At 68.8% G+C, this 56912-nt stretch carries 56 protein-coding genes, 1 tRNA gene and 1 pseudogene; 18 read left to right on the forward strand and 40 right to left on the reverse strand.

The genetic code is table 11. The features are described 5' to 3' along the window. The 3 genes from Y710_RS14515 to Y710_RS14525 all read right to left on the reverse strand — a co-directional run. Positions 1–388: DUF222 domain-containing protein (locus tag Y710_RS14515; protein WP_156479455.1), on the reverse strand; the 388-nt coding region annotated here is incomplete at its 3' end. A 96-nt stretch (positions 389–484) separates the two neighbouring features. Further along, positions 485–1126 carry a response regulator gene (locus tag Y710_RS14520; RefSeq protein ID WP_006895811.1) on the reverse strand — a complete coding sequence of 214 codons (642 nt, stop codon included), beginning with the start codon at positions 1124–1126 and terminating at the stop codon, positions 485–487. Continuing rightward, positions 1123–2244, reverse strand: a complete 1122-nt coding sequence (locus Y710_RS14525; RefSeq protein WP_062367765.1) for a sensor histidine kinase — start codon at positions 2242–2244, stop codon at positions 1123–1125. The genes Y710_RS14520 and Y710_RS14525 overlap by 4 nt, the downstream gene beginning before the upstream one ends. Positions 2245–2352: 108 nt before the next feature. Between Y710_RS14525 and Y710_RS14530 the strand changes: the two genes are divergently transcribed. Continuing rightward, positions 2353–2913, forward strand: coding sequence for a hypothetical protein (locus tag Y710_RS14530; RefSeq protein ID WP_045538293.1), 561 nt, complete (start codon positions 2353–2355; stop codon positions 2911–2913). A gap of 13 nt (positions 2914–2926) precedes the next feature. Here Y710_RS14530 and Y710_RS14535 read toward each other — a convergent pair whose 3' ends face one another. Next, entirely contained in the window at positions 2927–3700 is a 774-nt protein-coding gene (locus tag Y710_RS14535) for an enoyl-CoA hydratase (RefSeq protein ID WP_052692412.1), read from the reverse strand. 44 nt (positions 3701–3744) lie between these two features. On the opposite strand from Y710_RS14535, the gene Y710_RS14540 reads away from it, so the two are divergent. Further along, positions 3745–4143 carry a DoxX family protein gene (locus tag Y710_RS14540; RefSeq protein WP_006895807.1) on the forward strand — a complete coding sequence of 133 codons (399 nt, stop codon included), beginning with the start codon at positions 3745–3747 and terminating at the stop codon, positions 4141–4143. A gap of 13 nt (positions 4144–4156) precedes the next feature. Here Y710_RS14540 and Y710_RS14545 read toward each other — a convergent pair whose 3' ends face one another. The 3 genes and pseudogenes from Y710_RS14545 to Y710_RS14555 all read right to left on the reverse strand — a co-directional run bounded on the left by Y710_RS14545 (position 4157) and on the right by Y710_RS14555 (position 6505). Further along, positions 4157–4615, reverse strand: a complete 459-nt coding sequence (locus Y710_RS14545; RefSeq protein WP_062367766.1) for a peroxiredoxin — start codon at positions 4613–4615, stop codon at positions 4157–4159. A gap of 24 nt (positions 4616–4639) precedes the next feature. Continuing rightward, a complete protein-coding gene (locus tag Y710_RS14550; RefSeq protein WP_039867204.1) occupies positions 4640–5293 on the reverse strand; it encodes a response regulator in 654 nt (217 codons plus the stop codon). Continuing rightward, positions 5290–6505, reverse strand: a pseudogene (locus Y710_RS14555) (histidine kinase). The gene Y710_RS14550 and the pseudogene Y710_RS14555 overlap by 4 nt, the downstream one beginning before the upstream one ends. A 76-nt stretch (positions 6506–6581) precedes the next feature. On the opposite strand from Y710_RS14555, the gene Y710_RS14560 reads away from it, so the two are divergent. Both Y710_RS14560 and Y710_RS14565 read left to right on the forward strand, forming a co-directional pair. Further along, positions 6582–7496: an ABC transporter ATP-binding protein gene (locus Y710_RS14560; protein ID WP_062367767.1), complete on the forward strand. Its 915-nt coding sequence runs from the start codon at positions 6582–6584 to the stop codon at positions 7494–7496. Beyond that, positions 7493–8293 (forward strand): ABC transporter permease subunit, encoded by an 801-nt coding sequence (locus Y710_RS14565; protein ID WP_006895802.1) that lies wholly within the window; start codon positions 7493–7495, stop codon positions 8291–8293. Before Y710_RS14560 ends, Y710_RS14565 begins: the two co-directional genes overlap by 4 nt. A gap of 93 nt (positions 8294–8386) precedes the next feature. On the opposite strand, the gene selB is transcribed toward Y710_RS14565, so the two are convergent. From selB to Y710_RS14580, 3 genes are all read right to left on the reverse strand, one after another. Then, positions 8387–10204 carry a selenocysteine-specific translation elongation factor gene (gene selB, locus Y710_RS14570; RefSeq protein WP_062367768.1) on the reverse strand — a complete coding sequence of 606 codons (1818 nt, stop codon included), beginning with the start codon at positions 10202–10204 and terminating at the stop codon, positions 8387–8389. A 5-nt stretch (positions 10205–10209) separates the two neighbouring features. Continuing rightward, positions 10210–11526 (reverse strand): L-seryl-tRNA(Sec) selenium transferase, encoded by a 1317-nt coding sequence (gene selA / locus Y710_RS14575; protein ID WP_062367769.1) that lies wholly within the window; start codon positions 11524–11526, stop codon positions 10210–10212. A 30-nt stretch (positions 11527–11556) separates the two neighbouring features. Continuing rightward, positions 11557–11652: transfer RNA gene (locus Y710_RS14580), tRNA-Sec, on the reverse strand. 32 nt (positions 11653–11684) lie between these two features. Between Y710_RS14580 and selD the strand changes: the two genes are divergently transcribed. Further along, a complete protein-coding gene (gene selD, locus Y710_RS14585) occupies positions 11685–12674 on the forward strand; it encodes a selenide, water dikinase SelD (RefSeq protein ID WP_062367770.1) in 990 nt (329 codons plus the stop codon). Here selD and nrfD read toward each other — a convergent pair. Genes nrfD through Y710_RS14610 form a run of 4 tightly spaced genes read right to left on the reverse strand, consistent with a single transcriptional unit; the run spans position 12661 to position 19423 of the window. Continuing rightward, the gene (gene nrfD, locus Y710_RS14590) at positions 12661–13758 is read right to left on the reverse strand and encodes an NrfD/PsrC family molybdoenzyme membrane anchor subunit (RefSeq protein WP_062367771.1); all 1098 of its coding nucleotides are present in this window, start codon (positions 13756–13758) and stop codon (positions 12661–12663) included. The genes selD and nrfD overlap by 14 nt on opposite strands. Next, entirely contained in the window at positions 13755–14777 is a 1023-nt protein-coding gene (locus Y710_RS14595; RefSeq protein WP_062367772.1) for a 4Fe-4S dicluster domain-containing protein, read from the reverse strand. Before Y710_RS14595 ends, nrfD begins: the two co-directional genes overlap by 4 nt. Continuing rightward, positions 14777–17941 (reverse strand): formate dehydrogenase-N subunit alpha, encoded by a 3165-nt coding sequence (gene fdnG / locus Y710_RS14600; RefSeq protein ID WP_197462944.1) that lies wholly within the window; start codon positions 17939–17941, stop codon positions 14777–14779. Before fdnG ends, Y710_RS14595 begins: the two co-directional genes overlap by 1 nt. Before the next feature lie 60 nt (positions 17942–18001). Continuing rightward, positions 18002–19423, reverse strand: a complete 1422-nt coding sequence (locus Y710_RS14610) for an amino acid permease (RefSeq protein ID WP_006895794.1) — start codon at positions 19421–19423, stop codon at positions 18002–18004. Positions 19424–19527: 104 nt separating this feature from the next. Between Y710_RS14610 and Y710_RS14615 the strand changes: the two genes are divergently transcribed. Next, entirely contained in the window at positions 19528–20157 is a 630-nt protein-coding gene (locus Y710_RS14615) for a DUF2461 domain-containing protein (RefSeq protein ID WP_062367774.1), read from the forward strand. An 18-nt stretch (positions 20158–20175) separates the two neighbouring features. Here the strand turns inward: Y710_RS14615 and Y710_RS18785 are convergent, their stop codons facing one another. Both Y710_RS18785 and Y710_RS14625 read right to left on the reverse strand, forming a co-directional pair. After that, complete coding sequence (locus Y710_RS18785; RefSeq protein WP_062367775.1) at positions 20176–20766, reverse strand: alpha/beta hydrolase; 591 nt, start codon at positions 20764–20766, stop codon at positions 20176–20178. A gap of 69 nt (positions 20767–20835) precedes the next feature. Next, positions 20836–21804 carry a glycoside hydrolase family protein gene (locus tag Y710_RS14625; protein WP_062367776.1) on the reverse strand — a complete coding sequence of 323 codons (969 nt, stop codon included), beginning with the start codon at positions 21802–21804 and terminating at the stop codon, positions 20836–20838. Positions 21805–21899: 95 nt separating this feature from the next. Here Y710_RS14625 and Y710_RS14630 point away from each other — a divergent pair, with 95 nt between their 5' ends. Beyond that, on the forward strand, positions 21900–22325 hold the full coding sequence (locus Y710_RS14630; RefSeq protein ID WP_045539704.1) for a VOC family protein: 426 nt from the start codon (positions 21900–21902) through the stop codon (positions 22323–22325). Between the two features lie 14 nt (positions 22326–22339). Here the strand turns inward: Y710_RS14630 and Y710_RS14635 are convergent, their stop codons facing one another. Further along, positions 22340–24088, reverse strand: a complete 1749-nt coding sequence (locus Y710_RS14635; protein WP_045539703.1) for a GNAT family N-acetyltransferase — start codon at positions 24086–24088, stop codon at positions 22340–22342. A 51-nt stretch (positions 24089–24139) separates the two neighbouring features. Between Y710_RS14635 and Y710_RS14640 the strand changes: the two genes are divergently transcribed. Both Y710_RS14640 and arr read left to right on the forward strand, forming a co-directional pair. Then, a complete protein-coding gene (locus tag Y710_RS14640; protein ID WP_062367777.1) occupies positions 24140–24919 on the forward strand; it encodes an alpha/beta fold hydrolase in 780 nt (259 codons plus the stop codon). Between the two features lie 67 nt (positions 24920–24986). Next, positions 24987–25397 carry an NAD(+)--rifampin ADP-ribosyltransferase gene (arr, locus tag Y710_RS14645; protein WP_062367778.1) on the forward strand — a complete coding sequence of 137 codons (411 nt, stop codon included), beginning with the start codon at positions 24987–24989 and terminating at the stop codon, positions 25395–25397. Positions 25398–25419: 22 nt separating this feature from the next. On the opposite strand, the gene Y710_RS14650 is transcribed toward arr, so the two are convergent. From Y710_RS14650 to Y710_RS14670, 5 genes are all read right to left on the reverse strand, one after another. Further along, positions 25420–26259 (reverse strand): class I SAM-dependent methyltransferase, encoded by an 840-nt coding sequence (locus Y710_RS14650; protein WP_062367779.1) that lies wholly within the window; start codon positions 26257–26259, stop codon positions 25420–25422. A 94-nt stretch (positions 26260–26353) separates the two neighbouring features. Next, entirely contained in the window at positions 26354–26632 is a 279-nt protein-coding gene (locus Y710_RS14655) for a putative quinol monooxygenase (RefSeq protein ID WP_062367780.1), read from the reverse strand. A gap of 64 nt (positions 26633–26696) precedes the next feature. After that, positions 26697–27698, reverse strand: a complete 1002-nt coding sequence (locus tag Y710_RS14660; protein WP_231875754.1) for a quinone oxidoreductase family protein — start codon at positions 27696–27698, stop codon at positions 26697–26699. 226 nt (positions 27699–27924) lie between these two features. Next, entirely contained in the window at positions 27925–29004 is a 1080-nt protein-coding gene (ychF, locus tag Y710_RS14665) for a redox-regulated ATPase YchF (RefSeq protein ID WP_006895779.1), read from the reverse strand. A gap of 6 nt (positions 29005–29010) precedes the next feature. Next, positions 29011–30297, reverse strand: coding sequence for an AI-2E family transporter (locus tag Y710_RS14670; RefSeq protein ID WP_006895777.1), 1287 nt, complete (start codon positions 30295–30297; stop codon positions 29011–29013). A gap of 185 nt (positions 30298–30482) precedes the next feature. Between Y710_RS14670 and Y710_RS14675 the strand changes: the two genes are divergently transcribed. From Y710_RS14675 to Y710_RS14685, 3 genes are all read left to right on the forward strand, one after another. Continuing rightward, complete coding sequence (locus Y710_RS14675; protein ID WP_231875755.1) at positions 30483–31007, forward strand: methylated-DNA--[protein]-cysteine S-methyltransferase; 525 nt, start codon at positions 30483–30485, stop codon at positions 31005–31007. 121 nt (positions 31008–31128) lie between these two features. Continuing rightward, positions 31129–32208, forward strand: coding sequence for a DNA recombination protein RmuC (locus tag Y710_RS14680; protein ID WP_062367782.1), 1080 nt, complete (start codon positions 31129–31131; stop codon positions 32206–32208). Between the two features lie 91 nt (positions 32209–32299). Continuing rightward, complete coding sequence (locus tag Y710_RS14685; RefSeq protein ID WP_062367783.1) at positions 32300–33430, forward strand: DUF6542 domain-containing protein; 1131 nt, start codon at positions 32300–32302, stop codon at positions 33428–33430. 37 nt (positions 33431–33467) lie between these two features. On the opposite strand, the gene Y710_RS14690 is transcribed toward Y710_RS14685, so the two are convergent. From Y710_RS14690 to Y710_RS14710, 5 genes are all read right to left on the reverse strand, one after another. Next, the gene (locus tag Y710_RS14690) at positions 33468–34028 is read right to left on the reverse strand and encodes a nucleosidase (RefSeq protein WP_006898247.1); all 561 of its coding nucleotides are present in this window, start codon (positions 34026–34028) and stop codon (positions 33468–33470) included. Further along, positions 34025–35002 (reverse strand): SDR family oxidoreductase, encoded by a 978-nt coding sequence (locus Y710_RS14695; protein WP_006898248.1) that lies wholly within the window; start codon positions 35000–35002, stop codon positions 34025–34027. The genes Y710_RS14690 and Y710_RS14695 overlap by 4 nt, the downstream gene beginning before the upstream one ends. 21 nt (positions 35003–35023) lie before the next feature. Continuing rightward, positions 35024–36088 carry an N-acetylmuramoyl-L-alanine amidase gene (locus Y710_RS14700; RefSeq protein WP_062367784.1) on the reverse strand — a complete coding sequence of 355 codons (1065 nt, stop codon included), beginning with the start codon at positions 36086–36088 and terminating at the stop codon, positions 35024–35026. A gap of 148 nt (positions 36089–36236) precedes the next feature. Then, positions 36237–37295, reverse strand: coding sequence for a CobW family GTP-binding protein (locus tag Y710_RS14705; RefSeq protein ID WP_062367785.1), 1059 nt, complete (start codon positions 37293–37295; stop codon positions 36237–36239). Continuing rightward, on the reverse strand, positions 37292–38149 hold the full coding sequence (locus tag Y710_RS14710) for an oxygen-dependent tRNA uridine(34) hydroxylase TrhO (protein WP_045538322.1): 858 nt from the start codon (positions 38147–38149) through the stop codon (positions 37292–37294). Before Y710_RS14710 ends, Y710_RS14705 begins: the two co-directional genes overlap by 4 nt. A 1-nt stretch (position 38150) precedes the next feature. Here Y710_RS14710 and Y710_RS14715 point away from each other — a divergent pair, with 1 nt between their 5' ends. From Y710_RS14715 to Y710_RS14730, 4 genes are all read left to right on the forward strand, one after another. Next, on the forward strand, positions 38151–38918 hold the full coding sequence (locus Y710_RS14715; RefSeq protein ID WP_006898252.1) for a hypothetical protein: 768 nt from the start codon (positions 38151–38153) through the stop codon (positions 38916–38918). An 87-nt stretch (positions 38919–39005) separates the two neighbouring features. Then, positions 39006–39341: a histone-like nucleoid-structuring protein Lsr2 gene (locus tag Y710_RS14720; protein ID WP_006898253.1), complete on the forward strand. Its 336-nt coding sequence runs from the start codon at positions 39006–39008 to the stop codon at positions 39339–39341. A 164-nt stretch (positions 39342–39505) separates the two neighbouring features. Next, the gene (locus tag Y710_RS14725) at positions 39506–41251 is read left to right on the forward strand and encodes an ABC transporter substrate-binding protein/permease (RefSeq protein WP_062367786.1); all 1746 of its coding nucleotides are present in this window, start codon (positions 39506–39508) and stop codon (positions 41249–41251) included. After that, positions 41248–42015: an amino acid ABC transporter ATP-binding protein gene (locus tag Y710_RS14730; protein WP_062367787.1), complete on the forward strand. Its 768-nt coding sequence runs from the start codon at positions 41248–41250 to the stop codon at positions 42013–42015. The genes Y710_RS14725 and Y710_RS14730 overlap by 4 nt, the downstream gene beginning before the upstream one ends. Positions 42016–42029: 14 nt before the next feature. On the opposite strand, the gene Y710_RS14735 is transcribed toward Y710_RS14730, so the two are convergent. From Y710_RS14735 to Y710_RS14775, 9 genes are all read right to left on the reverse strand, one after another. Continuing rightward, positions 42030–42974 carry a hypothetical protein gene (locus Y710_RS14735; protein WP_082781332.1) on the reverse strand — a complete coding sequence of 315 codons (945 nt, stop codon included), beginning with the start codon at positions 42972–42974 and terminating at the stop codon, positions 42030–42032. A 1-nt stretch (position 42975) separates the two neighbouring features. Further along, positions 42976–43701 (reverse strand): YoaK family protein, encoded by a 726-nt coding sequence (locus tag Y710_RS14740; RefSeq protein ID WP_062367788.1) that lies wholly within the window; start codon positions 43699–43701, stop codon positions 42976–42978. Then, a complete protein-coding gene (locus Y710_RS14745) occupies positions 43698–44522 on the reverse strand; it encodes a Cof-type HAD-IIB family hydrolase (protein ID WP_062367789.1) in 825 nt (274 codons plus the stop codon). Before Y710_RS14745 ends, Y710_RS14740 begins: the two co-directional genes overlap by 4 nt. Positions 44523–44602: 80 nt before the next feature. Beyond that, a complete protein-coding gene (locus Y710_RS14750; protein WP_062367790.1) occupies positions 44603–45403 on the reverse strand; it encodes a hypothetical protein in 801 nt (266 codons plus the stop codon). A 45-nt stretch (positions 45404–45448) separates the two neighbouring features. Continuing rightward, complete coding sequence (locus Y710_RS14755; RefSeq protein ID WP_062367809.1) at positions 45449–46330, reverse strand: RNA polymerase sigma-70 factor; 882 nt, start codon at positions 46328–46330, stop codon at positions 45449–45451. After that, on the reverse strand, positions 46327–47370 hold the full coding sequence (locus Y710_RS14760; protein WP_062367791.1) for an NAD(P)/FAD-dependent oxidoreductase: 1044 nt from the start codon (positions 47368–47370) through the stop codon (positions 46327–46329). The genes Y710_RS14755 and Y710_RS14760 overlap by 4 nt, the downstream gene beginning before the upstream one ends. Before the next feature lie 103 nt (positions 47371–47473). Next, a complete protein-coding gene (locus Y710_RS14765) occupies positions 47474–49030 on the reverse strand; it encodes an acyl-CoA synthetase (protein WP_062367792.1) in 1557 nt (518 codons plus the stop codon). A gap of 120 nt (positions 49031–49150) precedes the next feature. Further along, a complete protein-coding gene (locus Y710_RS14770) occupies positions 49151–49753 on the reverse strand; it encodes a histidine phosphatase family protein (protein WP_062367793.1) in 603 nt (200 codons plus the stop codon). Positions 49754–49795: 42 nt separating this feature from the next. After that, positions 49796–50143 carry a hypothetical protein gene (locus Y710_RS14775; RefSeq protein ID WP_006898264.1) on the reverse strand — a complete coding sequence of 116 codons (348 nt, stop codon included), beginning with the start codon at positions 50141–50143 and terminating at the stop codon, positions 49796–49798. An 85-nt stretch (positions 50144–50228) separates the two neighbouring features. Here Y710_RS14775 and Y710_RS14780 point away from each other — a divergent pair, with 85 nt between their 5' ends. Further along, complete coding sequence (locus Y710_RS14780) at positions 50229–50537, forward strand: thiamine-binding protein (RefSeq protein ID WP_006898265.1); 309 nt, start codon at positions 50229–50231, stop codon at positions 50535–50537. Between the two features lie 89 nt (positions 50538–50626). Here Y710_RS14780 and Y710_RS14785 read toward each other — a convergent pair whose 3' ends face one another. Further along, complete coding sequence (locus Y710_RS14785; RefSeq protein WP_062367794.1) at positions 50627–52270, reverse strand: ABC-F family ATP-binding cassette domain-containing protein; 1644 nt, start codon at positions 52268–52270, stop codon at positions 50627–50629. A 43-nt stretch (positions 52271–52313) separates the two neighbouring features. Next, entirely contained in the window at positions 52314–53783 is a 1470-nt protein-coding gene (locus tag Y710_RS14790; RefSeq protein ID WP_062367795.1) for an MFS transporter, read from the reverse strand. Between the two features lie 90 nt (positions 53784–53873). On the opposite strand from Y710_RS14790, the gene Y710_RS14795 reads away from it, so the two are divergent. Further along, positions 53874–54587, forward strand: a complete 714-nt coding sequence (locus tag Y710_RS14795; RefSeq protein ID WP_082781335.1) for a TetR/AcrR family transcriptional regulator — start codon at positions 53874–53876, stop codon at positions 54585–54587. A 101-nt stretch (positions 54588–54688) separates the two neighbouring features. Here the strand turns inward: Y710_RS14795 and Y710_RS14800 are convergent, their stop codons facing one another. Together Y710_RS14800 and Y710_RS14805 are read right to left on the reverse strand one after the other, a co-directional pair. After that, positions 54689–55537 (reverse strand): 3-hydroxybutyryl-CoA dehydrogenase, encoded by an 849-nt coding sequence (locus Y710_RS14800; protein ID WP_006898273.1) that lies wholly within the window; start codon positions 55535–55537, stop codon positions 54689–54691. A 105-nt stretch (positions 55538–55642) separates the two neighbouring features. Next, positions 55643–56809: a glutaminase gene (locus Y710_RS14805; protein ID WP_331709907.1), complete on the reverse strand. Its 1167-nt coding sequence runs from the start codon at positions 56807–56809 to the stop codon at positions 55643–55645. Between the last annotated feature and the right edge of the window lie 103 nt (positions 56810–56912).

Raw genomic sequence — 56912 nt, forward strand, 5'->3', positions numbered from 1 at the left:
CGATCGCACCCTCGCCCACCGCGACAGCAGTCGCCGGCAGTACCGGTTCGCGGGTCTGGCCTTGCAGGTCGGTGAACCGTCCGATCCCGGCGGCACTGACACGTCGGCGGCGGGCGGCACCGTCACCGAGCCGCAACCCCTGCGCCAAATACTGATGCACCGACAAATACCCCGCCTTGCGATACACGGCCCGGTCGGAGACCTCCACCAACACCGCGGCGTCCACACCGTCGAGACGACGATGAGTACGTTCCAATGTCTCGACGGTTTCCAGCAGGGTGTCTTCGGGGACCGCGGACAGTGGCAGGGACGCGAACTTGGTCGCCGCAGCTTCCAACAGGCGGGCGAGGGCGGCCGGATCGTCCGGCAGCACTTCTGACGCGACCATCGAACCCACCCCCCTCCACCTGCACAGTGCCCGAGAACACTCCTGCTGTGCTTCTATGTTCGAATCATACCGCCGCCCTCTGACAAAGCCGCCGCCTCACAACTCGATGCCCGATCGTGCCGCCAGCACAGCGGCCTGCACCCGCGACTGCACGCCCAGCTTCATCAGCACCCGCGAGACGTGGGTCTTCACCGTCGCCTCCCCGATCATCAGGCGGCGGGCGATCTGCGCATTCGACAGTCCGGCGCCGAGACCGCCGAGGACTTCGATCTCCCGCTCGGTGAGGTCACTCAGATCCGGAGCGGGCTCGGCGGGACGTGATCGCATCGCGTCCACCACCACCCGGGTCACCGCGGGATCGAGCACCGCGTCGCCCTGCGCGACACGTCGGACACCGTCGACGAGTTCCGCGCCGGACGCCGACTTCAGCAGAAACCCGCTCGCTCCGGCCGCCAGTGAGCCGAGCACGTATTCGTCGATGTCGAAGGTCGTCAGGACGAGGACGGCCGCGTCGGTACGCGCCATGACTTCGGCGGTGGCGGCGATTCCGTCCGTCCCCGGCATGCGGACGTCCATCACCACCACGTCCGGCCGCAGCCTCTCGGCCGCGTCGACGGCATCGGCACCGTTCGACGCCTCGCCCACCACGCTGATCTCTCCCGACGACTCCAACACCAGCCGCAGGCCTTCTCGGACCGCGGCGTGATCGTCGGCCAGGACCACTCGCGTCCGGCTCACGCCCGCACCACCGGCACCCGCACGCGGACCACCCATCGTCGACCCTCCACACCGGCGGTCGCGGACCCGCCGATGCTCTCGGCGCGAATCATCATGTTGCGCAACCCATTTCCTCCCGATCCGTCGCCTTCGCCGCGCGCCATCGCACGTCCGTCCGTGAGACCGTTGCTGACCGTCATCTCGACGAGGTCTCCGGCTGAGACCAGTTGCACCGCGACGGGCTGTCCCGGCTCGTGGCGCGTCGCGTTCGCCAGCGCCTCACCCGCGATCCGGGTCAACACCGTCTCGATCGCGAGCGGAAGACCTTCGGTGTCGCCGTGCACCTCGACGGCCGAGCCGACCGCCTCCGCCGCCGTCACGAACGGAGCGAGTGACGACCAGCGGACAGTCGGAGTGTCATCGCCGTCGGCGGCGAGCACGTCGATCATCTCCCGCAGCTCCGACAGCGCCGCCAGGCTGTTGGAGCGCATCGAGGCGATCACCGGCTTCGGGTCCGGTGCCTCACGTGCGGCCTCGGCCAGGATCGCGATCGCCGACACGTGGCCCGCCACCGTGTCGTGCAGTTCCCGCGACACCCGGCGACGTTCCTCCGCCAGCGCCGCGGCGTGCTCGGCTGCGGCGGCCGACTGTTCGGCCCGCGCCGCCCGGATGGTGGCGTGCACCGACTGCGCGTAGCCCAGCGGCGAGACGAGGAAGGCCACTCCGAGCAGGCCCACCAGCACACCGGCCCGCGGATCCGCCGCGAGCGCCACAGCCACCGCACCCGCGACCGTCACCGCGAAGCAGGCGACACCGACGAACCTGCGCAACCGCGCGGACCCGACCGTCATGACCGCGAAGATGACGTCGGTGAAGGAGATCCAGAGCGGAAGGGACGCACCCGACGGAAGGTCGAGCGCGATGAGAACCACCATGATCGCGAGCGCCGCCGACGGTCGGCGAGGCGCCGCGAGTTGAACGACGAACGCCGCCACCAGGATCGCGATCTTGACCGGAGCCGAATGCCCGCCCCAGCCCTGGATCAGCGTGAACGCCCCACTGACCCACAGCAGCAGACCGACGACCAGTGTGCCGAGAGCCGACACCGTCGTCGACGAGAATCTGGGAATCGACATCATCAGACATCACTACAGCACACGTCGCGGGGCTTCGGGTCCGCCGAAGGGATGACGCCGACGAGCCGGATGAGGGATGTGCCTTCGGGCGATCCGCCCGATGCTGAACGCATGAACGATCTGACCGACCCGGTACTGCTGACCATCGCCGGCTGTGAAGTCGGCTTCTGGGTACTCGTCGCCGGCGGACTGTCGTTGCGCTACCTGGTCCGCGCGCAGCGCCTCTCGACACTGGTACTGGCGGCCGTCCCGGGGCTCGACGTCGCGCTCCTCGCGGCCGTGGCACTCGACCTCCACTCCGGCGGCGACGTCGGGTTGGCCCACCGGCTGGCGCCGATCTACTTGGGCGTGACCGTCGTCTTCGGACCGCGGCTGATCCGGTGGGCCGATGTCAGGTTCGCGCACCGGTACGCCGACGGCCCGGCACCCGTCCCGGTGCCCAAGCGGGGACCGGTACGGCTCCGGCACGAGTGGGCCGAGTTCGGCCGCTGGCTCGCCGCCGCCGCGATCGCCGGAGCGGTGGTGCTCGTCCTCGGTTTCACGGTCGCCGACGCCGGCCAGCGCGACGAATTGTTCAGTCTGTTCAAGACTCTCGGCGTCATCACCGCGATCTGGCTGCTCACCGGCCCGGTGTGGTACGCGGGGTCCGCGCGAGGAGCGTCGTCCGGCTGAACGGTGGCGCCGTCTACGACCGCCACACCGGATCCCTCTTGCCCAGGAACGCAGAGATACCTTCCTGGGCATCACAGGTGACGGCGTTGGTCGCCATCACCTCGGTCATCGCGGCGTACGCCTCCGGCTCGGTGCGATCGATCTGGTCGTAGAAGGCCCGCTTACCGATGGCGAGGGTGTCGCCGCTGAACCGGCCGATCCGCCCGGCCAGCTCCGCGACGGTGCTCTCCAGATCGGCGGCGGGCACGGCGGTGTTGACCAGGCCCCATTCGACGGCGGTCGCGGCATCGACCATGTCGCCGGTCAGCAGCATGTGCATGGCGCGCTTGCGCCCGACGGCACGGCTGAGCGCGACCATCGGAGTGGAACAGAAGAGCCCGATGCGGACGCCAGGCGTGGAGAACCGTGCACTGTCGGCGGCCACCGCGAGATCGCAGGTGGCGACCAACTGGCAGCCCGCTGCGAGCGCCATTCCCTGGACCTGGGCGATCACCGGCTGGCGAACGTCGTGGACCGCCGTCATCAGGTCGGTGCAGGCCGCGAAGATCTCCCGCTCGTCGTCGACCGTGCGCTCGACCATCTCCGACAGGTCGTGGCCGGCGGAGAACGCCGGACCGTGCGCCTTGATCACGATCACCCGCACCTCCGGGTTCTCGCCGAAAGTGCGCAGGACTTCGGTGGCAGCCCGCATGGTGGCCAGTGACAAGGGGTTTCGGCGGTCGGGGTCGTCGAGGGTGAGGACGCCGACGCCGTCGGAGACGGACGAGGACACAGCGGAATCAGTCATCTCACCATTGTCGTCCATCCTCGCCGACCGTACGATCGGTTGACATGAACGTGCCGACCGATCTGCTCCGGGATCCCCTCGTGTATCGGCTCGCCGCAGCGGGCCAGTCCGCCGACGCGATCATCTGCCTCGGCCCGATCCCCTACGTCGCGCGATGTCTGGACGACGTGGGCTATCCCGCGGACCAACGGTGGGTGTTTCCGGTGGTCAAGGCCGCGTCGGCGGCGGGACTCGCCGCGGCCCCGAGGTTCCCGATGCTGGCCCGCTTCACGGCGGTCATGCTGACGGTGTACTTCTGCCTCGCGGTCGGAGCACACGTCCGGGCCCGCGACCTCCGGCTGAACTTCGCCGCCGCGTCGTCGTTGCTTCTCTTCTACGCGGCGCTCGCCGCCACAGGTCCCCGCCCGGCCGAACGCCCGGGTCCCCGAGCCGAGCGCCGGTAACCGCCCTGATCGGCTACCGCGCCAGGGCCTTGAGCACGCGGTCGGCGTGCACGTTCATGTTGATCTCCGACGCGATCACGTCGGCGATGACTCCGTCGGAGCCGATTGCGAACGTGACCCGCTTGGTCGGCATGCCGACCTTCACCAGCAGCGATCCACGCCGGACACCGTATGCGGAGGCGACGGCGCCGTCGACGTCCGCCAGCAACGGGTAGTCGAGGGTGTGCTCGTCGGTCCAGCTCTTCTGCTTCGCGACGTCATCCCGGCTGATCCCGATCCGCTGCACTCCCGCGGCAGCGAACTCCGCTGCGAGGTCCCGGAAATGGCAGGCCTCCTTCGTGCAGCCCGGGGTGAACGCCGCCGGATAGAAGAACAGCGCGACCGGCCCGTCGGCCAGCAGTTCGGAGAGCCGTCGCCGTCGACCGTTCTGGTCGGGCAGCTCGAAATCCGGTGCGGTGTCCCCGATGTTCATGGTCCCCGACCCTACTCCGCCGGCTCAGGTGAGTCCGGCGTCGTGGATCCGGATCGCGACCTGCACCCGATTGGCGGCGTCGAGTTTGGTGAAGATCCGGGAGATGTGGGCCTTGACCGTCGCCACCGACATGTACAGCTCCGAGGCGATCTCGGCGTTCGACGCGCCCCGAGCCAGACAGACGGCCACCTCTCGCTCACGACCGGTGAGCGCGTCCACCGCCTCCCGGGCCGTGGACTCCCGGTTTCCGTCCCGGCCGTCGACGACCTGCTTGATGAGCGCCGCAGTGACCGACGGGCTCAGCGCCGGCTCCCCAGCCAGCACCCGTCCGATCGCCGTGATGATCTCCGCCGGCGGCGTGTCCTTCAACAGGAACCCGTCGGCGCCGACGGCCAGCGCTCGGACCACGTACTCGTCGGCGTCGAAGGTGGTGAGCACGATGACGGCGGGCGGATTCGGTGCCGCCTTGAACGCGGCGGTCGCGTCGATACCGTCCATCACCGGCATTCGCAGATCCATCAACAGCAGATCGACCGGATCGGCCGCGTACCGGGCCAGTGCCTCTCGGCCGTCTCCTGCCTCGGCGATCACCTCCAGACCGGGGTCGCCGCCGACCAGCAGCCGGAGCCCGGACCGGACCAGCGGATCGTCGTCGACGATCATCAATCGAGACGTCATGTCTGCCACGGTAGCCACACCCGCAGGACGAACCGGCCGTCGGCCGTCAGATGCGCCGACTGCCGCCCGCCGCGAAGCTCCACCCGCTCGGCGAGACCGACGAGTCCGAAGCCGGACTCCGGCACTCTCGACTTGTGGTCGCCGATGGGCAGCGGGTTGCTCACCACCAGGTCGACACCGCGGTCGGGTGCACCGTCGAGGCCGATCGCGACCGCTGTCGCCGGAGCGTGCTTGCGCGCATTGGTGACACCCTCCTGCACACAGCGGTAGAGCGTGCGCCCCACCCCGTCGGGGATCGCCGCCAGGTCGGCGTCGCAGTCGAAGGCGAGATTCATTCCGTGCCCGCGGTTCTCGTCGATGAGCTCGGGGATGTCGGCTGCTCCGGGCTGAGGCTGCTCGGGCGACGCGTCACCGGGATCGTCGCGGAGCACACCGAGCACCTCGCGCAACTCGGTCAGCGCCGTCGCCGACATCTGCTCGATGGTCCGCGCCGCATCGCGGACCTGATCGGCCGGCAGGTCGTCGCGAAATGCCAGCGCTCCGGCGTACATGTGCACGGTGGAGATCCGGTGAGCGAGCACGTCGTGCATCTCGCGCGATCCGGCCGCGCTCGGTGGCCCTCGCATGCCGGACCCTGGCCTCCTGTTCCGCCTCGGCCAGTTTGGCCCGAGACCGCCACGAGGCGAGAAGTTCACGCCGCGATCCGAGGTACAGGCCCCACGCGATCGTGAGCAGCAGGATCACCGCGACGACGAAGTAGTCGATGACGGTCGGCTCGGGTTCGTCGGGTGGATGCCACAGCTGCGAGAACAGCGAACACACCATCGCGACCGCCGCGACCGGAACGATCTCCCGCCACCGTCGCCGGGTCGACAGCGAGACCAGCGCCAGCATCGACGGTCCGGCCGCCGACGCGGACACCGTCGAAGCCACGTTGGTCGCCATCGCCACCGCGACCGGATACCTCCGACGCCAGTGCACCGCGATCAACGACAGCACGCCGAGGAGCAGATCAGCCGCGAACCACCACCTCGCGTACTGCCACTGGTAGCCGGCCCGCGTGCCCCAGACCAGTCCGGAGACGGCGAGCACCACCGCGAGCCGCCACGCATGGCTGCGCCACGTGAGCTGTGGCTGATAGTCGTCGGGGTGCACGTGTGTCACCGTATCCCGCCGCCCGCGGTGCTCCCTCGTGCGCCGGGTCAGGGTCATACCCTACTTTCGGCTGACCCGGAATCAGTCGGCGGACTGATGTGCCCGCCGCCGGTTCAGAGCAGAATCGTCAGTCATGATCACCGTCGAGCACCTCACGAAGAGATATGGCGACTACGTCGCCGTCGACGACGTCTCGTTCGCTTGCAAGCCCGGCCGTGTCACCGGCTTCCTCGGGCCCAACGGCGCGGGCAAGTCGACCACCATGCGGATCATCGCCGGACTCACTCCGGTCACGGCCGGATCTGCGACCATCGCCGGCGTCGAGTACCGCGACATCCACAATCCGGCGACTCAGGTCGGAGTCCTGCTCGACGCATCCGCCCAGCACGCAGGCCGGACCGGTGCCGAGATCCTGCGCCTGTCCGCGATGACCATGGGCCTCGACCGCAGCCGCATCGACGAGGTCCTGAACCTGGTGAGCCTCACGCCGCAGGAGGCGGGGCGCCGGGTCCGCAACTACTCGCTCGGCATGCGCCAGCGGCTCGGCATCGCCAACGCCCTGCTGGGCGATCCGCGGATACTCATCCTCGACGAGCCGGTCAACGGCCTCGATCCCGCGGGAATCCACTGGATGCGCACCCTGCTGCGCAACTACGCCGACCGCGGCGGCACCGTCCTGCTGTCGAGCCACCTGCTCCACGAGATCGAGATCATCGCCGACGATCTCATCGTCATCGGGCAGGGCCGCATCGTGGCGCAGGGCACCAAGGAGCAGTTGCTCGCGGGCACCGGCACCCGAGTCAAGGCCGTCGACGACGCCGCGCTCGGGCGCGCGTTGGCCGCGGCCCAGGTGGTCGCGCACCCCGCTGCCGACGGCGGCTTCCACGTGGAAGCCGAACCGACCGTCGTCGGCCGGGTGGCGCTCGACGCCCAGATCCACCTCGTGGAGCTGCGGCCGGGCGACAACACCGGCTTGGAGGCGATGTTCTTGCAGCTCACGCAGCAGACCCAGCGTGAGCAGCCCGTCAACCAGGGAGTCTTCCGATGACCACCACGTATGCGGCCGTCGATCAGACGGCCAAGCCGATCCCGCTCAGCCGCCTGATCCGCGTCGAACTGCGCAAGCTCGTCGACACCCGCGCCGGCTTCTGGCTGATCGCGTCGATGGGTCTCATCTCGGTCGTGATCATGGTGGTCATGCTGATCACCACCGGCAACTCCACCGACAACGGTGACGGCGCCGGCTTCGCCGACTTCTTCGGCATCATGAACACCCCGACCGGCTTCCTGCTGCCGGTGATGGCGATTCTGCTGGTGACCTCCGAGTGGAGCCAGCGCGGCGCCCTGATCACCTTCACCATGGAACCGCGACGTGAACGGATCGTGGTCGCCAAGCTGGTGGCCTCGCTCGTCGCCGCACTGGCCGCGGTCGCCTTCGCCCTGATCGTCGGCGCCATCGGCAATGTGATCGTCGGGGCCGCATACGGCGACCCGAACGGTTCGTGGTCGTTCCCGGCCGCCGGGCTGACCGGCGCGGTGATCCTCCAGATCACGGGTCTGCTCCTCGGCTTCGGTTTCGCCGCGCTGTTCCTGAACACACCGGCCGCGATCGTCGCCTACTTCGTCCTGCCCAACGCCATCGGCCTGGTTCTGGAACTGGTTCCGGCGCTGCGCGACCACCATGTGGGCGACTGGATCAGCACGAGCACATCGTCCGGCCCGCTGATGTCCGACTCCTGGCCGACGGGAGCCGAATGGGCACACTTCCTGGTGGCTCACGCCATCTGGATCGGCATCCCCATCACCCTGGGCATCTACCGAATCTTGCGTTCGGAGGTCAAGTGACCTCAGGCGGTCACCTGACCTGGAAGAGCTGAACGCAATGCCGACTGGCGCACCCGAAACCTCTCCCCGGGTGCGCCAGTCATCTTTCTGCTGTCACCCCGTCTCCGCCGCCTGTCGGCCGGACGGGCGCACGACTTCGCGATGACCGGCGTCGATCCGCCGCGTCCAGCCGCGCGCATCGAGGTTCTCGAGCAGCGGGATCGCGACACGGCGCGAGGTGCGCAGTGCCTGCCGCGCCTGCGAGGTGGTGAAAGGCTGCGGCAGCCGGGCCAGTTCGCGCATCGCCCGCGCCGGCGCGGTGGGCAGCAATACCAGCCCGTCGCCGAGCCGGAGAAGCCTCCCGGCGCGGTCGGCGGCGGCGAGTTCGCGCACGCCCAGCCCCAGAGCCGCCAGGTCGTCGGCCTCCGGAGCCGCGAACGGATCGGCCGCGAGACGCTTCTCGAGTGCGCAGACTCCCGCTTCGGCGGGGCCGAGATCGGACCTGCGCTCCGGAAGCGACAGCAGACCGCCGCGGGCCGCCACGCCGGCCCCGTCGACCACAGCGCCGAGCAGCGCCGGGTCGGGTAACGAGAGCAGATCCCGCGCCGCGCCGTACGACAGTCCCGCCGCCAACGGGTCGCGGTCATGCAGTTCCGTGACCGCGCTACGCAGTCGCATCTGCCAGTGATGCATCAGCCGCGTCGTCACCCACCACTCGCCCACCGCCTCGACCCCGTCGGGCACCACCCCGGTCTCCAGGCCGAGGTCGTCGAGTCGGGTACGTCGGACCGCGCCCCGCCGCTGCACCTCGGCGAGGGCGGCGGCGTCCTGTGCCAGACCGGCGAGCGCTCCCGCCCGCCGCCGCGCGTCGCCGCGCCGGACGAGTTCGGGCGGATCGACGTCCAGTACCCGCACGCCGCCGAGGATCCGTCCCGCGCCGGGATCGCGCAGCGCCAGGCGGTCGTCCCGCTGGAGCGGGAGTCCCCTCGCCAGGGTGAGGCGAAGGTGGTCGCCGTCGAGCGGGCGCACGCGCACCGGCACCGCCACCGTGCCGATGTGCGCTGTGAGCCACTCCGGAAGTTCCCGCGGGCCCATCCCCGGCCCCACACGGCAGACGTCGACGAGAGTCGTCACCGGCCAGGCGCCCGGAGTGAGCAGTGCGTCGCCGCGGTGAATCGCATCGTGGGCGACGCCGCGGAGGTTCACCGCGGTACGGCTCACCGGCCGCGCGGCGTCGAGCGGCCTGCCGTGCGACTGGAGTCCGCGGACGGTCACTTCACGACGACCGTCTCTGCCGAACAGGTCCAGACGCTCGCCCGAAGCGAGTGCCCCGGCCTCGAGTGTCCCGGTGACCACGGTGCCCGAGCCGGTGACGGTGAATGCACGATCGACCCACAGCCGTACTCGTCCGGACCGCGGCTGCGGCAGTGCCGAGAGCATCCGGTCCAGCGCGCCGCGCAGATCGTCGAGCCCGGTGCCGTCACGGGCCGAGACGGCGACCGCCTCGGCGTCGGCGAGTCCGGTGTTCGCCAATTCGTGCCGCGCCTGCGCGGTGACCTCGGCGATCCGGTCCGCCGACGCCCGATCGGTCCGGGTCACCACGATCAGTCCGCGGTCGACACCGAGCGCGGCGAGCGCATCACGGTGATCTGAGGACTGTTCGCGCCACCCCTCGTCTGCGGCGACCACGAAGCACACGGCGGGGGCCGGTCCCAGCCCGGCGAGCATGTTCGTCAGGAACCGCTCGTGGCCCGGCACGTCGACGAAGCCCACCTCCCGACCCGAGGGCAGCACGGTCCAGACGAAACCCAGGTCGATCGTGAGACCGCGCCGCCGCTCCAGTTCCCAGCGGTCCGGCTCCATCCCGGTCAGCGCTTTCACGAGAGTCGACTTGCCGTGGTCGACGTGTCCCGCGGTTGCGACGACGAACACTGCGGTCAGTCCGCCCGCATGGCGGCGCGGACGGCCTCGGCGAGCCGCGAGTCGTCCGCCTCCGGAACGCAGCGCAGGTCGATCAGTGTGAACCCGTCGTGCACGCGCGGCAGCACCGACGGCGTCCCGGTCCGCAGCCGCGCGGCTATCGACTCCGGCAGCCGGACCGCGTAGCCGGGCAGCGGAACTCCCGGAGCACCGCCGCCGCCCACGCGGCCGTCGTGCTCGACGACGGTCCCGTCCACGGCCGCCGCCAGCGCCTGCGCTCGCGCCCGCAGACGCTCCGGATCGGCGTGCAGGTATTCGACCACCGGCGCGGTGGGTCCGGCGACCGTCGCTTCGAGCGCGGCCAGCGCCAGCTTGTCGATCCGCACCGCACGCGCCAGCGGATGCCGCGACAGCCGCTGCACCAGATCTGCCCGCCCCAGGACCAGGCCGGCCTGCGGCCCGCCGAGCAGTTTGTCGCCGCTCGCGGTCACCAGATCCGCACCGTCGTTCAGCATCGTCGCCGCATCCGGTTCGTCGGGCAACGTCCGATCCGGCGCCAGCAGTCCGGAGCCGACGTCCACGACGAGCGGCACGCCCCGGTCCCGCGCCACCTGCGCCAGCTCGCTCACCGGCGCGGCCGAGGTGAATCCGGAGACCGTGAAGTTGCTGGGGTGAACCTTGAGCAGACACCCGGTGTCCGGACCGATCGCGTCGGCGTAGTCGGAGAGATGCGTGCGATTGGTGGTGCCGACTTCGCGGAGCCGGGCCCCGGTCGACGCGATCAGGTCGGGCAGCCGGAACCCGGCTCCGATCTCGATCAGTTCACCGCGGGAGACGACGACTTCACGGCCGGCGGCCAGCGCCGTGGTCGCGAGCACCAGTGCCGCCGCACCGTTGTTCACCGCCAGTGCGTCACCGGCCGCCGGGCACGCGGCGAGCAACGCGGAGCGGGTCCGGGCGCCCCGCTTTCCGCGGACCCCCGATTCCAGGTCCAGTTCCACATCGACGTAGCCGGCGGCATCGACCATCGCCGACACCGCGGCCCGGCTGAGGGGGGCGCGACCGAGATTGGTGTGGACGACGACGCCGGTGGCGTTGAGTACCGGCGTCTGCGCCCAAGCCCGCGCTCGGGTGAGGTCGGCGATCACCGCGGCAGCCACCTCCTGCGGCGGCAACTCACCTCGGCGTGCCCTCTCCTGTATCGCGCGGACACGCTCGACGACTGTGTCCGCCGACAGGCGCCGACGAGCCGCCGCTACCGCCGGCAACGCCAGCAGAGCATCCGTGCGCGGAATCAATCTGCGCGGGTCATGCTGCGGCGCAACCTGATTCACTCAGTCTCCTGGTCACTCGACGAGAGAGTTTGGCGGAGACGGACGGGAATCGAACCCGCCAGACCGAGATACTCGACCTCACCGGTTTTGAAGACCGGGGGGCCCACCAGGAACCCAGACGCCTCCGCAGACCAACATAGCCGTCTACGCTCGGCCGTGTGACTCAGGTTAAGCGACTGACCGACTACGCCCACGGCGGAGGGTGCGCCTGCAAGATCCCGGCGGGCGAGTTGGAGGACGCGGTGCGCGGCCTCGTCGGACAGCGATCCCCCGATGTGCTGGTGGGTCTCGACGACGGCGACGACGCCGCCGCGGTCCGCGTCGCCGACGGTCTGGCGGTGCTGTCCACCGCCGACTTCTTCACTCCCGTCGTCGACTCCGCCTACGACTGGGGCGCGATCGCCGCGGCCAACGCCCTGTCGGACGTCTACGCGATGGGCGGGCGGCCGGTGGTGGCCGTCAACCTAGTCGGCTGGCCTCGCGAGGTGCTGCCGATGGAACTGCTGACGGAGGTGCTGCGCGGCGGGCTCGACGTCGGCGCCCAGGCCGGATGCCCGGTGATCGGCGGTCACACCATCGACGACCCCGAGCCCAAGTACGGCATGGCGGTCACCGGCGTCGCCGACCCCGACCGTCTCCTGCGCAACGACGCCGCCGAGCCGGGGCTCCCCCTCACGCTGACCAAACCCCTCGGCGTCGGCTTGCTGAACAATCGGCACAAGCGGACCGGCGAGGTGTTTCCCAACGCGATCGCGTCGATGACCGCACTCAACCGCGACGCGGCCGACGCCGCCGTGGCGAACGGCGTCCAGGCCGCCACCGACGTCACGGGCTTCGGTCTGCTGGGCCACCTCTACAAGATGTGCCGCGCGTCCGGCGTGAGCGCCGTGGTGGAGGCCTCGGCGGTGCCGGTACTCGACGGCGCTCTCGACGCCCTCCGCGACGGCTACGTCTCCGGCGGGACGCGACGCAACCTGGACTGGGTGCGCCCGCACCTCGGCGCGGGCGCCGGGGTGAGCGAAGACGATCTGCTGCTGTTGGCCGACGCCCAGACCTCCGGCGGTCTGCTGGTGGTCGGTGAAGTGCCCGGCCATCCGGTGATCGGGCACACCGTGGCCGGCGGAGCGCCGGGCATCACAGTCCGGTGATCGAGTCTCCCGTCACCCCCGCCGCACGGCGGGCCGCGAGCCTGCGCTTCTGCGGTTCGATCGTGTAGCGCGGATCGCGCGCCGACTCCAGGCCCGCATGAAAGACGCCGAACCGCGTGCACGTGGACGCCGCGACCAGCGCTCCACCGGCCGCCGCTGCCAGCGCCCGCCGGCCCCGGCCCTGCCGACCGCCCGCGATCAGCGCGCCCACGCCGCCGGCCACCGCGAGCCGCTCGGCCCAGCGCATCAGCTTCCCCGGCCCGCCGTGGTGGAGGGGTTCGGCGGCCACCGGGTCCATCCGCTGCTCCGTCAGCCGCGTCGCCGCGACGTCGCCGATCACACCGAGAACGGCCAGATTGCGGGCCGGTCCCGCTTCCGCTGCGGGCGTGGTGATCAGTGCGAGACCGCCCGCGGCCAAGCTCGCGGAACTGACGAACACGAAGGGAAGATCCCGGTGCATCGCATTCCACGTCGGCATCGCGGTGTCGCCGAGCAGGACCGCGGTGTACGCGGCCAGCGGGGCACCCATCGCGGCCGCCCCCAGTCCCGCCGGGCCCTCGAGTGCCCGGAGCAGCGGTCGGAGCCGGCCGAGCGGCAGCCGATCACCCGTCAGAGCGTCGACCTCCGACGCGGCGGCCACCCCGATCATCCCGCTGTACCCCATCAGAATCCATGAGCCGACGCTCATCGGCGAGGTGACCTTGAAGGTCCTCATCATGTGCAGGAACCGCTCCGGCCGGCCTAGATCGGCGACGAGCGCCACAGCTCCGGCCCCCGCGGCGCCGAGCCCCGCCAGTCGCGCATTGCGGCGCAACACCTTCCGTCCGGTGAGCTGAGCACCCGCGGCGAGCAGTCCGGAGCCGCCGGCGATCCCGCCGAGCACCAGATACGCACCGACGGGCGTCTCCCAGGGCGGCGCCTTGACGACGGGGTGCCCGTAGTAGCCGTTCTCATCGAGATGCTCCACCTGCGCCTGCGGCACCATCAACTCGTCGCCGCGGCGACCGCCGCCCCCGCGACGCCTCCCCCGCTGCGGACGCTGCGGACGCGGCGGACGGAACTGGCCGTATTCGGAACTCGTCACGCTCGCCGGTCCCTTCGCGAGCCGAGGAACGACAGCACGGCGGCGCCCACCATCCCGGCCACCGCCGTACCGGCGCGCCGGTACATCCGGGGCAGATCGGCGGTGCACACGCGGGGATCGGGCGGCAGTCCGTACACCTCCGGCTCGTCGAGCAGCAGGAACACCGACCCGGTGCCGCCGACGCCGTCGTCCTCGTTGGCGCCGTACAACCGCGCCTCGGTCATCCCCTCAGCGTGCAGTTGCGCCACTCGCTCGTGCGCTCGCTCCACCATGTCCGTGCGCCGGCCGAAGGAGATCGACGTGGTGGGGCACGTCTGTGCGCAGGCGGGCGTCTGGTCGTCTCGCAGGCGGTCGTAGCACAGCGTGCACTTCTGGGCGACGCCCCGATTCGGGATCTCGGGCTGCTCACCCTTGCGGTCGCCCTCGCGGACGGTCGGCGCCACCGTGCCGTCGCTGCGGCGCTCCACCACCCCGAAGGGGCAGCCGGCCACGCAGGTGCCGCAGCCGTTGCAGATGTCGGCCTGCACCACCACGGTGCCGAACTCCGTCCGCATCATCGCGCCGGTGGGGCACACGTCGAGGCAACCGGCGTGCGTGCAGTGCTTGCAGACGTCTGAGGACATCAGCCATCGGAATTCCGGCGTGTCCGGCGGCGTCGTGTCCGGTGACGGCGAACTCGGCGCCGGCGGGTCGAGGGGGTCGGCACCGCGGACCTGCGGCATACCCAGGTCCGCCAGCCCAGCGCCCGAGGCTCGTGCCGTGGCGATGCGGTCCGCGTCCTGCTCGACGAAGGCGACATGCCGCCACGTGCTGGCACCGAGAGACACGGAGTTGTCGTACGACATTCCGGTGAACTCGAGGTCGCCGTCTCTGGGGTTGCCGTTCCACTCCTTGCACGCCACCTCGCAGGCTTTGCAGCCGATGCAGATCGAGGTGTCGGTGAAGAAGCCGCGCCGGTCCTCGTGAGGATGCCAGTGCGCATCGGCGCTCGGATCGGTCGGTCCGGTCAGCTGGCCCATCACTGCTCCTCTCGCGGTGTGAGACGGCTGTTGTCCGTCTCGACGGTGACCCCGGACCGTCGCTGGTAGTCGCGCACCAGCGCATCGGCGGCGGCACCGCGCGGACGACGCCCCGCGATGACCGCACACGAACCCACCTTCGACTCCTGAATGAAGACGTTCGGATCCATCGTGACACCGACGAGGTCGTTGGCGGCGTCACCGCTGACCACCGCGTCGTTGCCCACACCCCAGTGATACGGCAGACCCACCTGGTGCACCACGCGGCCGTTGATCTCCAGCGGCCGCATCCGGTCGGTGACCAGCACCCGGGCCTCGATCACACCGCGCGGCGAGACGATCGTCGCCCATCCCTGCGCGGTCAGCCCGCATTCGGCGGCCAGTTCCGGAGAGACCTCGCAGAACATCTCCGGCTGGAGTTCGGAGAGGTACGGCGACCATCGACTCATGCCGCCCGCCGTGTGGTGCTCGGTGAGCCGGTACGTCGTGAAGACGTACGGGTAGACGCCGGCGCCCGGGTCGCCGGCACTCGGCGCGTCGAGATTGTCCTCGCGGGGGAGCATCACCCTGGCCGGCGACTGCTGCTGCGGATACAGGGCGTTGCGGACCGGCGACTCCTGCGACTCGTAGTGCGTCGGCATCGGACCGTCGACCAGACCGTTCGGCGCGAACAGCCAGCCCTTCCCGTCCGCCTGCATGATGAACGCGTCGTCGCCGCCGATGGCGTCGGCACCGATCGCACCCTCCGGCGGCACCGTCCCCGGCGCGCGGTCGATCGGGAAGTCCGGAACGTCCGATCCGGTCCACCGTCCGGCGTCGGCGTCCCACCAGACGTACTTCTTACGTTCGCTCCACGGCCGGCCCTGCGGGTCGGCCGACGCCCGGTTGTAGAGGATGCGGCGGTCGGACGGCCACACCCAGCCCCAGTCGGACTGCGTCACGCCGCCACCGCCGCCGGGCGTGCGCCGCGCGGCCCTGTTGACCCCGCCGGCGTAGACGCCCGCGTAGATCCAGCACCCGGAGATCGTGGAGCCGTCGGAACGCAACTCGGTGTACGAGTCGATCGGTTCGCCGGCGTTCGGCCCCGTCAGATGACGGCCGTTGATCTCGGCGAGCACCGCCTCCGGGTCCACGTCACCGTGTTCGTTGCGGCGGTAGTCCCAGGTCAGATCCTGGAGGGGACGGTCGCGCGGGTCGGTCGAGTCGGCCACGCGTTCCCGGATGCGCCTGCCGAGTTCGTAATAGAAGTCGAGTTCGCTCTGCGCGTCGCCGGGTGGGGCCACCGCCTGGTGGCGCCACTGCACCATGCGCTGCGTCTGAGTGAACGAGCCGGCCTTCTCGACGTGGGTGGCGGCCGGCAGGAAGAAGACCTCGGTGGCGATGCCCTCGGTCTTCAGCTCACCCGAGTCGATCTCGGGCCCCTCCTTCCACCAGGTGGCGCTCTCGATCATGTTCAGATCACGCACCACCAGCCACTTGAGCTTGGACATCGCCATCCGCTGTTGACGGCTGTTGGCCGATCCGACGGCGGGGTTCTGACCGACGATGAAGTAACCGTCGACATTGCCCTCCAGCATCTCCACCACGGTCTGGTATGTGCCCGCCGGTCCGGTGAGCCGCGGCAGATAGTCGAAGCACCAGTCGTTCTCGGCGGTCGCCGCCTCACCCCACCACGCCTTGAGCAGACTCACCGCGTAGTCCTCGGCATACGCCCAGAATCCCTTGCCGGACGCCGGCCGCACCGTCGCGAGGTAGTCGTCGAACGTATTGTGCTTGCCCGCGGACGGCATCGGCAGGTAGCCGGGAAGCAGATCGAACAGCGTCGGAATGTCCGTGGAGCCCTGGATGCTCGCGTGACCGCGCAACGCCATGATTCCGCCACCGGGACGTCCGACGTTGCCGAGAAGCAACTGCAGAATGGCAGCCGTGCGGATCACCTGGGCACCCATCGTGTGCTGAGTCCACCCGGTCGCGTAGCCGAAGCATCCGGTGCGTTCGGGACCCGAGTTGTCGGCCAGCGACCGTGCGAGGTACTCGAACTCCGCTTCGGCGATGCCGCACATCTGCGTCACCATCTCCGGGGTGTAGCGGGAGTAGTGCCGCTTCAGGATCTGGAACACGGTGCGCGGATCCTGCAGCGTCTCGTCCCGCCCGCCGGTGTACTGCCAGGTGGCGCGATCGTAGGTGCCGGACTCCTCGTCGAAGCCGGAGAAGAGACCGTCCAGGTCGTCGGTGTCCCGGTAGTCCTCGCTCACCAGAGTCGCCGCGTTGGTGTACGCGACGACGTACTCGTGGAAGTAGCGCTCGCGGGTGATCATGTAGTTGATCAGCGCACCCAGCAGCACGATGTCCGATCCCGCCCGGATCGAGATGTGCTTGTCGACCACCGCCGACGTGCGGGTGAAACGCGGATCGACGTGGATCACGCGGGCACCGCGCGCCTTCGCCTCAGTGACCCATTGGAATCCGACGGGATGCGCTTCCGCCATGTTGCCGCCCATGAGCACGATGCAGTCGGCATTGGCCATGTCCTGCAAGAACTGGGTGGCACCACCGCGGCCGAACGAGGCTCCCAGACCGGGAACCGTGGCGGAGTGTCATATCCGCGCCTGATTCTCGATCTGAATCGCGCCTGCGGCGGTGAAGAGCTTCTTGATCAGGTAATTCTCTTCGTTGTCTAGCGTCGCCCCGCCGAGCGAGGCCACACCCATGGTGCGGCGCAAGGGGTTTCCGTGCTCGTCGACGTCCTGCCAGTGCCTGCGACGGGCTTCGAGGAAGCGGTCGGCGATCATGTCGATCGCGGTGTCCCGATCCAGGTCCTGCCACTGTGTGGCGTACGGGGCGCGGTAGCGGACCGTGGTCTGCCGGAGCGGGTTGTTCACCAACTGCTCGCTCGACGCCCCCTTCGGACAGAGTCGCCCGCGCGAGATCGGGGAATCCGGATCGCCCTCGATGGCGATGACCCGCTCATCCTTGACGTACACCCGCTGACCGCACCCGACCGCACAGAACGGGCAGACGCTCTGCGCCATCCGGTCCGCCGTGGCGGTGCGTGACTGCATCGCCTTGGTGCGCGGCGACTCCACCGCGGGACCTCGGCCCAGCACGTCACCCGACCGCAGTTGCCGGAACACCGGCCACTCGAGGGGACTGAACCTGGACACGTCCCCAACCCTATCGCGTCGGCGCGCTCGGGCCGGCCGGATCGATCCGGAAATCGGCCGTCATCGTCGCTCGACGCGGCTCTCGGTCTCGACGGGCTCTTCCCGCAGCGGCATCCGCGACCAGAACACGTAGCCGATCACCACGCAGGCGAACCAGACGGCGCCGACGATCAGGGCGATCCGTCCGTCCTCGGTGAAGAACAGCAGAACGAAGACCAACGCCAGGAACGCCAGTGCCGCCCACGTCGTGTAGGGCGCTCCGGGCACCCGGTAATCGGATTCGGGCAGTTCCCCGCTCTTGACCTTCGCCCGGAACCGCATCTGGCAGATCAGGATGGTGGACCACACGACGATGATCCCGACGGTCGAGACCGAGGTGATGTACGAGAACGCGTGATCGGGATCGATCGCGTTCACGACCACGCCGAGGACCATCACCAGGGCACTGAGCACGATTCCGGCCACCGGCACCTTCCGGCTCGACAAGCGGTCGAGACCGTGCGGCGCGTCGCCGCGCTGTGCCAGCGAACGGAGCATCCGGCCGGTGGAGTAGATGCCGGAGTTGCAGGACGAGAGCGCCGCGGTCAACAGGATGAAGTTGACCAGACCGGCCGCGCCGGGCAGGCCGATGTACTGGAACACCGCGACGAACGGGCTCTCTCCGGCGTGGAAGTTCCGCCATCCGCGGACCGACAGGATCACCAGGATCGCACCGACGTAGAAGATGCCGATGCGGAAGGGCACCGAGTTGATGGCCTTGCGCAGAGTGACCCTCGGGTTCTCCGCCTCACCCGCGGTGACGCCGACCAGTTCCACACCGACGTAGGCGAACATGACGATCTGCAGGCTCAGCAGCGCATTGGTGAAACCGGTGGCGAAGAACCCGCCGTCGTTCCAGAGGTTGGTCACCGAGGGACCCTCGGCCGGACCGAAGCCGGCGATCGGCAACAGGACTCCGATGCCGACGATGATCATGCCGAGGATCGCCGTCACCTTGATCGCCGAGAACCAGAACTCGGCACGGCCGAACAGGCCGACCGAGATCAGGTTCGCGCCGAACAGGATGACGAGAACCGTCAGCGCGGTCACCCAGCCGGGGATCGCCGGCCACCAGTAGTTGACGTACTTACCCGCCACGGTGATCTCGGCCATGCAGGTGGTGGTCCACACCGCCCAGTACGTCCAGCCCTGGCTGAAGCCGGCGAACCGCCCGAGGAATTCGTCGGCGTACTCGCTGATGCCGCCGGACACCGGCCGGTAGATCAGCAGTTCGCCGAGTGCGCGCATCACGATGAAGATCGCGAGGCCCGCGAGCGCGTAGGCGAGCAGCAGCGCCGGCCCGGCCTTCTCGATCGCTCCGCCCGAGCCGTAGAACAGGCCCGTGCCGATGGCACCGCCGATGGCGATCATCTGGACCGTACTCGCGGTCAGTCCGCGCTGATATCCCTCGTCGGGAGCGCGTTCTTCGCTCGCCACCGTCATTCGGTCACCCCTTCCAGCGTCACACCGTTCAGGGGGACAATTTACGACGTCCTTTGACCCTCGTCACAATCGGACAGCCGCAGGGCCCTCGGTAGGCTCGACCCATGAGCTTCACCGGATTCCCCGAGGCTGCGCTCGACTTCTACGACGATCTCGAGATCGACAACAGCAAAGTGTTCTGGGAAGCACACCGCGACGTCTACCAGTCCAGCGTCGCCGCGCCGATGGTCGCGCTGACCGACGAACTCGCCGACGAGTTCGGTCCGGCGAAGGTGTTCCGCCCGTATCGGGACGTCCGGTTCTCGAAGGACAAGACCCCGTACAAGACCCATCAGGGCGCGTTCGTGGCGGTCGGACCCGCGACCGGCTACTACGTCCAGATCTCGGCCCCGGGAGTGCGCGTGGCCGCCGGCTTCTATCACGCCGACCCCGACACTCTCGCCGCCATTCGCCGCGCCATCGACGACGACCTCCACGGAGCCGAGCTCGAGAAGATCGTCGGCACCCTGCAACGCAAGGGGTGGGAGGTGGGCGGCGACCGTGTCAAGACCTCGCCGCGCGGCTGGAGCGCCGACCACCCGCGGATCGACCTGTTGCGGTACCGGTCGTTGACCGTGAGCCGTGACTACGGTTTCGACGAGGTGATCCACTCCCCCGCGCTGGTCGACCGGGTTCGGAAGGACTGGCGTCAGACGAGGCCGCTGGTCGACTGGCTGGTCCGGCGCGTCGGTTGACCGACGGCCGGCCGGGGTTCAGAGATCGAGCATCGCGGCAGCGACCTCGCCGCTCGCCTGCTCGGGCAGTCCGGTACCCATGTCGTCCAGGATGAGCAGCCGTGTGCCGGGTATCTCCGCGGCCAGGGCTCGACCGTTGCCCACCGGGAAGAACGGATCGAGCCGGCCGTGGACGACGAGCGTCGGCATCCGGATCTCGCCGAGGTGCTCACGCCAGCGCGGTGCACAGTCGAGCCGGGCGAAGACGGTGCCGCGCTGGTTCGCCATGTGCACGGCAGGAGCCTTCGACGGCGTTCGATCCCAGATCCGACCGGCGAGACGGCCTGCCTGATCCGGGTCGTTGTGAAGGAGCGGCGCGCTCTCGGCTGCATGCGCTACGACGGCCGTGCGATCGGCCCAGTCCGGGCTCGGTCGCGAGAACAGCGCCGCCATCACGTTCGCGTCGTGATCGGGCAGATCGTCGTCGACCGGACCCGGCGCGACCGCCCTGGTGCCGACGAGGGTGAGCGCGGTGAACACATCCGGGAAGTCGAGTGCCGCGACCTGAGCGACCATGCCGCCGACACCCAGCCCACCCATGTGCGCGTTGTCCGCTCCGCGCACCCGCACGAGCGCTGCTGCGTCGCCTGCGAGATCGCGAAGGTCGTAGTCGGGGGCCTCGGGGTCGCTGTCGGCACGTCAGCCCCGCTCGCGCATCACACCGAAGTGCCGGACCGAGCCGGACAAGCCGGGGAGCTCTCTGACGGGCGACCACGTGCGCATTCCGTCGGTGCTGTCGGAGTAGACGTACTTCCCCGCCTTGTACGCGTCGAGATAGATGCGCCAGGCGCCGTTCGGCAACTGCGTCACCGCGGGTCCCTCGACGAATGAACCCCAATCGCCGGGTGCCACGAACCGGTACGGCCCGGCGAGCTTCGACGACACCGCGTGCTGCACGTACTTGTGCGTCTCGTTCTTGGTGAAGGCGTGGTAGGTGGCCCCGACCTTCACGATGGTGGTGTCGATGTGGTCGGCGCCGATGCCGGCGATCGGCACCGGCATGCTCCACAGACGCAGAGACGGCTCCAAAGCGGTCATGACGTAGGGCACGAAGCCGCCGCCGGTGGACATCGACAGGACGACGTGGACCCGCCCGCCTTCGACGAACCATTCGGGCGCCCACGCCTTCGTGGTGAAGGGCGACAGTGACGGGGCGCTCTTCAACGCGGCCGAGCCCGACGATCCCGGAATGTTCATCGACCCGGTGCCGTCGCCGGTCCCGGGAAGCAGTGCGCAGCAGAACGGGACCGGATAGTTGCCGATCGGCGTCCAGTTCACCCGATCACGGCTGCGGGCGAAGCCGATGTTCGCGCCGTCTGCGGTGGTGTACGTGACGTAGTACATGCCGTCGGTGTTCCGGAACACGCTCGGGTCGCGGACCCGGCCGGTCGGCGGACGGTAGGCCGCCTTCCGCACCGGCTTGAACTGTGTGCCGTCGCTGGACCCGTACACGTCCATGGCTCGGTCGGTGCCGTTGCTGAACCCGACCATCGTGTACTTCCAGCCGGTCGGCGCCGCATCGCTGCGGCCCGGGCCTGCCAGCAACTGCCCGACCGCTGCGAGCACGACGACCGACACGGCGAGGAGACGAGTGCGCTTCACTGACATCACTGAAGCAGTATGTCCTCCGGTCGCCGGCGGCGGGTGCTCGTTGGCTCAACATCGCGGACGGATCTCGGTACAGTGAGTGCGTGCCCGTGAGGATGGATAACGTCGGCATCGTCGTCGAAGATCTCAGCGCGGCCATCGAGTTCTTCAGCGCCCTCGGACTGTCGCTCGACGGCCAGGCCGTCGTGGAGGGTCCCTGGGCGGGCCGGGTGACCGGTCTCGTCGAGCAGCGGGTGGAGATCGCGATGATGGCGACCCCCGACGGGCACAGTCGGCTCGAACTGTCGCGGTTCATCGAACCGGACGTCGTCGCCGATCACCGGAGGGCTCCGGTGAATGCACTCGGCTACCTGCGCGTGATGTTCGCGGTCGACGATCTCGACGAGACGCTGGAGCGCCTGCGTCCGCACGGCGCCGAGATCATCAGCACCGAGATCGTCCGGTTCGAGGACAGTTACCGGCTCTGTTACATACGCGGGCCCGAGGGCATCCTCGTCGGCCTGGCGCAGGCCCTCACCTGACCGGCCCCGACGGCTCAGAGCTCTCGTTTGAGACCGACGTGCTCGGCCCGGTAACCGGCCCGGGCGTAGAAGGCACGCGCACGGATGCGCGCCTCATCGGTGGCGAGTTGGGCCAGGTGTGCCCCGTGCGCGCGACCGTGAGCGTGCGCCCAATCGAGCATCGCACTCCCGAGTCCGCGGGAGCGCTCTGCTTCGGCGACGCGGAGACCCTCGATCTGCAGCCGCGTGGTGCCGCCGCGCGAGAGGCCGCCGATCACCGTCAGTTGCATCGTCGCGACGGTCCGATCCCGCTCGTCCCGGACCACAGCGAGGTAGTGGGCACGGTCTCGGACCAGGACGTCGAACGCCGCTTCGTACCGTTCCAGTTCGGCGCCTTCGCGATCGCGCCCGATCTCGTCGTCGGAGAGCAGGTCGACGATCGCCGGGACGTCCGACCGTCGCGCCCGCTGAACGCGGAATGTCCGACCGCTCACGCGCAGCACGTCGCCCGCGGACGATCGTGACCTCTCCTGCAGGCGCGCGACGAGCAGATCCAGCCACCCGCCGACGTTGGTCCTGGCCTCCGCGGTGTCCGGATAGCGGCACCGCAGATGCAGGCCGGCCTCGTCGAGGATGAACCACAGCATCACACCGTCGGTTCGGATCACGGCGCCCACGTACTGGGCGTCGATCCGCGCCGAATCGATCCGAACCGGCAGCCGGCGCAGGTCGAGCCACGACACCGCGAACATCCCGGGTGCCTCGGGCATGTCACCGCCCCACGGTTCCAGAATCTCTCGCAGCGGCCAGGATCCGAGGCGGACCGCCTCGCGGACGGCTTCGGCGCAGGCCGACGGGGCGGGGTCGCACGATTCGATGACGGAGTTGGTGATGAACCAGCCGACCGACTCGTGCCAGGCCGCGTCGTAGCGGCTGTGCACGGGGAACACGGCGCGCAGTGGCGTTCCTGCCAGTTCCCGCGTCACCGACGTCATCACCGACACCGCGGCCGAGAGCGTGGACACGCCGTCGGCCCGAGCCTGCGCCGAGAACGCGGCGCTGTCGTCGACGTCGAACACGTCGCGGACCTCCACGCGTTCGGCGCTCGGTTCCGCCGTGCCCAGCGGCAACGGGAAGCGCGGCATCACGTCGCCGCCGGCGGCGAGGATCTGCGCCCATCGCGTCCGGACGTCGGACGGAGCCGCGGGCCGGTTCGCCATCGCCCGAGTGTGCTCGATGAACGCGGGCACCTCGCCGTCGAGCGAGCCGGCCAGTGCGGCGAGCAGGTCGCGCGCCACCACCAGCATCGACCACATGTCGACATGCGCGTGGTCGGCGGCCACGACCACGGTGGGACCCGCGGCCTTCTCCAGCACGCACAGGCGGTGGGACGGTCGCGAGTAGGGCCTGCAGTGCGCGTCGAGCACCGACCGGAGCGCGTCGTTGACGGCTTGGCCGGGAGCCACCGGATGCTCGATCCACGCTCCCGCGCCGATGCGGACCTCACGCAGGCGCGGTCCCTCGCCGCCGTCGACGACGACCGTCCGCAGCGTCCCGTGCCTGTCGACGACCCGCAGCCAGGCGTCGGCGAGGCGGTCGCGCGGAATCGTCTCGGCGAGTTCGAACGAGAGCGCCATCCACGATCCCGGACGGTCGCCGGCACCGACGTGCCTGCGCTGGTCGAAGGAGAGCGGCAGGTCGTCTCCCGGAGCGGACACGGCGACGTCGTAGCCGTACAGTCGCCCGAACGGGAGACGGAGGTGGCCGACGTTGGTGAGCCGCATGAGCGGCTACGCTACCCCTCATCGCGGCGGCCGCAATCCCAGAGGAGAGCCATGACGACGTTCACCGTTCCGGGAGCCGACCTCGACGTCGAGTTCAGTGATGAGCACGGGTGGCCGGTGGTCCAGCTGCACGGCCTCACATCGAGTCGCTCACGCGACCGGACGCTGGGGCTCGACCTGGGCCGCGGCCTCAGCGGCACTCGCCTCCTGCGCTACGACGCGCGGGCGCACGGTCGGTCGACCGGGCGGCCGGAGCCCCGCGACCATCGATGGCCGGTGCTGGCCGACGACCTGCTGCGGCTGCTCGACTCCTGGTTCCCCGGCGAGCGGGTGCACGGTGTCGGGCCGTCGATGGGCACCGGCACTCTGTTGCACGCCGCCGTCCTCGATCCCGGTCGTTTCTCCGGGCTCACGCTGGTGATCCCACCGACCGCGTGGGACAGCCGGCCCGCGATGGCCGAGATGTATCGGGCAGCCGCCGACACCGTCGAGACGGAGGGGATCGACGCGTTCATCGACGCGGGACGCACTGCACCCCGGCCCCCGGCGCTCGCGGGCACCCGCGAGACGGTGCCGGCCGTCGCCGCAGACCTGCTGCCGTCCGTTCTGCGCGGCGCCGCCCTCAGCGACCTCCCCTCGCCCGCTCACGTCGCGGCGATCGACGTCCCGACCTCGATTCTGGCGTGGACCGACGACGCCGGACATCCGCTGTCGACCGCGGAGGCGCTCGTCGACCTGCTGCCGCACGCGACTCTGACCGTGGCACGCACACCGGCAGAGATGGCACTGTGGCCGAGCCTGCTGCACCGACAGGTCGCGGAGCGACGGTGACGCGGCACGCTGAGCGCGGACCGTCAGCCACCGAGTCGGGCAGCACCGGATCGGGTAGCCTGACTCGGTGAACGACGTGCTGGACGAGGGACCGTACTTTCACGGGACGAAGGCCGACCTCGACATCGGAGACCACCTCACCGCCGGGTTCCGGTCCAACTACCGTCCCGAAGTGGTGATGAACCACATCTACTTCACCGCGCTGCAAGACGGCGCCGGCCTCGCCGCCGAACTCGCGGCCGGCGACGGCGAACCACGGGTCTACCTCGTGCAACCGACCGGCGACTTCGAGAACGATCCGAATGTCACCGACAAGAAATTCCCCGGCAATCCCACCCGGTCGTATCGCAGCGTCCACCCGCTTCGCGTGGTCGGCGAGGTCACCGATTGGAAGCGTCTCACGGCGGACGAGCTCCGAACCTGGCGCGAGCGACTGGCCGCGACTCTCGAACACGGCGGCGGCGAGATCATCAACTGAGGTCGCGCGGCGCGAGGGACCGTCACCGGACCGCGTGGACGAGGCGTACCAGCCGCATCGGCGACAAGTACTGCTGCCGGTCGAAGAAGCCGTCGTCGGTCACGTCCGCTTCGTCGATATCGGCCTCCACCCGCCACCCGTGCTCGGTGAGCCATTGCGCGACCGAGTCCGGGGACGCCGCGCATTGCCACGGCTCACCGCTCGCGCCCGCCATCGCCGCGACCGCACGTGCGTAGTCGCGGCCGGCGTCGTCACGCAGTTCCCGGCTCAGGTGGTAGTCGAAGACGAGCGCGGATCCGTCGGCCAGCGCGCTGACGTCGCCGAAGAACCTGCGGCACTCATCGGGTGCGAGGTACATGCTGACACCGAGCCAGAGCACGGTGACAGGGCGGGTGAGGTCGACTCCTGCATTCTCGAGATCGCCTACTCGCAGACCGTCGGCGAGATCAGCGGCGACGCTTGTCGCGGTGTCCGCGAGGTCGGCCTGTGCGAACAGCCGCGCCCGCCACTGCAGCACTCCCGGACGGTCCACCACCCACACCCGGTGTCTGCCGGTCGGGAGCCGGAGCGCAGTGGCGTCCAGACCGGCGCCGACCACGACGACTTGGTCGTTTCCCGTCTCGGCGAGCACCGTCTCCGCGTAGCGAGATCGCGCGCACGCGGTCAGGCGCGCGGCGGCGAGGATGGGCGCCTCGGGTTGCGCCAACTGGAAATCGAGAGGCGACGGACTCGTCAGCCGACACAGTTCTTGAGCGGCGTCGTCCACGAGCAAGTGCGGTGGGCTGTCGACGAGCGCGTGCGCTGCGCGCGCTGCGGCGGAGAAGAGTGCGGTCCGGCTGAATGACGATTCTTGTTCTGTCATCGCAACTAACTACCAGGAAGAAGGCCGATATGCCAGCAGCCACGCCGATCGACGGCCCTGGACGGCGCGAGGACGGTCGATGTGCCGGTCCGCCTCAGCTGCCCTGGGTCGTGTAGACGCGCTCGATTCCGGCGGTCATCCGGCCCCACTCGCTCGACGCGACCCGCCTCTGGTGCGCTCGGAACGCCGCCGCGTCGACGAACGTCTCGTCGACCGCCCACACGCCCGGCTCCGACGTCGGCAGCACCGAGAACGCGACGCATCCGGGTTCGGCCCGGGTGAGTTCGACATGTCGCGGCAGAAGTCGCTCGACGATCGCGGTCTGCGCGTCATCGCCGCAGATCAGCCTGCCGCTGACGACGACCTCAGTCATGCCGGACGACTTCCGTTGCGGGTCGAGTGCTGCTCACGTGACGAGGTCATCGGGCGCACCACATCTAGCCGAATACCAGGACGGCCTTGCCGACCGCCTTCCCTGAACGAAGCCGTTCTGCGACCTGCTGGAAGTCGGCGACGTCCACGACGGAGTCGATGACGGGCTGGATCTCGCCGCGGGCGACTGCGGGCAGCACGTCAGCGCTCAGACTTTCGAGGATCGGCACGGTCTCCCAGTCGCGGGAGAACCCGAACGAGACGCCGTGGACGGTCAGGTGCCGGTAGGACAACGCGTCGAGGTCGATCGTGGACGCGGGACCTGCGAGGCGACCGATGTTGACGACGTGACCGTCCTCGGCGGTCGCGGGAAGGCATTGCGCGAAGGTCTCGCCGGCGACATGGTCGAGGACGACGTCGGCGCCTTTGCCGCCGGTCGCGGCGAGTGTTGCCTGCGTCAGGTCTTCGTCGCCGGTGACGATCACCGTATCCGCGCCGAGACCGGCGAGAAGTTCACGCTTGCCGGCGGTACGTGTGGTCGCGACGACCGAAGAAGCGCCGAGCACCTTCGCCATCTGCACGCCGACCAGGCCGATGCCGGTGGTCGCGCCCGTGATGAGAACACTTCGCCCCGGCACGAACCCGGCGACAGTGAGAGCACCGAACTCGGTGAGGAGCGCTGTCGGCAACGCGCAGGCGATGTCCTCGGCCAACCCCTCGGGACGGGGCAGCACGAAGCGGTGGTCGGCGATCAGGTAGTCCGCGAACGCGGACGGAAAGGTGCCCATCACCGGGTCCCCGACCTGCCAGTCGCCGGCGTCCTCTCCGAGAGCTGCGATCTCCCCCGCGTACTCGAATCCGGCGATGAACTCACGACCGTGTCCGCCTCTGGTGGGGTCGGCCTCGGCCAGCATCGGGAGATCGGCGTTGTTGGTCGCCGCGGCGCGGTTGCGAATGAGCACCTGGCCCGGACCGGGCTCGGGAAGCACCGCATCGGCGAGAATCCACTCGGGTCCGCGTCCGGCCACAAGGGCACGCATCGTCTCGGTCATCTGCTCTCCGTTCATCACTCGGATCGTCACTCGGCGTAGACGTCCTCAACCATGTTCATGGTGGTCGAGGACCCGGGCAAGCCGCACAGAAGGTGCAGCGCCCCCGGGCTTGATGCCGCATCCTCTTCAGTTGGAAGGACGGTGTCGGGAACGAGTGCCTGCGTGGGTGGGTCGCCCCAGCCGAGATCGACGCTGGTGACCCGAGGGTGTCACCAGCGAACCGGACTGCCCGTCATTATCGCTAGACGTTAAACCGGAACTCGACTACGTCGCCGTCGGCCATCACGTAGTCCTTGCCCTCCATGCGAACCTTGCCCGCGGCCTTGGCCGCGTTCATCGAGCCGGCGGCGTCGAGGTCGGTGAACGACACGATCTCGGCCTTGATGAAGCCCTTCTCGAAGTCGGTGTGGATGACGCCCGCGGCCTTGGGCGCGGTGTCGCCCTGGCGGATGGTCCAGGCGCGCGCCTCCTTGGGACCGGCGGTGAGGTAGGTCTGCAGACCGAGCGTGTGGAAGCCGGCGCGGGCGAGCTGACGCAGACCGGGCTCGTCCTGCCCGATCGAGTCGAGGAGTTCTTGAGCGTCCTCCTCCTCGAGTTCGAGGAGTTCGCTCTCGACCTTGGCGTCCAAGAAGACGCAGTCGGCCGGTGCGACGGCGTCGCGGAGTTCCTGCTTGCGTGCCTCGTCGGTGAGAACGGCCTCGTCGGCGTTGAAGACGTAGAGGAACGGCTTGGCGGTCAGCAGATGCAGTTCGCGCACCGACGACAGGTCGAACGAGTCCTTCACCGAGAACAACGTCTTGCCGCTGTCGAGAACCGCCTGCGCCTTCTTGGCCGCGTCAAGCGACTCCGCCTGGTCCTTGTTCTTCTTCGCCTCCTTCTCGAGACGCGGAATCGCCTTCTCGAGAGTCTGCATGTCCGCCAGGATCAGTTCGGTCTCGATGACCTCGATGTCGGCGCGCGGATCGACGCGGCCGTCGACGTGCACCACGTCGTCGTCGGAGAACACGCGGACCACCTGGCAGATGGCGTCGGCCTCGCGGATGTTCGCGAGGAACTGGTTGCCCATGCCCTCGCCCTCCGATGCGCCCTTGACGATTCCCGCGATGTCGACGAACGACACGACGGCGGGGAGGATCCGTTCGCTGCCGAAGATCTCGGCGAGCCGGTCGAGCCGCGCGTCGGGCAGTTCCACGACACCGACGTTCGGCTCGATGGTGGCGAACGGGTAATTCGCGGCGAGCACGTCGTTACGGGTCAGGGCGTTGAAGAGCGTCGACTTTCCGACATTGGGCAGGCCGACGATTCCGAGGGTAAGACTCACGGGAGGTCAGTCTATCTGCGTCTGCGCGCCCGACCTACCCGGCCCGCGCCTGCGCTTGCGGGACTCCTGCTGCGCCGCCCGGGCCGCCTCGTCCTCAGCGGCTATCTCATCGCCCGCGGCTCTGCCGATCTGTTCGAGGATGTACCTCAGGGCGACGGCGAGACACGACGCCGCGGGCACCGCGAGGAACGCTCCGGTGATGCCGAAGAGACTGCCGCCCAACGTCACCGACAGCAGCACGATGACCGCGTGCAGGTTCATCGACTTGGCCTGCAGCCACGGCGAGAGGACATTGCCCTCCAACTGCTGCACCGCCAGGATGATTCCGAGCACGATCAGGGCAGAGGTGAGCCCGTTCGACACGAGCGCGATCAGCACCGCGAGCGCACCGGCGACGAAGGCACCCACGATCGGGATGAATCCGCCCATGAACGTGATGACGATCAGCACTCCCGCGAGCGGCACGTCGAGCACCACCAGGCCGATGCCGATCAGGGCCGCATCCACGAAGCTGACGATGGCCTGGGTTCGGATGAAGCCGCCCAGCGTCTCCCACATCCGCCGCAGGATCTCGCTGATGTGAACGGCCCCCTCGGCCCCCATCGTGCGGTTGAGCCACGGCAGGAACTTGGGCCCGTCCTTGAGGAAGAAGAACACCAGGACGACGGTCGTGAACAGCGTCACCAGCACCGAGGTCGCGACGCCGACTCCGCTGAACACACCCGAGGCGATCGTGGTCGCGCTCTTCTGCAGCTTGCTGGTGATCTCGTTGACGAGAGCATTGATCTGATCGTCGCCGACGTTGAGCGGCGGACCCTGGATCCACTCCTGAACCCGATGCACACCGTCGACGGCGCGATCGGCCAGCTGCGGCGCCTGGTCGATGACTGACGGCACGATGCCGCCGATGACGCCGCCGATGACCGCGATCGCCGCCAGCAGCACCACGAGGGTCGCCGCCGCGGGCGGCACCCGCTTCGAGAGCAGCCATCGGACAGGCGGCCACAGCACCGTCGCGACGACGATACCGAGGATCACCGGCAGCAGGATCACCCAGAGCTTGGACATCACCCACAGCAGCGCGAACAGGAACACCATCACCAGCAGCATCTGCAAGGACACGATGGACGAGGACCGCAGGCCCGTCAGGAACACCCTGCCGCGCGTCGGATAGGGCTTGCCGGTGACCGGGTTCAGCAATCGCTCCGGGGTCGGCTCCGCGGCGGCTGCGTCGGCGCGGTCGCTCGTCCCGGTGTCGGGTTCCGGCGAAGATTCGTCGTTTCGGTCGCTCACGCGCCAATCTTCACATACGCCTCCGACATCCGCGGTCCGCCGCGCGAGGGGTCGTCCGACTGTCGTACGCGCCGGGAGACGGGAATGGAACCGAACCACGGTGCGGTGCGTCCAATTCAGTAGACGTCAGTCTGATCCCGGCGAGTCCATCACCTCGCCGGCCGACACCGGGAGGTCCGATGACCATGCCAACAGCCCCAGCCCTCGGCTGGACCACCGTCGCCACCGCCGACGGCCCGTTCACCGTCCTGTACGACGACGCGGACACCGTGCACGCCGCCGGCTGGACCGAGTCGGCCGAGTATCTCGCCGGGCTCATCGCTCCCGCCTTGCGCGGTGGTCAGCTCAGCCGGCGCCCGGCGGGCCCGGTCGCCGACGCTGTGACCGCTTACTACGACGGCGACTTCGCCGCTCCGTCCGGTGTCGCGGTGCGTCAGATCGCGGGCCCGTTCATCGCCGCGGCGTGGTCGGCATTGCGGCTGGTGCCGGCGGGATACCCGGTCACCTACGGTCAGCTCGCCGAACGCGCGGGGCGTCCGGCAGCGGTCCGCGGCGCCGCTCAATGCTGTGTGCGCAACGCCGCCGCCCTGTTCGTTCCCTGCCACCGCGTCACCAGGACGAGCGGCGGTCTCGGCGGGTTCCGCTACGGGCTCGATCTCAAGCGGAACCTTCTCGCTCGTGAGGAGCCGCCGCCCGACCTCGAAGACTGAGCCGGCCACCGACGCCGCGGTCCGGACGACGAGTAGCCCGTGCGCCTCGAGCCGTCGGGGAGCTGCCAGGCCGGGATCGACGCCCGGGATCGATGTCAGAGGCTCGCGCCAAGATGGCGGCATGACACCAGCAGCGATCATCGGCCCGCTCTGTCTCATCGTCGGCGCACTCCTCGGGTGGTTCGCCCGCGGTACGGCGACGGGCGGACATCACTCCGGCGGCGAACGTCCCGGGCCGTCGCTGGGCGCGGAGGTCGACCTCGTGGTGGGTCCGCTGCGCGAGACACTCGGACGGCTGTCGGAGGAACTGCGGCGGAGCGAGGCCGGACGTGCCCACGCCTACGCCGGCCTCGCCGAACAGATGCGCGGAGTGCACGCGACCTCGCAGCGACTGCACCAGCAGACCAGCCAGTTGGCAAGTGCACTCCACGCACCGCACGTTCGCGGCCGCTGGGGCGAGATCCAACTCGAAAGAATCGTCGAACTGTCCGGGATGTCGCGGCACTGCGATTTCGCGACGCAGGTACAGGGGCAGTCGGACGCCGACCGGGCCGTGCGACCCGACCTGGTGGTTCAACTCGCCGGTGGACGACGGATCGCGGTGGACGCCAAAGTGCCGCTGCACGCGTACCTGGAATCGACCTCCGGCGCAGTCCCCGACAACCGCGAGGTCATCGCCCGGCACGCGCAGGCCGTGCGGGCGCACGTGAACGTGCTGTCCGCGAAGTCGTACTGGTCCGCACAACCCGTGTCGCCGGAATTCGTCGTTCTGTTCCTGCCCGGCGACGGGGTTCTCGAATCTGCGCTGCGCGGCGACCCGGGGCTCCTCGACTACGCGTTCTCCCGTGACGTGGTGCTCGCCACGCCCAGCACCCTGATCGCCCTGCTGCGAACCGTCGCCCTGGGCTGGCGTCAGTATGCGCTCGCCGAGGACGCCGAGACCATTCATGCTCTCGGTCGCCAGCTGTACCAGCGGATAGACCAAGTGCTCGGCCACCTGGAGAAGACCGGTGCGTCCCTGCGCCGGGCCGTGGAGTCGTACAACTCGACGGTCGGAGCCATCGACAGTCGCCTCGGAGTCACCGCCCGCAAGCTCGCAGATCTGGAAGCCCTCTCGGGTACCGCCAACCCGTCGGTGCGGGTCAGCGACGGGATCAGCCCCGTCGATTCGGTGGTGAGATCAATATCACCGAGCCGATAGATTCAGGAAACTCACGGCTTCGGATCACGGCGATCGGCGGAGTTAACGGTACCGTTTAGTTGTGTTTTCGCGCTTGCTAGCCGGCTCTGCCGTGCCCGCCGACGAGCGGTCCGTCCTGCCCACCATCCGGGGTGTGCCCTGGTGGGGCGCCGTTCTGATCGCCGTCGGAGCCACGACTCTCGGCGCCGTCATCAGCGCCGATACGTCATCGTCACTGGGCCGGGCGTTCAAGGTGTGCTACCTGCTCGGGTGCGTTCTGGCCGCACTGTGCGTGCGGCAACGAGCACTGTTCACCGCGGCGGCACAACCGCCGCTGGTCGCGTTCGTGGTCGGCATCGTCACCCTCTACACCCTGAGTTCCGACAGCGCGCAGGGCATGCGGGACATCGTCCTGAAGGTGATCCTGCCGATCGCGACGAGCTTTCCATGGATCCTGCTGGCCTTCGTCCTGACCCTGGCCGTTGTGGTGGCGCGATTGCTCCTGGCTCGCCCCCAGGGCCTGGCCGTGTTCGGCAAGTTCACCGGGAAGTCGCGTCCGACCACCGCCGAGTCCGGTCGGCGGGCCGCCCCCGCGAAGAAGACCGCACCCCGCTCCGGGTCCTCGGGCAAGACCGGCTCCCCCAAGCGCGCCGCCACTCCGGCGGCGGCCGGCGCTCAGGCCAAGGCATCCGCAACGCGGCGAACCGGTGCGGCAGGCACCTCTGCGACGAAACGCACGGCCACGAGAGACGCGGCGGCCGGCACACAGCCCAAGGACGCAGCGACGCGCGAGACCAGGAGCAGAACTGCCGCGACCAAGCGAGTGCCCGCCGCGGCGGCGGCCCCGAAGGGCTCCGCGAACGCGAAGGACGCGGCCACCAAGCGTGCAGCCACTTCCCCCGCAGCCCCCCGAACCGCTGCTGCGTCGAAGGCCGCACCGGCCAAGCCCGCGCCCCAGCGCGCTGCCGGCGCCCGGCCCGCCGCCAAGCCCTCCGCCGATCCCGCGGCCGCTCAGCGACGGCCGGCAGCGGCGCAGAGCCCCGCTCCGTCCCCGACTCGCCCGGCGCCCCGGCCCCGACCGGCTCCGGCCGCCTCGCCGGCAGCCGCCGACGCACCCCGTCGCCGCGCCGCGCCGCAGACCATCCCGCCGCGCGATCCCAAAGGCCGTCCGCGTCGCACCGCGGGCCAGCTGCGGGACAAGAGCCAGATCGAGGACCTGACGGCCGGCGCCGACGAGCGCTGAGTCGATACCGGCCCCGAGCCGGCCGGGCGTCGAGACCTCAGATCTCGCCGAACCGACTTCCGTCGAGCCAGTCGCCGAGGTCGCGTGCCGCGGCCGCGATGGCCCGCGGCCAGTCGAACGCCGAGTCGTCGGCATTGTCTGTGACGACCTTGACCACGCGGAGAGGCAGTCCGTACTCGGCGCAGACGTGAGCGATCGCCGCGCCCTCCATGTCGACGAGATCGGCCCGCAACGCGAGCCGGTCCCGGTGCAGCGGATCGTTCACGAATGTGTCCCCGGTAGCCAGCACGCTGCCGTCGCCGCCCGCCACGTCCCATTCGTCAACCGTGTGATAGCCCATTGCGGCGAGATCCGCGGCACTGATGTCGTGCTCGATGACTCGCGAAGGTGTGAAGAGTCCGGTGCGCCCGTCGCGCAGCGCCCCCGCGGTGCCGATGTTGATCACCCGGCGGTAGTCACCGACAGCCAGCCGGTGCGTCACCTTGCTGGCCGCGCGAACCTTCCCGATACCGGTGATGAGCAGATCGGCCCCCGGCGGCACATGCGCGGCCTCGGCGCGGGTGGCCGAGACCACCAGCACCCCGTCCGGCGCGCTCACTCAGCGCGCCGCGACGCCTCGGTTCCGGTCCGGTCCGCGGCACCTGCCGCGGAGGCGAGGTCGCTGAGGCGCGCCAAGTAGTCGAATCGGTTGTTCGCGATGCGCATCACCACCTCGTAGGGAAGCGCGAACTTCCGCGCCCACCAGTAGCCGAACCGGATGTCGAACGAGGTGTAGACCATGAACTTGTTGCGGGTGACTCCGCGGAGGATCGCCGATGCCGCCTTCTCAGGCGTGACCGCGATCTTGTGGAAACCCGCGATCTCGCGCTGGATGGCGGTGTTGCCGCGATCGAGACCGACGATGTCGACGGTCTCGACCAAGGGAGTCGCCACACCGCCCGGGCACACCAGCGAGACTCCGATGTTGTGGCGTCGGAGATCGAATCGCAGTACCTCCGACACGCCCCGGATACCGAACTTGCTGGCGCTGTAGGCGGCGTGCCACGGCAGTGCCAGCAGCCCGGCGGCCGACGACACGTTCACGAGGTGACCGCCGGTGCCGCGGCGGACCATCTGAGGCACGAACGACTCGATGATGTGGATGGGGCCCATCAGATTGACGTCCACCATCTTCTTCCAATGGCGGTGTTCCAAGCGCTCGACCGTCCCCCACGCCGACACGCCCGCCACGTTCATGACGACGTCCATCACGCCGACCTCCGCGTCGACGCCCCGCGCGAACGCCGCCACCCACTCGTAGTCGGAGACGTCGCCGGCACGGTGGTAGAGAACGGTGCCCCGTCGATCGAGAATCTCCGCGACCACCGCGTCGAGAGCGTCGGCCTGAATGTCCGTGAGCACGAGCTGCGCCCCGGCGTCGGCGGCCGCCAGCGCGGTGGCGCGGCCGATGCCGCTGGCGGCGCCGGTGATCAGCACTTTGCGATCATGAAGCGAGGGCACGGGAGTCGGCACCACGAACAGCTCCCGGACGGACTGCAGGCTGGGAAGTTTCAGCGATGTCATGAGACCCATGACACAACCTTAGTCCACTCGTCAGATCGGGAGCTTGCCGCCGAACACCGCGTAGACCACCGCGAGGATCGCTTTGAGCACGTTGGCCGAGACGTCCTGGCCGTCGGTCATCAGAATGCGCTGCGCCTCCTGCGGGCTCTTGGCCTTGGCGAGCTTGTCGATCAGCGGGCCGATCGCCTCCACTCCGCTCAGCCCCGACAGGTCGGTGCCTTCGGACGGGCTCTCGGCTGCCGGTGCACTCGGCTGGGCACCGGGGTCCGGAGCCGGTGCGGTCGGATTGGCCGCGGCCGCGTGTCCGTCGAGGTAGGCCGAGATGCCCTCGGTGATCGCGACCGCGTACTTGGTGGCCCCCTGCGGGGACGACAGGACGGCCGCCTCGGCCGGATCGGACAGATTGCCCATCTCGATGAAGGCCGCCGGCACGCGCGTGAGATTGACCGCGGCGATGTCCGGCCGCGTCACGATTCCGTCGACAGCGCCCAGGTAGTTGGCCGGGGCGAAGCCAGCCTTCTTCATAGCGTCACGCAGGGTGTTCGACGCCTTGCGGCCCTCGCCCGACTGCACCGAGTCGACGGTCTTGTCCGGGATCGGCAGCGTCGGCACGATCATGTGAAAGCCGGTCTTGCTGGAATCGGCACCGGTGCTCGTCGAGTCCGCGTGGATGCTCACTGCCAGCGCGGCGCCCGACCGGCTCGCGGCCTCCGCCCGCTCGTCGACGCAACCGCCCCAGCCGGTGTCGTCGTTGCGACTCATCACCACGCGGGCACCCTTGCTCTCGAGTGCGGCCTTCACCAGCTGGGAGACGTCCCAGTTGATCGTGTGCTCGGCCTTGCCGGTGACCGCGGTGGCACCCGTGGTCTGGCAGTCCTTCTTGCCGCCGCGCCCGTCCGGCACCTGCTTCGCCAGATCGTGGCCCGCCGCCGATCCCTGATGGCCCGGGTCGAGGAACACCGTCTTGCCCGCCAACTCACCACTCTTGGGCGCCGCTTCGGTGGGCGCGACCGTCAGCAGTCCTCCGACGAGGACAGACGACGCGAGGACGGACGACGCGATCAGCGCACGCCGGCGGAAACGTACAGCATTCATGGGCGGGTTGGGTGTGCGGGCACGAGGCGCACACACCACTCTCCTTCCGAGGATCCAAACACCATCTGTCACACAGACAACTTTGGTAACAGTGAACCAGTGCTTGAGGCTAGACGGCAAACGCAGGCTCGGATCTCACCGGGAATCGTTAGGTTGCTGTGACCAGATGACGCGTCAGATGGAGGATTCCGTTCACATCGTCGGGATCGGCGGGCGCGACGAGACCGTCGAGTGCTTCGCGGGTGGCCGCCGCATCGAGCCCCGCCCCGATGACGACGAGTGACGTACCCGGCGTCCGTCCGCGCCACGAGCCGGCGTCGACTCGGACGAAGCCTCCGACAGCCTGAACCGTGTACGCGGTGTCGCGGTGCCCGTCGAGATCGACCAGCACCGTTCCCTTGATCCGGTAAGCGCCGGCGGGCGGTCGTTCGAGGAACTGCGCGAGGCGCCGAGGGTCCACCGGCGCGGAGGTCTCGAGCGCCGCTGACTCGAAACCGGCGTGCACATGATCGTGACCGTGGTCGTGGCCGTCGGGGTGGTCGTGGTCGTCGGCGAGGAGCAGTTCATCGAAGCTCAACTGACGAGGACCGTCGTCTCGGGCGATCTCCGCAGCGGGCTCGAAGAAGAGTTCCGGGTCCACCGCCGCGTCCGCCACCGGCAGGATCGGAGCGGTGGAGTTGATCATTCGAAGCCGCGCGATCAGCGATTGCACGGCGTCCTGGCCGGCGAGCAGATCGATCTTATTGCAGACCACCAGATCAGCGATCGCGAGATGCTCACCGAGTTGCGGGTGTTCGGCGATCGTGTCGTCGTAGTGAGCGGCGTCGACGACGTAGACGAGGCCGCCGTACGCCACGGTGGAGCTTCGCGCCGACAGCACCATCCGGATCAGTGCCTTGGGTTCGGCGATTCCGCTGGCCTCGATCAAGACCGCGTCGATGCCGTTTCCCGGGGCGGTCAGGCCGGCGAGTGTCTCGGCGAAATCCGACGCATCGGTAGTGCAGCACATACATCCGTTCTCAAGGCTGAGCGTGCCGCCCGACTGTCCGGAGACCAGAAGAGCGTCGATGTTGATGGACCCGAAGTCGTTGACGAGAACTCCGATCCGCCGGCCACCCGCGTGCCGGAGAACATGGTTGAGGAGCGTGGTCTTGCCCGCGCCGAGGAATCCCGCGAGCACCACGACCGGTGCGGCGGATGCGGTCACGTCGTCTGCTCACCGCGGCAGTCGGCGCAGAGCACCGCCAGATCGCGACCGTCGCCGTCCGGCAGATTGGCGACATCGCTCGTCGGAGTACCGCAGCGAAGGCACTTCCCTATCACCGCCGCTTCCGGACTGAAGTCGATTCTCATGCGTTTGTCGAAAACGTAGAGTGAGCCCTCCCACAGACCGCTGTCGCCGTACTGTTCTCCGTAGCGGACAATTCCCCCGTCGAGCTGATACACCTCGTCGAATCCACGAGCTTTCATCAATGCGCTGAGCACCTCGCAGCGGACACCGCCGGTGCAATATGTGACGACCGGCCGGCCTTTGAGATGATCGAGCGCACCGCTTTCCAGAAGCGGAAGGAAATCCCGCGTGGTGGTGACGTCGGGGACCACCGCATCCCGGAATCGGCCGATCTGCGCCTCGATCTTGTTACGGCCGTCCAGGAAGACCACTTCGTCACCGCGCCGGTCGACGAGCTCGTGCAACTGTTCCGGCGCCAGACGCACACCGGTGCCGACCACACCGTGATCGTCCAGACGCAGTTCTTCGGCGGCGCCGAAGGTCACTATCTCCGGGCGCACCTTCACGCTCAGGCGCGGGAAATCATCGCCTGTTCCGTCCGACCATTTGATGTCGGCGTCTTTGAATGCGGGATAGCTCCGGGTGGCACGGACATAACGTTTGACGTCGCGGATGTCACCTCCCACTGTTGCGTTGATGCCGTGAGATGACACGATGATCCTGCCGCGCAGTCCGGAGGCCTCGCAGACGCTCTGTTGCCAGAGTCGGATCGCCTCCGGGTCCGGCAGCGGAGCGAAGACGTAGAACAACACGATCTTGGGAGTCGCCACAGTGCAAGGGTACGGACCTCGAACACGCCTGCCCCTCGTCGCCCTGGTATGCCTCGGCGTCTCGGTCCTGACGTCGTGTTCGCTGCTGAGCACGGACGCATCACCCAGCAAGATCGTGATCCCGGGCACGAATGCGCCGAGCACCGAATCGCCGGCGCCTTCGCTCTCGCCGACATCCGCGTCCCGCACGGTCGGCATCCGCCGAACGGAGGCTCCGTGGAGCTATGAACGCGTCATCAAGGCGGCGCCTCGAGCCAGCAATTCCGGATTCCAGGTCGGCGCCACCTCGGCCGACGGCCGGACGTCCGATGTCTCCGGTTTTCATTTCTCGACGCCGGACCGCGGCGTGAGATGCTCCACCGGCAACAACGGCGCCGATGCTCTGGTGTGCGTCGGCGAGCACGTCCGGGGCGCCAAACGCGCCGCCGACGCCACCGCCGAGTGCGATTGGCAGGCCGATTACGTGGTGCTCGACGCCAACGGACCGAAAGCAGGCGCGTGCGCTAACAGTTATCCGGTGTTGTTCCGGTCACGCATCCTCGGCTCCGGTCGTGCGATCAATGTCGACCGTTTCGCCTGTCTCACCGATTCCGACGACCTCTACTGCGTAGAGTCCAGTTCCGGCACCGGATTCGCGATTACCGCTAATGGATACAGTGCGATTAGGGCGGATGAACGCGCCCCCGCATCACTGCTCGGATTGGATTCCGACGCCGATAGCCCGACGGTCGATAATCGCAATTCCTCACCAGTGGTCCCGACCCGTTGAATACGTGTACGCTGAGCGCAGATAAACGCCGCGGCGCACTCGGGTGAGGACATGCGCGGCAGGCTCGAATCAACCGGAGGACCACAGATGGCCAAGAAGACCGTGATCCAGATCGTCGACGATATCGACGGCGCAGAACTCGACGAGTACGAAACCGTCCACTGGAGTCTGGACGGTAAGAACTACGAGTTCGACACCTCCCCCGAGCATGCCGAAGAGTTCCGCAACCACGTCGCCACGTACATCGCCGCATCTCGTGTCACCGGCGGTCGCGCCGCCGCTCGCCGCGCCGCGCCGACCGCCGCACGTGGCCGCACCAACACCCGCGTGATCCGCCAGTGGGCGTCCGACAACGGTTACACGGTCAGTGATCGCGGCCGCATTCCGGCAGACATCATCGCGGCGTACGAAGCAGCGAACTGACACTCGCCGACGCGTCGGCCACAGCGCCCCGGACCAGGTCTCACTGACCGGTCCGGGGCGTTTTGCGATCGGCGTCCGATCCGTCCGTTACACCGCGGCCGAGTTTTCTCACCCCGTGGTTTTAATTGCGGAATCAGCAGCGCGCCGGATTACCCTGTCCAATCATGACTCTGCTTTCCGCAGCCCGCCGGCGCTGGCTGCCGCTGCTGGCCGTCTCTCTGCTGGTGGCGCTGCTGGCATCCTGCTCCAGTTCGGCGTCCAGCGACGATTCCGGACTCTGCTCACCTCCCGGCGTGGAGAGCGCCTCCGCCGCACCGACGAATCTCGCCAGCGCCGCTGCGGCCCCCGACCGGTTCACCACCGAGTCGACTCGGCCGCTCGACGAGATCGACACCTCCAGGCTCGGCCTCATCAAGCCCGGAACCCTGGTGGTCGGCACGCTGTCGGATGCGCCGCCCAGTATCTGTGTGAATTCGCAGCAGCAGTACACGGGCATGGACAACGAGATGCTCAAGGCGATCGCCGCCAAGCTCGGTCTCAAAGTGGAATTCATCGGCACGGAGTTCTCCGGCCTGCTCGCCCAGGTCGCCGGGCACCGGTACGACGTGGGATCGTCGTCGATCACCACCACTGACGAACGTCGCCAGACCGTCGACTTCACCAACGGTTACGACTTCGGCTACTTCGCTCTGGCCGGCCCGGCGAACGGCCGGGTGCAGAGCTTCGGCGATCTCAACCCGAGCACCCGGATCGGCGTCGTTCAGGGCACGGTTCAGGACGACTACGTCACGAACACCCTCAAGCTGAGCGCGGTGAAGTTCCCGGACTATGCGACCGCATACGCAAACCTGAAATCCGGTCAGATCGACGCATGGGTGGCCCCGAGCCAGCAGGCCGAGGGCACCGTTCAGGCCGCAGACGGAATGAAGATCCTGGAGAACACCTTCAGCATCAATAACTTCACCGCGTGGGCCGTCGCCAAGGGCAATCAACCGCTCGTCGACGCGCTGAACAGCGGGCTCGACGCGATCATCGCGGACGGCACCTGGGCTCGCCTGTACAGCGATTGGGCGCCGCGACCGCTTCCGGACGGCTGGAAGCCGGGCTCCAAGGCCGCGCCGAAGCCGGTGCTGCCCGACTTCGAAGCGATCGCGAAGGCGAATGAGGGCAAGCCGAAAGCCGACGCCGCCGACGCCGCGCCGAAGAGCACGTGGCAGCAACTGCGCGAGACCTTCTTCAGCGGTGAACAGTTCACCAAGGCACTGCCCGAACTGATCAAGACCGGTCTGCCGAACACCCTGAAGATCGCGATCACGTCGGGAATCCTGGGCACCGTCGGCGGCATGCTCCTGGCGATGGCCGGGATGTCGCGCAGCCGGTGGCTGCGTTGGCCGGCCCGCGTCTACACCGATATCTTCCGCGGCCTGCCCGCCGTCGTCGTCATTCTGATGGTCGGCCTGGGATTCGGGCCGGTGGTGAAGAACCTGACCGGCGGCAATCCCTTCTGGCTCGGCTCGGTGGCCCTCGCCCTGCTCGCCGCCGCCTATATCGGCGAGATCTTCCGATCCGGCATCCAGAGCGTGGAATCGGGTCAGATGGAGGCCGCGCGGGCGCTCGGCTTCTCCTACCGCCGATCCATGCGACTGGTAGTGATCCCCCAGGGCGTCCGACGCGTCCTTCCGGCTCTGGTCAACCAGTTCATCGTGCTCATCAAGGACTCGTCGCTGATCTACTTCCTGGGTCTGACGCTGACGCAGCGGGAACTGTTCGCCGTGGGCAAGGACTTCAATGCCAACAGCGGCAATCTCACCCCGCTGCTGGCCGCAGGCCTGCTGTATCTCGTGATGACGGTGCCGCTGACCCACCTCGTCAACTACATCGACAACCGTCTGCGCACTGGAAAGGCGTGAGCATCGTGGCGAACTCGCATCCCCTCGTCGATCGCGGTGCCGCGGTCTCCCTCACCGGGCAGGACCTGCACCTGAGCTTCGGCGACAACCACGTCCTGCGCGGCGTGGACATCCATGTGGAGGCCGGTACCACCACCACGGTCATCGGTCCGTCCGGATCGGGCAAGTCCACGCTCCTGCGCGTCCTCAACCGGCTCCACGAGCCGCAACAGGGCGATATCTTGATCGACGGCCGCAGCGTCTTGAAGGAGGACCCGGATCAACTGCGCCGCCGGATCGGCATGGTGTTCCAGCAGTTCAATCTGTTCCCGCACCGCACCGTGGCGCAGAATGTGGAACTCGGTCCGCGCAAACTGCTCGGCCTCGGCAAGGACGAGGCGCGGGCGCTCGCCATCGCCCAACTCGAGTCGGTGGGATTGGCGCACAAGGCCGACGCGCGGCCCTCGACCCTCTCGGGCGGACAGCAGCAGCGCGTGGCCATCGCCCGTGCCCTGGCCATGCATCCGCAGATCATGTGCTTCGACGAGGCCACCAGCGCCTTGGACCCGGAGCTGGTCAAGGGTGTGCTCGCGTTGATGACCGATCTGTCCGAACAGGGCATGACGATGATCGTGGTGACGCACGAGATGGGCTATGCCCGCGACGTCTCCGACCACGTCGTGTTCATGGACGAGGGAATGGTGGTGGAGACCGGGGCACCGGAACAGATCTTCACCGATGCGCGCAGCGACCGCCTGAAGACGTTCCTGTCGCAGATCCTCTGACGCGGGACGCTGCCTCAGCGGCCGACCAGCGCTGCGAACTCCGCAGAGGTGTAGAACGGGCTCAACCGGCGGCGCAGAGCCGCCTCGACGAACCCGTCGGCGTCGATCCGTGCGATGACGGGCGGACCGAACCGCATCGCCTCCTCCACCAGGTCGTCGCGCCCCACGCCCAACTCGTCGAGCAGATCCGACAGCGAGGTGGTGCCGTACGTGTCGAAGACCTCGTCGACGCCCTCGTCGAGAATCGCTCGGAAGAACGGCGTCTCGCGGAACGTGCGCCAGAACTCGAAGACCAGCACCACTGCGTCTTCGACATCCGAACTGCTCAGCACGTCGCGCACATCACCGACGCTCTGATCGGCGCCGGCCAGCCATACCTCGCGAGCGGCGTCGAGCACGAGATGATCGGCTTCGGCGCGGTTGGCTGCGAGCACCGTGCGGGCGCAGCGCCTCGCGATTCGCTCGACCATCGAATCGACGACGGCCGCCACCGGGCCGGGCATCCGGGAGGAGTCGACCGCCCGTTGGATCGCCTCCACGCACGCATCCTCGGTCGCCGGACTGTCGAGGACGCGCTTGAGCATCCGCCGCGACAGACCCAACTCGGCGACGCCGGCCGCCAGTTCCTCGTAACGGCGCCTCTCGAGAACGTCACCGAGCCGGGTGTCGTCGCCAGTCGAGTAATCGTAGATCCGTGAGGCGACGGTGCCGACGAGACCGGGGATGGCGCCGTCGACCGGGAATGCGATCGCGTACTTGCGTGCGACGGCCTTGACCAGATCGCGGGAGACGGCCTCTTCGAGCGGCAACTGGTCTGCGGCGTCGAGGAACGCCGTGATCTCCTCCTCCACCAGCGCCGCGAACGCCACGGAGTCGGTGAGCCGGCGGCGCTCGTAATCGACGTGAGCGTCGAGAAGTCTCGCGGCGAGGTCTGCGGCGTCCGATGACATGCCACTCATGCTACGAAACCTCGTCCGGGCTCGGCGGATCGTGCACGACGTGGGTCTCGCGCGCCGCGCGCCCGGCACTCGGCACTCCGAACCTCCCGGTCCGTCGCCGCACCGCGACGGTCGCGGCCGTGACGACGAGCATCGCCGCGACGGAGATCCACACGGCCGAGGTCGGCCCGGTCAGATCATGGGTGGCCGCTCCGATCATTCCGCCGACGGCGAGCGCGAACCACAGGGACAGGTTCCGGAGCCACAGCATGCGGGGACCGCCGGTGAACGCCTCGACGAGTTGTTGTCCGGCCTTCACGAGCGTCCCCGTCATGTAGGTCAGGCCGATGCTCACCTCGCCCTTCCTCAGGAAGGTGGAGTTCATCGCACCCATCGCCGCGGGCAGTCCGATCGCGAAGGCGGACGACGGAGCCACGAACACGCAGGCCAGGGCGCTCGTCGCCAGCAGAACGGTGGTGGTGAGGAGAACGGTGGTCCGGCCGTCCCAGAACCTCGCGGCGATCGCACCGATCACGGCACCGCAGAAGAACATGGCGAGGATCGATGCCACGGTGCCCGCACCGCCGAGGCGACCGGTGCCGAGTTGCGTGGCGAGTTCGGTGGTGTTGCCGCTCATGAACGACACGAACGATCCCTTGAGTTCCAAGAAGCCGACCGCGTCGAGGTAACCGGCGATTCCGGAGAGCGTCACCGCGAGCGCGATCTCCCGCCGATGCGCGGACCTCACCGTCCGGCCAGCATCTGTCGGAGCACCGTGACCACGCCTGCGTCGACGTTGCTGGGAGCCCGGAACCGCGCACGTTCGAGCACGTCGGGGTGTGAATTGGCCATCGCGAACGACCACCGTGCGGCGTCGAGCATCTCGAGATCGTTCAGGTAGTCGCCGAAGACGACCGTGTGCTCGGGGCCCACGCCGAGAAGAGCCTGCAGTTCCCGGACACCGGTGGCCTTGTGCGTCCCCGGTGCGGTGATGTCGATCCAGTGGCTCCCCGACACCGCGAGCTTGTGGTCGCCGACCAGTGGAGCGAACAGTTCAGCGGCGCTCGACTCGGCGTCGGCGAAGTCGTAGATCGCGAGCTTGACCACATCGCCGTCGATCTGGGACTGATCGACCACATGCTCCAGCCGGACGCAGTACCGGCGAGCGTGAACGACGAACTCGGCGTCGTCGGACTCGATGAAGGCTCCGTCGGTCCGGTGCACGAGCAGTCGGAGGTCACGCCCGTGCCGATCGGCCTCGCGGACGGTGTCGATGACCGTGGCGACCAGCGCGGGATCGATGGTCGACGACGTCAACAGCCTGCCGTCGTGCATCACCATGCTGCCGTTCTCGGCGACGTACGAGAGCGTGCCGCGGTGCGGGGCGAAGATCTCCTCGAGGGTGTAGTACTGCCGACCGCTCGCCGGGACGAACGCGATACCGCGCGCGGTCAACTCGTCGAGGATAGGCCAGAAGGCGTCGGGAACCCGGCCGGCGTCGTCGAGCAGCGTTCCGTCCATGTCGGCGACGACCATCCGGATGTCCGCTGACCGAAGCCCATCAAGCATGTCTCGATGGTAATGCCGACGGCACCGCCCTCAGGCACCAGCGGCCCGACGCGGGGCGCCGACCGGCGATCAGCTGCCGGTCAGAAGAAGTCGCCGCCCCCGAAATCACCGAAGTCCCCGCCGTCGAAACCACCGAAGCCGTCGCCGAAGTCGCCGCCGCCGTCCCCGTAATCGCCGCCACTGTCCCCGCCGCTGTCCCCGCTGTCGCCGCCGCCGTCGGAGTAGTCGCCGCCGGCCATATCGGCGTCGGCGACCCCGTGCGGGACACCCGCCATTCCGGAGAACAAGGAGCTGAACAGCAGCGCCGATCCCACGCCCCACGCACCGCCGATGAGCGCCGGACGCCACCACGGCTCGGAGTACCAGCCCGCGGGCACCGGGCGTCCCGCCACGCGACCGCCCGGATAGTAGTTGGGCGTCTGGCTGGACGGCTGCGGCGACGCCTCGACGGTGCGGCCGTCGAACTCCACCGACCGCTCCTCGGTCACCGATCCGGCCGCGCGCTGACCCTCGAGTTCGGGGATCGGGGGACCCGGATCGAGTTTCAGCGCGGTGCGGGCCGCTCGGATGTAGTACAGGCCTTCCACAGCGGTCTGTTTGGCGAGTCCGGCCTGAGCGGGACTGGACGCCTGCTCGATCTGCGAGCCGGCCGCGGTGAACCGCTCGCCCGCGTCGGCGAGTGCCTGCTTGGCAGCCGGGTCGTCGCCCGGGTCGAGCGAGTACACCTGGCCGCCGAGTCGTTCGATCGCCTGCCGCGCATCGGCCTTGGCGTCGTCGAGAGAGACTCGTCCGGATTGGGCGGTGACGGTGCGGTTGCGCATCATCGAAAACACTCCGACGGCGATCAGCGCGATGACGAGGATGAAGAGGATCTCTAACACCCTCTCCAGCGTACGGATCGTGCGGGCGGGCGGCGACGATGCGAGTCAGCGGAGCCCGTCGAGTTTGACCGGATTCCGCACCGCGTACACCGCCGTCACCTTCTCTCCCGTCACTTCGACCGAGACCACGCTGTCGAGATCCCCGTCGATCGTCACCACCAACGACGGCATGCCGTTCACGACCGTCATCCGCATCCCCACCTCACCCAGGGTCGGTGCCTTGGCGAAGAGTCCGGCCGCCATCCGCGCCACCCGGGCCGCACCCTCGATCGGCCGGCGCGCCGCCGCCACGACGCCGCCACCGTCGCCCATGTACACCACACCGGGAGAGAGCGTGTCCATGAGTTCCTGGAGATCGCCGGTGGCGGCCGCGGTCAGAAACCGCTCGGCGACCGCCCGCGCATCCTCGGGGTCGGCGACCGCGGCGGGGCGTCGGGCACGGACGTGGTTTCGTGCGCGATGCGCTATCTGCCGGACCGCGGGCTGTGACTTTCCGATCGCGTCGGCGATCTCGGCGTACCCGAAGTCGAAGACCTCGCGCAACACGAAGACCGCGCGCTCGTCGGGAGTGAGCGACTCGAGGACGAGGAGCATCGCGGTCGTGACGGCTTCCCCGGACAGGACGTGGTCGAGTCCGGAGTCCTCGGCAGTCGACTCGAGCGGTTCCGGCAGCCACGGACCGACGTATGTCTCGCGTCGTCGCGACGACGCCCGCGCGGCGTTCAGCGCCTGTCGGGTCACGATCCGCGCCAAGTACGCGCGCGGGTTCTCGACCTCCGACCGGTCGCCTTCCTGCCAGCGCAGCCAGCTCTCGGACAGTACGTCCTCCGCGTCGGCGACGGACCCGAGGATCTCGTAAGCGATCGAGAACAGCAGGGGACGGTGCTGGGTGAACTCCGCGACTCCGGGTGGCTCGGCGGCGCTCATGCCGCGCCCGGCTTCCACGAGTACCGTCCGGCGCGGACGGTGTGCACGGTGCTGCGGCACACCTGCTCCTTGATCGCCGCGGCCGTGCGCCCGCGTAGCCAGAGGCTCGCCGGACTGTCGTCGCGGTGCACCCTCTGGACCACGCCGTCGGAGCGGCCCAGCGACACGCACTGCGCCACGAACGCGACGGAATAGGGCTTGTGCGACCGGCCCGTGAAGTCGGCTGCGATCAGATCCGCGGCGTACGCCCCCTGCGGAATCGCCGCCTGGCAACTCATGCGCGATCCCGGAACCGCCGCTCCGTCGCCGACCGCGATCACCCGCGGATCGCTCACACTGCGCAGATGATCGTCCACCATCACACGGCCGGCGTCGTTCACCTCCAGCCCGCTCTGGAGAGCCAGTTCGCCCACCCGGCTCGCGTTGGCCCACACCGTCAGCGCCGCGTCCCGTCCGCCCGACCACCGCTGTCGGACCACCTCGACGCCGTGCCCGGCGAGCACCTCGGCGACCTGCGCTCGGGCCTTCGCGCCGAGCGATCGGGCGATCGGCGCATCGCTGAAGAGCCGGATCCGCACGTCGCGGCGCCGAGCTGCGATCTCCGTCGCGGTCTCCACCCCCGTCAGCCCACCTCCGACGACGTCGACCGCGGCCCCGTCCGGCAGGGAGCGCAGTCGTTCGGCGGCCACGGCAGCCGACTCGGGCGCGCCGACGTCCACGGCTCCCTCCGGAGCGCTCGGTGCACCGCCGACCGCATAGACGAGACGGTCGAACTCCAGCGCGCCACCGTCACTCAGGGCCACCGAACCGTCCGCGATCTTCGTCACCGCCGCGATCCGGGTCGTCACCGAATCGTCGAGCATCTCGGCCAACGGGCGGGCCGCGGTCCCGCTGCCCGCGACCACCTGGTGCAGTCGGATGCGTTCCACGAACTCCGGGCGCGGATTGACGACGACGATCTCAGCGCCGCGCGCCCGTCGCGCCAACCGGTTCGCGGCCATCGTCCCCGCGTACCCCGCTCCCACGATCACGATCTTCATGACGACCTCCCAGGTGTTGTTCTCGATCAGACACCCATGGGACACCGCGGGGCCGCCCCCTGTGACACGCTCCGCCAGTGATCGTGGAGATCGGCGTCTCCGGTCACCGCCGCACCGCGGATTCGTCGCCGCTCCAGCGCAGACGCAGTTCACGCTTGAGCACCTTTCCGGTGGCTGTGCGCGGCAGCACGTCGACGAAGTGCACCGCCCGCGGGCTCTTGAAGTGGGCGATCCGTTCGCGGGTCCAGGCGATCAACTCCGCTTCGGAAACCTCCGACCCCGGTTTGGCGGCGACCACCGCGGTCACCGACTCGCCCCATTTCTCGTCGGGCAGGCCGATCACCGCGACCTCCGCGACGGCCGGATGCCGGTACATCGTCTGCTCCACCTCCGAGGCGTAGACGTTCTCTCCGCCGGTGACGATCATGTCCTTCTTGCGGTCGACGATCCGGTAGTACCCCGCCTCGTCGCAGGTGGCGAGATCGCCGGTGTGGAACCAGCCGTCCTGCAGCGCCTCGGCCGTGGCCTCGGGCTTGTTCCAATAGCCGACGAAAACGTTGGGACCGCGAACCAGAAGCTCCCCGATCACGCCCGGCGGCACCTCGTCTCCCTCACCGTCGGCCACCTTCATCTCCACATGGAGCACCGGCTTGCCGACCGATCCCGCGTACGCGACGGCCTCGTCGACCTCCAGAACGCAGACGTTCGGAGCGGTCTCGGTGAGCCCGAAGCCCTCGCAGAGCCGAACGCCGTGCCGCGTGAGACTCTCGATCAGCACCACCGGGCACGGCGCACCACCGGAGATGCCGAACCGCAGTGAGCTCAGATCCGCGGTCTCGACAGCCGGCGAGGCATCGATCGCGGCCCACATCGCGGGCACCGCGAACGCCACGCTGACCCGATGCTTCGCGACCGCGTCGAGCCACGCGTCGGGAGTGAAGGTCTCCAGCACCACGGTGGTTCCCCCGATGTAGAGCAACGGCAGTGTGATGACACCCAGCGCACCGATGTGGAACAGGGGCGCCGAGGCGATGTTGACATCGCGCGGTCCGACGCCGTCGCCGGCGGTGAGGTTGTTGATGCCGTTCCAGTGGTGATTGGCGTGGGTGAGCATCGCTCCCTTCGGAAAGCCGGTGGTCCCCGAGGTGTACATGAGCATCGACAGGTCGTCGGCGGCGACGTCGACCGGCACCCGCTCGTCGCTGCCCTCGGCGATGAGTGCCTCGTACTCCGAGGGCTCGCCGGCGGCACGCTGCTCGCCCGACGGGATCTCGACGATGCCGGACACCTCGGTTCCCTCGGCCGCGGCACGGGCCAGAGCCGCAGTCTGGGGTGAGACGAACAGGAGGCGGGCACCGGAGTCGTTGAGGATGTACTGCACTTCGGGGGCCTGCAGGCGCCAGTTGATCGGTACGGCCACCGCACCGAGTTTGGCGACGGCGAGGACCACCTCGAGCATGTGGGTGCTGTTGAGAGTGAGGAGGGCGACCCGGTCTCCTCGGCCGATGCCGCGCGAGCGCAAGGCGTCGGCCAGAGCGTTGGTCCGGAGATCCAGTTGTTCGAAGGTGTACTCGGCGCCGGTCGTCGCGTCGATCAGTGCGACGCGGTGTGGATGCCGCACCCGGTGCAGGGTGGGCCAGTTGCCGATGCCGTTGTCCATGTGACGATCCCATCGATTCGCGCGGCGCCTCCGCGGTGGTGCGTGATGTGGATCACCGTAACCTCACGAAGAAAAAGTCACAAGCGCTTGTTTTTGTGCCGTCGGTGCGGGTCGCCCGAGTCACGCGCCGGCCGGGCCCGTGAGCAACTCGATGCGTCGTTCGCCCTCCACATCCGCGAGCAGTGCCGATCCTGCCGGGCGCAGGTCGACGGCCGCGCCGTAGACGATCGGCCAGCCGAGATAGCGACAGATGAACGACCGGGAGAAGTGCCCGTGCGAAACAACCACCACGTCACGGCGGACCAGTTCGGCCTCGACGTACCGCACTACCCGATCGACGCGCTGCGTCATCTCCTGGACCGACTCACCTCCGGGCGCTCCATGCGTCCAGATCGACCAGTCCGGCTCGTATTCCGCGCGGATCTGCGACCGCGTGATCCCCTCATAGTCGCCGTAATCCCATTCGGCGAAGTCCTCGCCGACCTCGTCGGGCGCCAACTCGGCCAGTTCCGCCGTGCGCCGGGCACGGCGGCGCGGCGAGGAGACGACGTACGGATCCTCCAACCCGAGACGCTGGGCGATGCCCGCCAGCGCGCTCGCCTGCACCTCTCCCGTCTGCGTCAATCCGATATCGGTGCGCCCGGTGTGCCTGCCCGTCCGTGACCACTCGGTCTCCCCGTGGCGGATCAACAGGATGCGGGGGTGACGGGTGCAGGTGTTCACCGCTCGTACCGTACCGATCGCGTCGGCCGGACGCGTCCCGAGCTACTCGAACCGCTCCAGGGTCTGCGGGTCGTACAGCCGGAAGCCGAGCGAGCGCATCACGTCGATCACCACGTTGATGTCGTGCGGCTCGACGCCGTAGCCGGTGAAGACCACGAGTTGATCGTCCATGAAGACGTCGAAGGCCGGTCCGTCCGCGGCCGTCCCTCCCGGCGGGTAGAGCATGTTCTGATTGCGAGACCAACGGTCGAGGTCTCCGATGGCGCTCTCGACGGCCGCGGCGTCGACGGGGCGGACGCCCGCGACCCTCTCACCGCTGTTCAACCTGTTGTAGGTCTCGCCGCAGTCCGCGGAATCGCCTCCCGACCAGAACGCCAACGTGTAGCTCATGCTCCCGATTGTCCACGACTCCCCCGCGGTGGACAGTGGTATTCGACGGGCGCTCCGCGCCCGGGCGGGCGCGTAGCCTGAGGCCATGCTCTTCGCTTTCTCGATCGCTCCCGGAACCAGTGACGACCCCGACGGATCGGTCAGCGCGGCCGTCGCGGAGGCGGTCCGGGTGGTACGCGCCTCCGGCCTTCCCAACGAGACGACCTCGATGTTCACCACCGTCGAAGGAGACTGGGACGAGTGCATGGCCGTCATCAAAGCGGCCTGCGAGGCCGTGGCCGCGCACAGTCCGCGCGTGAGTCTGGTGCTGAAAGCGGACATGCGCGAAGGATTCTCCGGTCAGCTCACCGAGAAGGTGGAGAGGATCGAGCAGCGTCTGCGCGCGGAGCCCTGAGCCACTGCTGAGATCATGCGTGTCGCGGGCCGTCGAGGGAAGATCGCCCTCGGGCGAGGCTCTCACGACTGATCTCCGCAGCACGTCCGTCAGAGTTCGCGGACGCGACCGTCCTGGACGTCCCAACGGCGGTCGACGTGGACGTTCTCCAGCATCCGGCGGTCGTGGGTCACGACCAGCAGTGCGCCGTCGTAGCTGTCGAGCGCTGATTCGAGTTGCTCGATCGCGGCCAGATCGAGGTGGTTGGTCGGCTCGTCGAGCACCAGCACGTTGACGCCGCGGACCTGCAGCAACGCGAGCGCCGCCCGGGTGCGCTCGCCGGGCGAGAGGTCGGCGGTCGGACGCCCCACGTGATCGGCGCGCAGTCCGAACTTCGCCAGCAGCGTCCGCACCTCCTCGGTCGTGGACTCCGGGACCAGTTCCTCGAAGCGGTCCGCGAGCAGCTCCGGTCCGGAGAACTGCGCACGCGCTTGGTCGACCTCACCGATGGCGACATTCGCGCCCAGGGCGGCGGTGCCGGAGTCCGGCTCGATGCGCCCCAGGATCAACCCAAGCAGCGTCGATTTCCCCGCACCGTTGGGACCGGTGATACCGATGCGCTCACCGGCGTTCACCTGCAGTGACACCGGACCCAAGACGAACTCGCCCTGCCGGACGACGGCGTCGTTGAGAGTGGACACCACCGAACTCGACCGCGGCGCCGCTCCGATGGAGTACTCGAGAACCCACTCCTTGCGCGGCTCGACGACCTCTTCGAGGCGCGCGATCCGGCTCTCCATCTGCCGTACCTTCTGCGCCTGCTTCTCACTCGAATCAGTGGCCGCCTTGCGACGCACCTTGTCGTTGTCGGGATTCTTGCGCATCGCGTTCCGCACGCCCTGGCTCGACCACTCCCGCTGCGTCCGAGCCCGTGCCACGAGGTCGGCCTTCTTCTCGGCGTATTCCTCGTAGGCCTCGCGTCGGTGCCGGCGCGCCACTTCCCGTTCCTCCAGGTAGCTCTCGTATCCACCGCCGAAGACGGTGTTCGTGTGCTGTGCCAGGTCGAGTTCCAGGACGCGGGTCACACTTCTCGACAGGAACTCCCGGTCGTGGCTCACAAGGACCACGCCGCCGCGCATGCCGGCGACGACCTCTTCCAGCCGGGCCAGGCCGTCGAGGTCGAGATCGTTGGTGGGTTCGTCGAGAAGGACGATGTCGAAGCGGGAGCACAGCAACGCCGCCAAGCCCACGCGCGCGGCCTGACCTCCGGAGAGACCGGTCATCAGCGCCGACTCGGGTGCGCCGGCGGTCGTGTCGAATCCCAGCTCGGCGAGCACCGCGGGCAGGCGTTCGTCGAGATCCGCAGCTCCGGTCGCGAGCCAATGATCCAGGGCCGCGGAGTAGGCCTCGTCCCCGGTCCCGTCGGCCAGCGCCGCCGCGGCCGCGTCCATCGCGGCCGTCGCCGCCGCGCAACCGGTCCGTCGGGCCACGTATTGGCCCACCGTCTCGCCCGGCACCCGCTCATGCTCCTGAGGCAACCAGCCCACGAAGGCGTCCGACGGCGCCCGCACCACCGTTCCCTCCAGCGGTGCGAGATCACCGGCGAGGATGCGGAGCAGCGTCGTCTTCCCGGCACCGTTGGCGCCGACCACCCCGACCACATCGCCGGGCGCCACCGTGAGGTCGAGATGATCGAACAGCACCCGATGGGCGTACCCACCGGAGACGTCCTTGGCGACGAGCGTTGCGGTCATCGGTCCATCGTCGCATCCGCGGGCGCGCGCTCGACGGGGCGGCTCACGGGTGCTCGTCGGTGGCTCGCGAATCGGTCAACGCCGACGCACCCCACACGGAGACCACCCCGACCACCACCGCGAGCACCGCGAATGCGATGCGCTCGCCGCGGAAGAACGAGGCGACGAGGTCGCTGCCCCACACGCCCGGCGGCAGACTGGTCGTGACCAGCGCGGCGATCATCGTGCCGATCACCGCGGTGCCCACGCTGGTGCCGATCTCCTGCGCGCTGTCGTTGAGCGCGGTGCCGATCGACGTCCGGTTGCTCGGCATCGCTCCGACCAGCGCCACCGCGCAGATCGTCATCACCGTCCGCAGACCGATCGTCAGCGTCACCATGAAGACGGCGATCGCCGGGTAACCGTGGTCGACGGCCCACGCGAGTCCGGCGAGCGAGCCCGCGAGGAATCCGGCGCCGATCACACACGCGATCCGATGACCGAATCTCTTCGCCAGGTACTCCGAGAGCGGGGTCGCGAGAATCATCGTGATGATGAGGGGCAGGTTCGCCAGTCCCGCCCGCATCGGACTCCACCCGTACGCGTACTGGAAGTGCAGAATCAGGCCGAACATCACACCGGCCATCGCGATCGACGTACCCACCTGCGCGATCGCCGCTCCCCGCACGGTGCCGTCGGCGAAGACGCCGAGGTCGAGCATCGGTTCGGGGGTGCGGCGCTCATGCCACACGAAGGCGCCGAGGGCGACCGCCGCCCCGACCGCCGACGCCCATACCGGGCCGGACGTCCAGCCGTGCTCCACACCCGCGGTGAGGGTGTAGCACCCGAGACCGATCGCGAGAATGCTCAGGGCCGCGCCCGGCAGATCGAGACGATCTCCGGTGAGATCCTGCGGATCGTCGGCGGGGACCCCGAGCCGGACACCGATCCACGCGATCAGCGCGATCGGGGCGTTGACCAGGAGAAGCCATTCCCAGCCGACGTGTGCCAGCGCCGTTCCGCCCAGCACCGGACCGAGGATGAAGCCGCTCATGCCGACGACGATCATCAGCGTCATCGCGCGCATGCGGAGCGCCGCGTCGTCGAAGAGGCGGAAGACCAGCGAGTTGGTGATCGGGGCCATCGCGGCAGCGGCGACGCCGAGCAGCGCGCGAAGGGCGATCAGTTCGCCCGTCGAGGAGACTGCGAGAACTCCGAGGCTGATCACGCCGAAGGCGGCGAGCCCGACGAGCAGAACCCGTCGTCGCCCCAGTTTGTCGGCCATCGATCCGGCGGTCAGCAGCAGACCCCCGAAGGTCAGCGAATAGGCGCCCGTGACCCATTGGAGTGCGGTGGTGCCGCTGCCCAGATCACGCCCGATGGTCGGCAGTGCGATCGAGAGCAACGTGTTGTCAACCATCTCGACGAAGAACGCTAGGCACAGCGCGGCCATCGGCATCCAGGCGGCACGGACGGATGTGTAGGTCCGGGATCGTGCGGTCCCGGAGCGCGAGGTCTCGGCGACGTCAGTCATGAGACACCTCCTTATCGAGCGATGTTCGGTTATCGAACCTTGTTCGATACAATAGAACGGCGTTCGATAGGATGCAAGGGAGGAGGATCCATGACTGTTCCCGAGCACGACCGCCCGCAGCGACGAGCAGGCCGCCGCCGCGCTTCCCATTCGATGGACACGGTGATCGGAGAGGCCGTCGCACTGCTCGACGAGTCGGGCGAGTCCGCGCTGACCTTCCGCGCGCTCGCGGCACGCCTGGGCGGCGGCGTCGCAAGCATCTACTGGTACGTCTCGAGCAAGGAGGAACTGCTCGACCGGGCCGCCGACCACGTGCTCGGCGAGGTGCTCACCCGGACCAATGACTTCGACGACACCGACGATCCGATCGCCGACCTCCGGGCGGTGGCGGTCGCGCTGTTCGACACCGTGGTCGACCGGCCCTGGCTGGGCGGATACCTGATGCGCGACACCGGCACCCAGCCCAACGGACTGCAGATGTACGAGCGGCTCGGCCGTCATGTGATGCGGCTGGGCCTCGGGCCGCGAGAGACCTTCCACGGTGTCTCGGCCGTTCTCGGATTCGTCATCGGAACGGCCACCGACCTCGGACAGCAGCCGCCCGCGGCCGTGCTCGACGGCACGATGAGCCGCTCGGAGTACATCGAGCACTTCGCCGACCAGTGGCGATCCCTCGACCCCGATCAGTATCCGTTTATCCACTACACCGTCGACGAGTTCGCCGTGCACGACGACGCCGAGCAGTTCCGCGCCGGCCTCGACCTGCTGCTGTCCGGACTCCGGTTGCAGGCCGGCGGTCGCTGAGACGGTCTGGCGCAGAGACTGTCGGGCGCCAAAGCTGCCCGGATACGACGAAACCCCTCGACCGGAGGAATTCCGGCCGAGGGGTTCCGTGCGGGTATCGGCTAGCTGTAGTCGTAGAAGCCGCGGCCACTCTTGCGGCCGAGACGGCCGGCGTCGACCATGCGGCGCAGCAGTGCCGGCGGCGCGAAGTGCGGCTCGGCGAACTCCGCGTACAGCGACTCGGCGGCGGCCAGGCAGATGTCGAGGCCGACGGTGTCGCAGAGGGTCAACGGGCCCATCGGGTAACCGCAGCCGCCCTTCATCGCGGCGTCGATGTCCTCGGCGCTGGCGTAGCCCGAGTCGTACATCCGGATCGCCTGGCACAGGTACGGGATCAGCAGCGCGTTGACGATGAAGCCCGAGCGGTCGCCGGCCTGCACGGTGGTCTTGCCGAGCACGTTCTTGGCGTAGTCGGTGACCGCGGCGGCGGTCTCCGGCGCGGTGGTGAGCGCGGAGATGATCTCCACCAGCGGCATCACCGGGACCGGGTTGAAGAAGTGGACGCCGACGACGCGCTCGGGACGGCTGGTGGCGGCGGCGATCTTGATGATCGGGATCGACGAGGTGTTGGTGGCGAGGATGGCCTCCGGCTTCACCACGGCGTCGAGCTTGGCGAAGATGTCGTGCTTGATCGACTCGACCTCGGGTGCCGCTTCGATGACCAGTTCGCGGTCGGCGAACTCGTCGACGTCGAGGGTGACCTTCACGCGTGCGATGGCCGCGTCGGCGTCCTCCTGCGAGATCTTGCCCTTGGCGACACCGCGCCCGATCGACTTCGCGATGCGCTCCGCCGCCGCATCGGCGAACTCCTGCTTCGTCTCGAGCACCAGCACGTCGCTGCCGGCCTTCGCGCACACCTCAGCGATGCCAGCTCCCATGGTTCCGCCGCCGATAACGCCGATGAGATTCACAAGTACTCCAAACCGCAGGGCCGCCGCGACGACGGCCGGAACAATACTGTCGACGCACAGCGTAGTTGCCTGCCGCGACGGGACGAGCAGGGGTCCGGATCGGCCTCACTTGCTCATCAGGCGCCGGATGTCGTCGCGGCCGCTCACCACGGTCACCCTGCCGCCCTCACCGGGGTCGGGATCGGGCAACACGCGGTCGGGATCGATCAGGTAGACGTCGTGGCCGTCGAGAGTCAGTCTGCGGACCGCCTCCAGGATCATGCGGCGTCCCACGTCGCCGACCGAACTGACCCGCATGAGGTTGATCGCGACCCGCTTGCGCGTCGGCGGCGCGTCCGCCAACTCCCGGACGATGCGTTCGGCGCCGGCGAAACGGATCTCCCCCTGCAGCGACACCACCTCGACACCCGACGGTCCGTGACCGAACTCGCGGCGACTGCGCACCACCGACGGGCCCGCGGGCGGCACCTCCATCAGGTGCATTCCCATATCGGATGTGAACCGCCGGAACAGGTCGACGCGGCGCACGCTGTTGCCGTGCCGGTCGAGCCGAGGAGAGAAGGTCGCGATGCCGGCCTGACCGGGAAGTGCGCCGATCAGACCACCCGAGACGCCGCTCTTCGCCGGGATCCCGACGCGGGTCATCCAGTCGCCTGCGCCGTCGTACATTCCGCACGTGGCCATGACGCTCAACGTCTGGCGCACCACCGCGGCCGGCACCACCGGCGCACCCGTCACCGGATTGACGCCCCTGTTGGCCAGCGTCGCCGCCATCATCGCCAGATCCTCGACGGTGACCAACAACGAACACTGCCGCGTGTATCCGGCGACGGCCACCAGCGGCCCCTCATCGATGATCTCGTTGGCGCGCAACATGTTCGCCAGCGCCCGGTTGCGGTAGGCGCATGAGATCTCCGACTCGTACACCCGCTGGTCCACACGCAGGCGACGCCCGGCGAAGGCACTGAGCCCGTCCACGATCCGCTCGTTGCGCGCTTCCGGCGTCGCGCCCGGCGGTCGGACGAGGGTGTGCACGGTGATGGCGCCGGCGTTGATCATCGGGTTCAGCGGGCGGCCGGTGCCGGGTTCGAGCGAGAGTTCGTTGAAGGCGTCGCCGGTAGGCTCCACTCCCACTTTCGCGAGGATCTCGTCGAATCCCCGATCGGCCAGGGCGAGCGCGTACACGAACGGTTTGGAGATGGACTGAATGCTGAACTCGACGTCGGCGTCGCCCTGCGAGTAGCGGCGGCCGTCCTCGGTGCAGAACGACACGGCCAGCCGGTCGGGGTCGGCGTCGGCCAGTTCGGGATGTAGTCGGCGGTGGCGCCGGACTGGTCGAACTCGACCGAACCGAGAGCTTCGGCGAGATAGTCGG

The sequence above is a fragment of the Gordonia sp. QH-12 genome, assembly GCF_001578675.1.
In the GTDB taxonomy this organism is placed as follows: domain Bacteria; phylum Actinomycetota; class Actinomycetes; order Mycobacteriales; family Mycobacteriaceae; genus Gordonia; species Gordonia sihwensis.

Bases quoted from the DNA above. Each gene is read 5' to 3' on its own strand.
- Y710_RS14525 (WP_062367765.1), bottom strand. From the start codon at position 2,244: ATGATGTCGATTCCCAGATTCTCGTCGACGACGGTGTCGGCTCTCGGC.
- Y710_RS14530 (WP_045538293.1), top strand. From the start codon at position 2,353: ATGAACGATCTGACCGACCCGGTACTGCTGACCATCGCCGGCTGTGAA.
- Y710_RS14535 (WP_052692412.1), bottom strand. From the start codon at position 3,700: ATGACTGATTCCGCTGTGTCCTCGTCCGTCTCCGACGGCGTCGGCGTC.
- Y710_RS14540 (WP_006895807.1), top strand. From the start codon at position 3,745: ATGAACGTGCCGACCGATCTGCTCCGGGATCCCCTCGTGTATCGGCTC.
- Y710_RS14545 (WP_062367766.1), bottom strand. From the start codon at position 4,615: ATGAACATCGGGGACACCGCACCGGATTTCGAGCTGCCCGACCAGAAC.
- Y710_RS14550 (WP_039867204.1), bottom strand. From the start codon at position 5,293: ATGACGTCTCGATTGATGATCGTCGACGACGATCCGCTGGTCCGGTCC.
- Y710_RS14560 (WP_062367767.1), top strand. From the start codon at position 6,582: ATGATCACCGTCGAGCACCTCACGAAGAGATATGGCGACTACGTCGCC.
- Y710_RS14565 (WP_006895802.1), top strand. From the start codon at position 7,493: ATGACCACCACGTATGCGGCCGTCGATCAGACGGCCAAGCCGATCCCG.
- Y710_RS14595 (WP_062367772.1), bottom strand. From the start codon at position 14,777: ATGGGCCAGCTGACCGGACCGACCGATCCGAGCGCCGATGCGCACTGG.
- Y710_RS14610 (WP_006895794.1), bottom strand. From the start codon at position 19,423: ATGACGGTGGCGAGCGAAGAACGCGCTCCCGACGAGGGATATCAGCGC.
- Y710_RS14615 (WP_062367774.1), top strand. From the start codon at position 19,528: ATGAGCTTCACCGGATTCCCCGAGGCTGCGCTCGACTTCTACGACGAT.
- Y710_RS14625 (WP_062367776.1), bottom strand. From the start codon at position 21,804: ATGTCAGTGAAGCGCACTCGTCTCCTCGCCGTGTCGGTCGTCGTGCTC.
- Y710_RS14630 (WP_045539704.1), top strand. From the start codon at position 21,900: ATGGATAACGTCGGCATCGTCGTCGAAGATCTCAGCGCGGCCATCGAG.
- Y710_RS14635 (WP_045539703.1), bottom strand. From the start codon at position 24,088: ATGCGGCTCACCAACGTCGGCCACCTCCGTCTCCCGTTCGGGCGACTG.
- Y710_RS14640 (WP_062367777.1), top strand. From the start codon at position 24,140: ATGACGACGTTCACCGTTCCGGGAGCCGACCTCGACGTCGAGTTCAGT.
- Y710_RS14650 (WP_062367779.1), bottom strand. From the start codon at position 26,259: ATGACAGAACAAGAATCGTCATTCAGCCGGACCGCACTCTTCTCCGCC.
- Y710_RS14655 (WP_062367780.1), bottom strand. From the start codon at position 26,632: ATGACTGAGGTCGTCGTCAGCGGCAGGCTGATCTGCGGCGATGACGCG.
- Y710_RS14660 (WP_231875754.1), bottom strand. From the start codon at position 27,698: ATGAACGGAGAGCAGATGACCGAGACGATGCGTGCCCTTGTGGCCGGA.
- Y710_RS14675 (WP_231875755.1), top strand. From the start codon at position 30,483: ATGCCAACAGCCCCAGCCCTCGGCTGGACCACCGTCGCCACCGCCGAC.
- Y710_RS14680 (WP_062367782.1), top strand. From the start codon at position 31,129: ATGACACCAGCAGCGATCATCGGCCCGCTCTGTCTCATCGTCGGCGCA.
- Y710_RS14695 (WP_006898248.1), bottom strand. From the start codon at position 35,002: ATGGGTCTCATGACATCGCTGAAACTTCCCAGCCTGCAGTCCGTCCGG.
- Y710_RS14700 (WP_062367784.1), bottom strand. From the start codon at position 36,088: ATGAATGCTGTACGTTTCCGCCGGCGTGCGCTGATCGCGTCGTCCGTC.
- Y710_RS14720 (WP_006898253.1), top strand. From the start codon at position 39,006: ATGGCCAAGAAGACCGTGATCCAGATCGTCGACGATATCGACGGCGCA.
- Y710_RS14725 (WP_062367786.1), top strand. From the start codon at position 39,506: ATGACTCTGCTTTCCGCAGCCCGCCGGCGCTGGCTGCCGCTGCTGGCC.
- Y710_RS14735 (WP_082781332.1), bottom strand. From the start codon at position 42,974: ATGAGTGGCATGTCATCGGACGCCGCAGACCTCGCCGCGAGACTTCTC.
- Y710_RS14745 (WP_062367789.1), bottom strand. From the start codon at position 44,522: ATGCTTGATGGGCTTCGGTCAGCGGACATCCGGATGGTCGTCGCCGAC.
- Y710_RS14755 (WP_062367809.1), bottom strand. From the start codon at position 46,330: ATGAGCGCCGCCGAGCCACCCGGAGTCGCGGAGTTCACCCAGCACCGT.
- Y710_RS14760 (WP_062367791.1), bottom strand. From the start codon at position 47,370: ATGAAGATCGTGATCGTGGGAGCGGGGTACGCGGGGACGATGGCCGCG.
- Y710_RS14765 (WP_062367792.1), bottom strand. From the start codon at position 49,030: ATGGACAACGGCATCGGCAACTGGCCCACCCTGCACCGGGTGCGGCAT.
- Y710_RS14775 (WP_006898264.1), bottom strand. From the start codon at position 50,143: ATGAGCTACACGTTGGCGTTCTGGTCGGGAGGCGATTCCGCGGACTGC.
- Y710_RS14780 (WP_006898265.1), top strand. From the start codon at position 50,229: ATGCTCTTCGCTTTCTCGATCGCTCCCGGAACCAGTGACGACCCCGAC.
- Y710_RS14785 (WP_062367794.1), bottom strand. From the start codon at position 52,270: ATGACCGCAACGCTCGTCGCCAAGGACGTCTCCGGTGGGTACGCCCAT.
- Y710_RS14790 (WP_062367795.1), bottom strand. From the start codon at position 53,783: ATGACTGACGTCGCCGAGACCTCGCGCTCCGGGACCGCACGATCCCGG.
- Y710_RS14795 (WP_082781335.1), top strand. From the start codon at position 53,874: ATGACTGTTCCCGAGCACGACCGCCCGCAGCGACGAGCAGGCCGCCGC.